The following is a 56,504-nucleotide window of genomic DNA, read 5'->3' on the forward strand; positions in this document are numbered from 1 at the left end:
CTACTGGGTTGATAGGCCGGACCTGGAAGCACAGTAATGTGTGGAGGCGACCGGTACTAATACACCAATAAACACACTTCGCCACACCAATCATGGGTGTGAACACCGCGAAATACGAACACAAAAGAAGAGCATTGTCATGCTTGCGTCCACTGTGCAGTCACTGACACAACACACCAACCCGAAGACGTGGTTGGCCGAGACTTAAATTGCATACGCACGCTGATCACAACAGCGCCGCACATGCCCCCTAGGTGTGTCGGTGGTTGATGGCGGCGGGGAAACGCCCGGTCCCATTCCGAACCCGGAAGCTAAGCCCGCCCGCGCCGATGGTACTGCTCCCGGGAGGGAGTGGGAGAGTAGGTTACCGCCGACCCAACAACTTCACACACAGGCACCCGCCACACAACACGATCGTTGTGCGACGGGTGCCCTTTTTTCATATCCGCAGCCCGAACCCACCTGGCTAGACTCCGCATTGCGGACAACCACAGCACCACCCATCATTGGTGCACACCCCACGAAACCGCGGGGCGAGACCACCCGGCGGGGCACGACCCGTCAACAGGGGCCACATAGAGGTCGCGCGGGCAGCACGCGTTGCCACGATGACGCCTCCTGCGGGGCGGAAGTCGAGTACCGGTGGTCGAGTACGCACGCGTATACCGTTGGACTCGACCTCCGTTACTCGACCAACAACCCACACACGAAAGCCCGGGGCCGGGCCTAGACTCCGCATTGCGGACAACCACGGTGGAACCCACCATTGGCGCACACCCACGAAACCGCGGGGCGAGACCACCCGGCGGGTCGTGACCTGTCAACAGGGGGCACATAGGCGTCAGCGTGGCAGCACGCGCCGCCACGCTGACCCCTCCTGCGGGGCGGAAGTCGAGTACCGGTGGTCGAGTACGCACGCGTATACCGTTGGACTCGACCTCCGTTACTCGACCAACAACCCACACACGAAAGCCCGGGGCCGGGCCTAGACTCCGCACTGCGGACAACCGGACCGACACCAACTATGGGTGTCTACCCACGAACTACAGATCGGGCCCGACTCCGCATTGCGGACAACCGGACCCCACCCACCATTGGTGCACCCCACGACAAGCCGGGGCGTTGCCACCCGGTGGGGCGGGACCTGTCACCTGGGGGCACATAGAGGTCGCGGGGCCAGCACACGCAGCCACGATGACGCCTACTGTGGGGCGAAAGTCGAGTACCGGTGGTCGAGTACACCCGCGCACACCGATGGACTCGACCTCCACCACTCGACCAACAACGCACCCACAAAACCCCCGGTGCCGGTCCAGACTCCGCATTGCGGACAACAAGAGCCGGCCCCATCATTGGTGCGCACCCACGAACTACAGATCGGGCCCGACTCCGCATTGTGGACAACACCACCCCCAACAATGGGTCCGCACCCACGAATTGCACGAATCGACGTCGTTGTCGCGTTTTACCCAGGTAAGTTCGCCGTCGGTAGGCGGGCCGTTTTTGTCGAATAGTGCACAAAAGCGGCAAAAAGCGGGTGGGTTGGTCTTGGTAGCTGGTGCAGTGAGTTCGGGCTGAGTGGCGGACCTGCAGGTGGCGGGAGCCGGATGTGCCCGAGTGCTTGGCTTTCCTATAATGGTCGAGATTAGAAACGGAGGTCCCCAATGGCAGATGTGGACGAGGGAAGAGGGCAAGAGCGCTCTTCCGGCGATAACGGTCGCAAGGACAGCCCACGCAGGGAGCGCGGTGGCCGTGATGCCCGCAACCGTGATGGTCAGGGCGGGTCTCGCAGAAATGGCGGCGGTCGTGGTGAAGGTCGCGGTCGGGACGGGGACCGTCGTCGAGGTGAAGGCCGCGGACGAGGCGAGGGCTGGGACGGCCGCCAAGGTGAGCGCCGAGGAGACGGCCGTCGGGGCGAGCGCCGTGGCGAGGGCCGCGGACGCGACGGGGACCGCCGCCGGGGCCGTGGTGGTGTGCGCCACGACCGTTCGAACCCGCGCCGCGAAGGCTTCCGTGAGGACCGCATGGCGCAGAAGGAGCTGGAGCCCGATCTGCCGCAGGGCCTCGAAATCTCCGACCTGGATCCTTCGGTTCTGCAGGATTTGAAGGTGCTGTCGAAGGATAATGCGGAGCGCGTCGCAAAGCATATGCTCATGGCGACCGACCTGCTGTACGACGACCCGCAACTGGCACTGCAGCACGCGCGTGCGGCCACGAACCGTGCGGGCCGTGTGGGGGTGGTGCGCGAAACCAACGGTGTGGTTGCGTACCACGCCGGCGAGTGGAAGGAGGCGCTGTCTGAGCTGCGCGCAGCACGGCGTATCTCCGGCGGGCCGGGCCTGCTGGCTGTGATGGCCGACGCTGAACGCGGCCTCGGTCGTCCGGAAAAGGCGCTGGAGCTTGGCCGCAGCCCGGAGGCGCGCGAGCTGGACGAGGACGGCCAGATTGAGCTGGCGATTGTCCTGGCTGGTGCTCGTCATGATCTTGGCCAGCATGAGTCGGCCGTTGCGCAGCTGCAGCGCTTGAACCCGTCGCTGGATTCCCAGGGTCTTGAACAGGCGCGCCTGAGTTACGCCTACGCGGACGCCCTTTTGGCTACCGGTAAGGAGGCTGAGGCGAAGCGGTGGTTTGAGCACGTGGCCAAGATTGACGTGGACGGCATGACCGACGCGTCCGAGCGCGTGGCGGAGCTGAGCTAGAGCAATGACGCTTGCGGCGAACCATGACGGCTTGCTGCTGGACCTCGACGGCACTGTCTGGTCCGGCGGCGTGGCGATTGAGCACGCTGTCGAGGCGATTAACGCCTCCGGGCTGCCAGCGATGTACGTGACCAACAACGCTTCGCGCAGTGCAAAAGATGTCGCAGAGATGCTCCGCGCCATTGACCTGAACGCGGGCGAGGAGGACGTGCTCACGTCCGCGATGGCGGCGGTGACTATGGCGGAGCGTTACCTGGAGAAGGGGGATGCGGTCTACGTCGTGGGTGCGCCGTCGCTTCGCCATCTCGTCCAGGAAGCCGGCTACCGGGTCGTGGATAGCGCCGACGATGCGCCAAAGGTAGTGCTGCACGGACACAACCCAGACACCGGGTGGCGCGAGTTGTCGGAGGCTGCGCTGAGCCTGCAACGCGGAGCGAAGTACCTAGCCACGAACCTGGACACGTCACTGCCGATGGAGCGCGGCTTCATGGTGGGCAACGGCTCCATGGTCGCGGCGGTGACGTCGGCGACTGGAGTTGAGCCGGAGGCGGCGGGCAAGCCGGAGCCGGCGATGTTCACCCAGGCAGCGAAGTCGCGCGGCATACAGAAACCGCTCGCTGTCGGCGACAGGCTCGACACGGACATCGCAGGAGGTGTCGCCGCTGGCATGCCCGCGCTGCATGTGCTCACTGGTGTTTCCGGTCCGCACGCGCTGCTGCAGGCGTCCAAGGAGCACCGCCCGACGTACATCGCCGCGGACATGCGCGGGCTCAGCGAGGCACCCGAGACACTGGCCCCGGGTGCACAGGAGGGCTTCGAGGCGCGTATCGACGGCTCCGCCATCGCCCTGACCGGCGGCAACCCCGGCGCATCGGGCTTGGCCGCGCTTCGCACCGCGCTCGACGTGGCGTGGCAGCAGCCGGAGCCGCCGGCTGAGGTGCGCGCGGAGTCCGACGCCGCTGAGGCGGCACTCGCCGAGTGGTGGTGACCAAGATGAGTCCCGCTCCGATTCCCCGCGACCCACGCGCACCGAAGGTCAGCGCCGATGAGGTTACCGAGCGCATCGAGTCGATTCTGGCGGAGCCGACGGACGGCCTCGCAGCCGAGGTGGACGCACTGACTCGGGCGCACGCGGTGCTGCACGAGGCGCTTTCCGACAATTAGTTAAGAAAGGGGGCCGCTACCGTGGCACCGAAACGCACCCGGCTCGACGCGGAGCTGGTCCGCCGCAAGATTGCGCGCTCGCGCGAACAGGCGCAGACGTGGATCAAGGAAGGCCGCGTCCAGGTGGGTGGCTTCACGGCGACGAAGCCGGCGACGGTGGTGGAGCCGGAAGCGTCCATCAAGGTCAACACCGATGACGTTGACGATTGGGCGTCGCGTGGTGCGCATAAGCTGCTTGGCGCGCTTGAGGTGTTCGGCGGGGGCGGGCTTGCCGTCGAGAAGCGAAAGGCGTTGGACGCTGGTGCCTCGACCGGCGGGTTTACCGATGTGCTGCTCTCGCGCGGCGCGAGCGAGGTCGTCGCGGTGGATGTGGGTTACGGCCAGCTGGTGTGGCGGCTGCAAAACGACGAGCGGGTGCGCGTGCTGGACCGCACCAACATCCGCAACCTCACCTCGGAGATGATGGGTGGGCCGGCGGACCTGATGGTGGGCGACCTGTCGTTCATCTCGCTGAAACTGGTGCTGCCAGCGCTGGTGGACTGCATGATAGACGGCGCGGACATGCTGCCCATGGTTAAGCCGCAGTTCGAGGTGGGCAAGGACCGCCTCGGCAGCGGTGGCGTGGTGCGCTCGCCGGAGCTGCGCGCGGAGGTCACGCTGGACGTCGCGCGTTTTGCGCAGACGCTGGGCTTGTCTGTGCGCGGGGCGACGGCGTCCCCGCTGCCGGGGCCGAGCGGCAACGTGGAATACTTCTTGTGGCTGGTCAAAGATGGGGGCAAGCAAATGCTTGACGACGACGCACTGGCCGCACTGGTGAACCGCGCGATCGAGGAAGGACCGAAGTAGATGGGTGATGCAACACGCCGCGAGATCCTGCTGGTGCCGCACCTGTTCAGGGCCTCCAACATTGATTCGGCGGCCCGGGCGGCGCAGCTTCTGCAGCAGGCAGGCATCGAGGTCCGGCTGCTTGAGCAGGAGCAGATGGACGTCATCGAGACCAACCCGGTGCTGTGCGGGCTGACCCGCGCCAAGGCGGAAGACACCGCCGCCGCGGGTTGCGAGCTGGTGCTGGTGTTGGGTGGCGACGGGACGTTTCTGCGGGCGGCGAGCTACGCGCGTGCGCAGGACATCCCGGTGCTTGGCATCAATTTGGGCCACGTGGGTTTTCTCGCGGAAGGGGAAGCTTCAAGCCTGGAAAAGGTCGTCGGCCAGGTGATCGACCGCTCCTACCGCGTGGTGGAGCGGATGACCTTGGACGTGTCCGTCATCGGCGAGGGCGGGGAGGTGCTCGGCCGCAGCTGGGCGCTCAACGAGTGCAGCATCGAAAACTCCGACCGCACCCGCGTGCTCGACGCGACGTTGGAGGTGGATTTCCGGCCGGTGTCCTCCTTCGGCTGCGACGGCGTGCTGATTTCCACGCCGACGGGCTCAACCGCGTACGCCTTTTCCGCCGGTGGGCCAGTGATGTGGCCGCAGCTGGAGGCGATTCTGGTGGTGCCGAACAACGCGCACGCGCTGTTTGCCAAGCCGCTGGTGGTGGCTCCGACGTCGACTGTGGCGGTGGAATCGGAGCGGCAGACTACGCAGGCCACCGCGGTGATGGACGGCCAGCGTCGCTTGACGGTGCCGGCTGGCTCGCGCGTGGAAGTGGCGCGGGGCGAGCGCGGGGTGCGGTGGGTACGCTTGGACGACAGACCGTTCACGGACAGGCTCGTGGATAAGTTCCAACTCCCGGTTTCCGGGTGGCGCGGCCCACGCGGGGCGTAAATCTGACAGGCCTTAAAGGCACCGACAGGGAGGCACGTTTTTGCTCGCTGAGATCGCTATCTCCAACCTTGGCGTGATTAGCCACGCCTCGTCTGAGCTGTCGCCGGGGTTGACCGTGCTCACGGGCGAGACGGGCGCGGGTAAGACGATGGTGGTCACAGGCCTGCGCCTGCTCACCGGCGGGCGTGCCGACGCCTCCCGCGTGCGCACCGGCGCCGACGGCGCGGTGGTGGAGGGTGCCTTTAGCACGCAAGGGTTGCCGGAGGAAGTGCGCGAGGCTGTCGACGCCATCGCGGCTGGCGCCGGAGCAGAGCCGGACGAAAATGGCGAGTACGTGGTGTCGCGCTCGGTGAAGGCGTCTGGCCGTTCCAGCGCCCACCTCGGCGGGCGAAAGGTGCCGGCGGCGACGTTGAGTGAGTTGGCGGGCCACCTGCTGACCATCCACGGTCAGAACGACCAGCTGCGGTTGATGGCGCCGGAACAACAGTTGGCCGCGCTCGACCGCTTCGACCCGGCTATCCAGGCCAAGCTGGAGGCGTACCGTGAGGCGTACGCCGCTTGGCGTAAGGCTGCGAAGGATTTGCAGGAGCGCACCGAAAAGCGCTTGGAGCTGGCACAGGAGGTGGATCGGCTCCAGTTCGCCATCGACGAGATCGACGCGGTAGCCCCGCAGGCCGGCGAGGATGAAGAGTTGGTGGCCACCATCAACCGTCTCCAGGATGTGGACGCGTTGCGGGAGGCCGCAGAGACCGCGCTTGTGGCTATCGACGGCGCGGACGCCGTCGGCGGCGTCGGTGGGGAAGAGGAGCCCGCCTCCGACCTGATCGGGCGTGCGCAGGCGGCGCTTGAAGGCGCCAGCGACCAGGAGCTGCGGGACCTGGGGGTCAGGCTGGGCGAGGTGGCCGGCGTGCTCTCGGACGTCTCCGCGGAGCTGGGCAGCTACACCGGCAGCCTCCCGTCCGACCCGGAGGAGCTGGAGCGGCTCCTGCAGCGCCAACAGGAGATCAAAGGCTTGACCCGCAAATACGCCCCGGACGCCGCCGGTGTGGTGGCGTGGCGGGACAAGGCTGGGGCACGGCTGGCACAGATCGATACGTCGGAGGGTGCCGTCGAAAAGCTGAAGGCGAAGGTGACCGAGCTCGAGCAGGCGATGACAAAGCGCGCCGCCGCGCTGACGAAGGCGCGCACCAAGGCCGCGGCGAAGCTGGGCGAGGCGGTGACCAAAGAGCTGCACGGGCTGGCGATGCCGAAGGCGCAGCTCACCGTCAACGTTGCACAGGCGCAGTACGGCCGCGACGGGGCCGACGCGGTGGAGATCCTGCTCGCGCCGAATAGCGCGCTTGAGCCGAAGCCGCTGGCCACGAGCGCGTCCGGCGGCGAGCTGTCGCGCGTGATGCTCGCGCTCGAGGTGATTTTGTCCGAATCCTCCAGCGGCGCGACGCTGGTGTTCGACGAGGTGGACGCGGGCGTGGGCGGGCGCGCGGCCGTGGAGATCGGCCGGCGCCTCGCGCGACTGGCGCGCGGCAACCAGGTCATTGTGGTCACGCACCTGCCGCAGGTGGCCGCCTATGCCGACACGCACCTGCACGTGTCCAAGGACATCGGTGACGTGGCCGTGACCTCCGGTGTTGCGGCGCTGCAGCCGGAGGAGCGCATCGAGGAGCTGGCCCGCATGATGGCGGGCATGGACGATTCTGACACCGGCCGCGCCCACGCCGCGGAGCTGTTCGAGCGTGCCCAAGGTGAGGTGGCGCAGTTGCGCGGTTAACGCCTCCGCGCGCCTCCCCGGTTCAGGCAGGTCACCGTTGCACAATGGTGCGCATGACTGTTGCACCCTCCGCCCAAGAACCCACCAAGGAACCGCCCGCGGCCGAGCTGCGCGGCACCTTGCGCGACTGCACCCCGCAGGGCAAGGGCCTGGGCAAGCTCGGCGAGGGCGACATCGTGTTCGTGGACGCGCCCGACTTGCAGCGCCGCCTGGCTGAGCAGATCATCGCTCGCCGCCCGGCGGCAGTGGTTAATCTCGCGCCGTACTCCACTGGCACGCTGCCCACGTTCGGCCCACATCTGCTTCTCGACGCAGGCGTACCCCTGTTCGAGGCAGCCGGCACGGAGTTGCGCGGCAAGATCCGCGACGGCAAGAAGACCGTGGTCTCGCCGGGCGGACAGATCACCGTGGGGCGCAAGGTTGCAGGTCAGGCGCAGCCGGTGACCCGCACAAAGGTGGACGCCACGTTCGCCCAGGCTCAGCGCGGCCTGGTGGAGAACATGGAGGCCTACTTCGGCAACACCATCGAGTTCATTCACTCGGAGGCGGCGCTGCTTATCGACGGCGTCGGCGCCCCGGAGCTCGGCGACATCATGGCCGAGCGCAAGGTGCTGGTGGTCTCGCCGGCGCCCGACACCCGCCAGCGCATGGAAGAGTTGAAGAACTTCATGCAGGAGTACACGCCGGTGGTCATCGGTGTCGGCTCCGCCGCAGACACACTGGCGTCCATGGGCTACGCCCCGGACATCATCGTGGGCGACCCGAAGGACGTGGCATCGGAGAACCTGCGCTCGGACGCGAAGGTGATTCTGCCTGCGGAGCCGGACGGCTACGCGCCCGGACTCGAGCGCATTCAGGACCTCGGCGTGGGCGCGATGACCTTCCCTGCCGCCACGGATTCACCGACTGACCTGGCCATTTTGCTGGCCACGTTCCACGACGCCGAGATGATTGTCACCGTGGGCCAGCCGGTGGAGCTGGACCGTATCTTCGCCGATTCCGCCACCACCGCGGGCACCCCGGCCACGGAACCGGCGGCACTGCTCGCCCGGCTCAAAGCGGGCCGCAAAATTGTGGATTCTTCCGTGATCACCAACCTGTACGCCGTCGAATCCGGCGCGGGGGTGGCCTGGGCGTGGGCGATCCTCGGCGTGCTCGTTGCCGCTGCGGCGGCGATCCTGATCGCCGGGCTGGGCGGTGACGGCAACTTCGCCGACAACCTCGTAGACACCTGGAACACCATCGCGCTGACGGTGCGCGGCTGGTTCGATGGCTGGACTAACTAGGAGGGCAGTGTCTGATGGCGAAGACTCAAGGCAGGGTGGGCCTGATTGCAGCTGGTCTGGGCTGGGGCGCAGCGCTCGGCATCGCGTTAGGTGCGCTTGTGCTGGCACCGGCGATGCCGGGCAAGGTGGACCTCGGTTTCTCCCAATACAAAGCTGATGCCCCCGCGAAGCCAGCCGTGGACGACACGGAGTTTGAGGCTGCGGAGGCGCGCGCGGAGGAGGCGAACGACTTGCTGGCGCAGGAGTCCGGCTCCATCGTCTCCGGCGCGTTGAAGGACGTTCCGGTGACCATCGTGCGCACGGCCGCGGCGGATTCGGAGGACGTGGAGTCCGTGCGCTGGCTGCTCAACGCCGCCGGAGCATCCGACTCTGGCGAGTTGACGTTGACGGAGCGTTTCACCGACCAGGCGGGCGCGGACGAGCTGTCCAGCATCGTCGCCAACACGCTGCCTTCGGGCGCGCAACTGTCCGTGGAGGAACGTTCCCCGGGCCTGCACGCGGGTCAATCGCTTGCGGCCGTGCTTTTCGACGACGGCGCGTCGGGCGAATCCAAGACTCTGCCGGACGACCGAACCCTGGTGTTGGAGACGCTGCAGCAGGCCGGGTTTATCGAGTTCAGCGGTTCCATCGTGCCGGCCGGCGCGGTGGTCATCGTGGACGGGCCGGCACGCGGAAGCGACTTCGGCGCCAAGGTCATCGGCGATTTCGCCAAGGCCCTCGGGGCGGAAGGCAAGACAGCGCTGGCGTCCCAGGACGGTGAGCCCGACCCCATCAGCGGGGTGAAGACTGTCGGCGGTGTGGATTACGAGGCCGGGCGCATCAAGTCGGTGCTCGCGGTATCCAGTGGTGGCGGCGAGGCCTAAGGCTCGTAGGCTTGGGCCCATGAGCCACGAATTCACTGTCACTGGATCTGAAGTCGTCCTTGACGCGCCGATCATCGCGGTGCGCCGCGACCAGGTGGTCATGCCGGGAGGCACCGAGGCCGCCCGCGAGATCGTCGAGCATTTCGGCGCCGTCGCCGTGGTCGCGCTGGACAGTCAGGGACGTGTGGCGCTGGTGGAGCAGTACCGCCACAGCGTGGGCGAGCGCCTGCTCGAGCTCCCCGCCGGGCTGTTAGACATGCATGCCGAAGACGAGCTGACCTGCGCGAAGCGCGAGCTGCAGGAGGAGGCGGGTCTGGCGGCAGACGAGTGGGGCGTGCTAGTGGATCTGGTCACCTCCCCGGGCTTCGCGGAGGAGACGGTGCGGGTGTTCATCGCCCGCGGCCTGCACGAGGTGGAACGTCCCGAGGCCGAAAACGAAGAGGCCGACATGGGCTTTGCATGGGTGGACCTGGAGGAGGCCGCGGATAAGGCGCTGCGCGGCGAGGTGGTCAACTCGATTGCGGTCTCCGGCATCCTCGCGGCCGCGCGCCTGGTGGCACGGGGTGAGGCACCCCGGCCTATCGACGAGCCGTTCCGCCTGCGCCCGACATCCTTGGCCAACCGCCGCGCAGAGCAGGGCGTCGTGCCGGACATGAAGCGGATCTAGCAGGTGGACGCGAAGGCACTGGCGCAGCGCTGGCTGACCCACCTTGCCGTTGAGAGGGGAGTCTCACCCCACACGCTGAGCAACTACACCCGCGACGTCAACCGCTACACTGCGTGGCTTGCGGCGGCGGGCAAAACCGATCTGAGCCAGGTCACCGCCACCGACATCGAGGCATACGTGGCGGACCTGCGCCGCGGCGTGGACGGGGCGAAGCCCCTGGCCGCGTCCTCGGCCGGCCGGGCGCTCACCGTCGCGCGCGGCCTGCACAAGTTCGGGGTGGAAGAGGGCGAACTGCCGGCGGATGCGGCCGCAGAGGTCTCGCCGCCGCAGACCGGAGAGCGCCTTCCGGACACCCTGAGCATCGAGGAGGTGGCCAAGCTTCTCGACGCCTGCCCGACCGAAACCCCCTCCGGCCTGCGCGACAAAGCGCTGCTGGAGACGCTCTACGCCACCGGCGCCCGCGTCTCCGAGGTGCTTGGCTTAAGCGTCGACGACGCAAACGCCGCCCTGGACGGCGAGTACGGCGGAGTGCTGGCGGTGACCGGCAAGGGCAACAAGCAGCGCCTGGTGCCGCTGGGGTCCAAGGCGCAGGAGGCGCTGGAGGCGTACTTGGTGCGCGGCCGCCCGGCGTTTGCCAACGGGACGTCGCACGCGCTGCTGCTGAACAAGCGCGGCGGGGCGTTGTCCCGCCAAAGCGCGTGGAACGCGATCAAGGCAGCGGCGGCCCGGGCGGGGATTGACAAGGACATCTCGCCGCACACACTGCGGCACTCGTTTGCCACGCACCTGCTGGAAGGCGGGGCGGACGTGCGAAGCGTCCAGGAACTCCTCGGTCATGCCTCAGTGACCACCACGCAGATTTACACCCACATCACAGCCGATAACCTGCGCGAAGTTTGGCGCAGTACGCACCCGCGTGCGTAAACTCGGCTGCTTGATTGACGTACGCAATTAACGGGAGAACTAACCATGCGACCCGCATCCTCTACACCGCACAGCACGCGCCGCGCTGCGCTGCTCGCCGTGCCCGCCGCGCTATTACTCGCGGCACCGATCGCTCCGGTGGCGAACGCGCAGCTTCCGGGCGGGATGAGCCCGGAGGAGGTGCAGTCCATGATCCCCGGCGAGATTTCCGTGCCGGCAGGCGAGAGCACGACTGTGGACGTGGGCGTTCCTGTGGACGTGAACTATTCCTCTGGCGGGTGGACGGTGACCTCGTCCGGCACGTCCGTGACCGTGAGCGCGCCGAACCAGCCGGGGGCTACGGCGGCGGTGCCGGCTAGCGCTGGCGGCTACTCGGCGACGGTGAACCTGGTTGCCGTCGGTGACGGATCCGCAGATGTCGGCGGGGATACTGGTGCTGGATCCGGAGAGTCCGGCGGGGGAGCAGGCGGCGCCGCTGCCGGGGGAGGAGCTTCCGATAACGACGCCGACGGCGGCGCCAATGACAGTCAAGGTGGTCAAGCCGGCGAGTCTGGCGGTGCGGGCAACGCTGGCAGTGCTGGTGGCGGAAGCGCCCCGGCAGTGTCGCACCCGTCGCGGTCCAAGGCGGAGCCCGCTGACGATGCTGCCGCGACCAAGCTGTACTTCGATGGCGAAATTCGAGACAACACGATCGTGGTGAAGGTACCGCTGAGCCGTGTCAAGGACCTGATGAAGTACGCCAGCTACGACACGGAGGGTGCCACGCTGCGCTACCTGGACGTCAATGGCCAGATCATTGAGGGCGTGGAGCGCGACATCGACAAGGCCGGCCGCACGATTACCCTCACGTACCCGGAAGGGCAAACGCCGGACAACCCGTTCATTATGGAAATGGTGCGCGACGGCAAGGCGGATTTCGTCGCGGTGATCACCTCCACCAACGTCCAGGTGGAGCGGGCCGGAGACAGCAATGCGGACAACCAGTACGGCGACTACGCGAACCAGGATGGTCAAGGTCGTGGGGTTGACGAGAGTTCGTCGATAAGCGATGTGCTTCCGCTTGCAATTGCAGGAGCTGCGTTGCTGGCAGCAATCGCGCTGCTGGTTGTGTTCCTGCGCCGGAGGCGCGGGCAGGCGTAATGACAACGTTGTAAGATGGCGGAAGTCAAGGGTTTGGACGTGATTGAGGGAAGGACCGGCCATGGCGGACGAGGCGCTGTTTGACGCTGCGGACCAGAAGACGTTTCTGACCGGGCGGCCGTGGCGCGAGTTCGCCCAGCCGAAGGAGCTGGACAAGCACGGGCCCGCCACGGTGATCTCCATGGTCAACCAGAAAGGCGGGGTGGGTAAGACCACCTCCACGATCAACCTCGGTGCGTGCCTGGCGGAGCAAGGCCGCAAGGTGCTGCTGGTGGACTTGGACCCGCAGGGTGCGCTTTCCGCAGGTCTGGGCGTGTCCTACGAGGAAGACCAGGTCACCGTCTACGACTTGCTGTTCGACAACACCGCAAGCATCCACGCCGCGATCAACACGACCAACGTCTCCGGGCTGGACGTGGTTCCCGCCAACATCGACCTGTCGGCGGCAGAAATCCAGCTTGTCAACGAGGTTGGTCGCGAGCACACCCTGGCCCGCGCGCTGCGCCCGGTGCGCAACGAATACGACTTCATCATCCTCGATTGTGGGCCTTCCCTCGGATTGCTCACTGTTAACGCGCTGGCCTGCTCGCACGGCGTGATCATCCCAATGGAGTGCGAGTACTTCTCTCTGCGCGGACTGGCGCTGCTCACGGACACGGTGGAGAAGGTGCGCGACCGCATCAACTTCGATCTGGACATCGTGGGCATCCTGGTGACCATGTTCGACCGCCGCACCACCCACGCCCGCGAGGTGATGGACCGGGTGGTAGAGGTCTTCGGAGAGCGCGTCTTCGACACCGTGATCACCCGCACCGTGCGCTTCCCCGAGACGTCTGTGGCCGGCGAGCCGATCATCACCTGGGCGCCGAACTCCCAGGGCGCGGATCAATACCGCAATTTGGCGCTCGAGGTGCTGGAGCGCACCAGCTAGTGGCGGCGGCAGCGCCCGAGCAGTACCCCCAGCCGGAGATCACAGGGTTCACCCTGGCTCTGCAGAACTTTGAGGGGCCGTTCGACCTGCTGCTCACGCTGATCCAGTCGAAGAAGCTGGACGTGACTGAGGTGGCGCTCGCAGAGGTGACCGACGAGTTCATCGCGTATACCCGTGCGCTCGGGGAGACAGAGGCGTTGGACGAGGTCACTGAGTTCCTCGTCGTCGCGGCCACCCTGCTCGACCTGAAGACCGCGCGGCTGCTGCCGGGCAATGACGGCGAGAACATCGAGGACCTGGAGCTGCTGGAAGCCCGCGATCTGCTGTTCGCCCGCCTGCTGCAGTACCGCGCCTACCAGCGCGTGGCCGACCAGTTCGCCGAGTGGCAAAAGCACGCGCTGCGGCGCTACCCGCGGGCGGTGTCCATGGAGCCGCGGTTTGTGGACCTGCTGCCCCCGGTGGATCTGGGGCACACCCCGGCCAGTTTCGCCGAACTGGCGGCTAGCGTTTTCCGCCCCCGCCCGCCGGAGGAGGTGCGCACCGACCACCTGCATGCGCAGGCGGTATCCGTGCCGGAGCAGGCAGGCAAGATTCTGAACACGCTGAAGCTCGCCGGCACCGGTTCGTGGCTGACGTTCGCTGCGCTCACTCGCGACTGCACCAGATCCATGGAGGTGGTGGGCCGCTTCCTGGCCCTGCTGGAGTTGTACAAGGCCAAGGCCGTGGAAACGGAGCAACCGGAGGCGCTCGGACGACTAGACGTGTCCTGGACAGGGCTCGAAGTGGACCCGGCGGTGGTCGCCGCCTCGAACTGGACGTAAGCGCCGGGCGGGCACACGGCACCCGATACACTGCCGAAGCATGGATAGCTTGCCCATGGTCTCCCAGCTGCGCTCGCGCATCGAGTCGGTGCTGCTGGTTATCGACGCGCCCGTCGCAGTCGAGGAGCTGGCAAGCGCGCTCGGTGCCACCAGCGAAGAAGTATCCGACCAGCTGCGCGAGTTTGCCCGTGAGCTGGACGAGCGCGGCTCCGGCATCGACCTGCGTGAAACGGCGGAGGGCTGGCGCTTCTACACGCGCACCGAAAACGCCGACGCGGTGGAGGCGTTCCTTCTGGACGGCACGCAGAAAAAGTTGTCGCGCGCGGCGATGGAAACTCTCGCGGTGGTGGCCTACCGCCAGCCGGTCACCCGTGCGCAGGTCGCCGGCGTGCGCGGTGTGAACGTGGACGGCGTGATGCGCACGCTCGCGCTGCGTGGTCTCATCGCGGAGGTGGATCCAGGCGAGGCCGGGGAGGACGTGCCGGATCACGGCGCGCACCGCTACGTCACCACCGAGCTGTTTTTGGAGCTGCTCGGCATCGATTCTCTCGAACGCCTGCCGGAGCTTGCGCCGCTGCTTCCGGACATCGATTCCATCGAGGATGCCTGGTAGAATCCCGGGGCATGACACCACCCGCTCGCCGAGATGGCACACCGGATAAGCGTGGGAAGGACGATACGTTCTACATCTCCTACGCCAAGCCGGCTAAGAAACAGAATGTCCGCCTGAACAAGAGGCGCCAAAACGCCGCGAAGAACCAACCGAACCCGCTGGACGATAACTGGTGGGACGACGACCCGGCCGCAGCGAAGGCGGCATCCGAAGGGGTTCGCCTGCAGAAGGTGCTCGCGCAAGCGGGCGTAGCTTCCCGTCGTCACGCAGAGGCGATGATCGAGCAAGGCCGAGTCGAGGTCAACGGCGAGATCGTGATGCGCCAGGGCATGCGTGTGAACCCGAACGTGGACATCATCCGCGTCGACGGCGCACGCATCAACGTCAACGAGGAGCACGAGTACTTCGTCTTCAACAAGCCGCGCGGCGTGCACTCGACCATGAAGGACGAGATGGACCGCATCTCCGTGGGCTCCTACCTCGCGGAGCGCACGGCGTCCGGCCAGCGCCTGTTCCACGTCGGCCGCCTAGATGCAGACACCGAGGGGCTGCTGTTGCTCACCAACGACGGCGAGATGGCCAACCGCCTGACGCACCCGAAGTACGAAGTGTCCAAGACCTACCTGGCCACGGTGCTCGGTGAGGCCAACAATGCTGTGGTCAAGCAGCTCAAAGAGGGCATCGAGCTTGACGACGGCCCGGCGACGGTCGATTACGCGCAGGTAGTGGACGTGCACAACGGCCAGTCCATCATCCGCGTGGAGCTGCACGAGGGCCGCAAGCACATCGTGCGCCGCATGCTAAAGCAGGCCGGGTACCCGGTGCAACGCCTGGTGCGCACGAAGTTCCACACGGTCCAGCTCGGCGACATGAAGCCGGGTTCCATGCGCGCGCTGAACTCCTCCGAGCTGGCATCGCTGTACAAGGCGGTGGGGATGTAAATGGCTGACACACTTTCCAACATGGAAAACGGCGGGCTCATTGTGGCTGTGGACGGGCCTTCGGGCACCGGGAAATCCACCATGTGCCGCGCGTTGGCGAAGCGTCTGGACGCGAAGTACGTGGACACTGGGGCGATGTACCGCGTTGCCACCTTGGCTGTGCTGCGCGCGGGAGTTGACCCGGTCGACACCGCGAAGGTGATCGAGGCGACTGCGGACCTGCCGCTGGAGGTCTCCGATGACCCGGATTCCACCGAGGTGCTCTTTGCCGGCGAGGACGTCAAGGCAGAGATCCGCGGCTCCGAGGTGACCAAGCACGTCTCGGCCGTCTCCGCCGTCCCCGAGGTGCGCGTGAACTTGGTGAAGCTGCAGCGCAAGCTCGCCCGCGAGGCCGGACGCGCGATCGTGGAAGGCCGCGACATCGGCACGGTCGTGCTTCCGGACGCGCCTGCGAAGGTGTTTATGACGGCAAGCGCCGAGGTGCGCGCGAAGCGCCGTTACGACCAGGACGTCGCGGCGGGGCGCGAGGCTGACTACGACGCAGTGCTTGCGGACGTGCAGCGCCGCGACGACGCAGATTCCTCCCGCGCGACCAGCCCGCTCAAGCCTGCGGATGACGCGGTGCTGGTGGACACCTCCGAGATGACGCCGGACGAGGTCCTAGCGGCACTGACTGAGGTCGTGGAAAGGAGCGCGCGATGAGCGAGCGCAACAACAACGGCGAGCGCCTCGAGCCGGAAACGCAGTTTATCCAGCCTGGCATCGACCGGTCCGGCTATACGGACATGGATGCGTACGTGGTCGGCGCCGATAGCGCTGAGTACTACGAGAACAAGGACTTCAACGCTGAAGCGGACCTGCAGGGCTTCGAGGAAGCTGGCATTGATGAGTCCGAGTTCGGCGAGGCCGACTTCGGCGAGGGCTACGATTCCGACGACGAGCTGACCGAGGAAGAGTGGGCCGAGCTCGAGGCCGAGTACGGCATCGCCCAGCCCGACGTGGTCACCGAGGCGCTGCCGACGGTTTCTATCGTTGGCCGCCCGAATGTGGGCAAGTCCTCGCTGGTGAACCGCTTCATCGGCCGCCGCGAGGCCGTGGTGGAGGACCACCCGGGTGTCACGCGCGACCGCGTCAGCTACATCACCGACTGGGGCGGGCGCCGCTTCTGGGTGCAAGACACCGGCGGCTGGGACCCGGACGCGAAGGGCATCCACGCCGCCATCGCACGCCAGGCGGAGGCCGCGATGGCCACCTCCGACGTGATCGTCATGGTGGTGGACGCCAAGACCGCCGTGACCGAGACGGACGCGGTGATGGCCCGCAACCTGCAGCGCTCCGAGGTTCCCGTGATCCTGGTGGCGAACAAGTTCGAGTCCGACAGCCAGTGGGGCGACGTGGCCGAGTTCTACGCGCTCGGCCTGGGCGACCCGTGGCCGGTGTCTGCGCTGCACGGCCGCGGCGGCGCGGATGTGCTCGACGAGATCATGCGCCTGTTCCCGGACGAGCCGCGTGTGAAGGAATCGATTACCGGCGGCCCGCGCCGCGTGGCGCTGGTGGGCCGGCCTAACGTGGGCAAGTCCAGCCTGCTGAACAAGCTGACCAAGTCCGACCGCTCGGTGGTGGATAACGTCGCCGGCACCACTGTGGACCCGGTGGATGAGCTCGTGCAGCTGGATGAGGACCTGTGGACCTTCATCGACACCGCCGGCCTGCGCAAGAAGGTGAAGAACGCCCAGGGCCACGAGTACTACGCGTCGCTTCGCACCCGCGGCACCATCGAAGCCGCTGAGGTGTGCGTCGTGCTCATCGACGCCTCGGAGGAAATCTCCGAGCAGGACCAGCGCGTGATCTCCATGGTGCTGGAAGCCGGTAAGGCGATGGTCATTTGCTTTAACAAGTGGGACCTGATGGACGAGGACCGACGCTTAGACTTCGACCGCGAATTCGACGAGACGATGGGGCAGCTCAAGTGGGTGACCAAGCTGAACATCTCCGCCGATACCGGCCGCGGCCTGCACCGCCTGGAGCCGGCGATGAAGGAGGCGCTGGAGAACTGGGATAAGCGCATCTCCACCGGCCAGCTGAACAACTGGCTGCGCGAGGCGATTGCGGCGAACCCGCCTCCGATGAAGAACAACCGCCTGCCGAAGCTGCTGTTCGCCACGATGGCCAGCACTCGTCCGCCGACAATCGTGCTGTTCACCACCGGGTTCCTCGACGGCGGGTACCGCCGTTACCTGGAGCGTAAATTCCGCGAGCAGTTCGGCTACCACGGCACACCGGTGCGCATTGCGGTGCGCGTGCGCGAGCGCCGCGGGAAGAAGGGCTAGGCCAATGCTGCAGCGCTCTGTGAATATCGGCGGCGTGGAGCGCACCTACCACGTTTCCGTTCCGGCAAACACAACTGGCGCGTTGCCGGTGATTGTCGCGCTGCACGGCAAGGGCGACAACGGCCGCGATTTCCTCGCCGGGACCGGCCTGCATAGGGCGCGCGCCATCGTTGCCGCGCCCACGGGTGCGGGCCTCGCGTGGTCGCCTGCGCCGTACGCGCGGACCACGTTCGACGAGGATGCGGCGTTTGTGCGCGCGCTTATCGACGACCTCCGGTCCACCCTCGCCACCACCAACACCTACCTGGCAGGCTTTTCCAACGGCGGGGGACTGGCAGTGCACCTGAGCCTGACCGACCTTGGGCTCGCAGGCGTGGCCACCGTCGCGGCAGCTGTGCGCGCCACCCCGGACGAACTCGCCGCAGCGCAGCCCCTAGATTACTTGAACATCCACGGCACTTTCGACGACGTGGTGCCGTTTGCCGGCGAACAGCGCTCCCCGTACAGCGGTGCAGAAGACGACACCACCTATGGCGCACCCGACGTGGTGGCGGCGTTTGAGCGACGCAACGGCGACCGCGCCCGTGCCGAGCTGATCGCTGTGGAGGGGATGGGCCACGAATGGCCCACCGGACCGTGGGCTGCCCGGCGCGGCGTGGACGCTACGGACGCGATCCTGGAGTTCTTCGGGGTCGAGCACAACCGCGCCGGCTAGGCGCGCTCGTAGACGAACGCGTCGGTGCGGTACGGCAGCGGGAGGGTGTCGCCGGGGTCGAAGCCGAGGCGCTCGTAGAGGTACCAGGTCAGGTTCGCCTCCATCCTGGCGTGGGTGCGCTCGTTCGCTTTCAGCCAGTAGGAGCGGGTGGCCATGAGTTCGAAGCAGTCCTCGACGGCGATGGGGTGGAGCCACTCCTGGCGCAATTCGTTCTTCAGTTGCCAGGGGGAGGCGACCTCCGGGTAGAAGCCCTCGCGCTGCACGTCTCCGGAGTGCATGATGCGGCTGAGCCTCAGCACCCAGGGGTGGCGCACGGCCAGCGTGTTCCAGCACAGCACGAGGCGGCCGCCGGGACGGATCACGCGGTCCGCTTCTCGGCTTGCGGCGGGCACATCCACCCAGTGCCAGGTCTGCGCGCACGTCAGCGCGTCGATGGAGTCGTCTGCGAGTCCGGTCGCTTCGGCGGTCGCGCGCCACACGGGCACCTGGGGAAGCACCGCGTGGAAGACCCGGGTCATGTCGCCGCTGGGGTCGCAGGCGAGCACGGAACGTGAATCGTCGCAAAGCATTTGTGTGAACTTGCCGGTGCCTGCACCGACGTCGCAGACGGTGCCGGGGCCGACCAGCTCGCCGAGCGCGGCGGGGTAGGTGGGGCGGGCGGCGTCGTAGCGGGTTGCGTCGCGGTCAAATGCCTCGGCTGCGCCGCTGCGGTGCGCGGAATCCCTGAACGTGGGGCCAGCTTTCTTGCTGGGTCCTGGCTGTGTTCCGCTCGCGTGCACGATGGTCTAATCTACCTTGCGTGTTTTACCGCCCAGTGATCCGCGCCGCGGCTTCAATCAGCTTGGCTGCAACCTGCTTGAGCGTCGCAGGGTGCGCGGATGACACGGCGCGGCTGCGCACCGCGATCACCACGCAGCCGGATGCGCCCGAGGACATCGTCCGGGAAGTGGAACCCTGGTCGGACCCGGCCGTTGAGCGCCGCCAGGTGACCTCGGCGGGGCTGAAACGCGACTACATCCTGTCGGTGCCGCGGGGCGCGAAGCAGCGCGACCGGCTGCCGCTGATCCTGGTGTTCCACGGCTACAAAGAAGACGCGGAGCGGCTTCGGCAGCACTCGCAGCTGGATAAAGCGGACGCGGTTGTGGCGTTCATGGACGGCGTCGGCGAAGCCTGGGCGCCTGCCCCGTACGCGGAGACAACCGGAGAGCAAGACCTCGCGTTCGTGGACGATGTGCTCGATCAGCTGGAGGGGGAATACGCCATCGACCGCACCCGGATCTTCGCCGCAGGGTTTTCCAACGGCGGCGGCTTCGCGGCGTTTGTGGGCTGCCAGCGCCCGCAGGAGTTCAGCGGCGTGGCCACCGTGGCCGGCGCGTTTTACCAGCGCGTCTCCTCTGGGTGCTCCAGTATCCCGATGAAGCATGTGGACATTCACGGCACCGCCGACCCGATCATCTCCTACGACGGCGGCGAGCGTCACGCGACGGTGTACAACTCCACACCCGAGATGCTCGAAGAAGCGGCGCTGCGCAACCACTGCGCGGGACGCAGCGAAGACGTCGAGTTGTCGCATACCGTGACGAAGCTGAGTTGGGACGACTGCGACGCCGCGCTGTCGCACTACCGCATCGAGGGCGGACCGCACGTGTGGCCCGGCGGCACCTCCGACAACACAGGGCTGGTGTCCAAGGGGTTTGCCACCCGCACGCTGCTGGAATTCTTCGGCGTCGGGTTGTCGTAACTGCGCGGTGCGGCGCAGATGGGCCAGGCACGGCTACCATGAGGCGCGTGAATGTCGCGTCTAGTCCCCGGGTGACGGTGGTGTACAACCCCGTGAAAGTCCACCTGGAACGCCTGCGCCGCGCCGTGGAGCGCTACGCCTGGGAGGGCGCGGAGATCGAGTGGGCGGCAACGAGCACCGAGGGGCCCGGGTTTTCCCAGGCTGTCGGCGCGCTCGAACAGGGCGCGGACTTGATCATTGCCGCTGGCGGCGACGGCACTGTGCGCATGGTCGCGCTTGCCGTGTCCGGTTCCAAGACTCCCATGGCGATTGTGCCGGCGGGCACCGGCAACATGCTCGCGCGCAACCTGGGCGTGCCGCTGTTACTGGAGGCGGCGGTGCACCGGGCGTTTTCCGGCACTGACCGGCTCATCGACCTCTGCCGAGTGGAGATGGTCTACCCCGACGGCCGCACCGAGCACTCCGGCTTCGCCGTCATGGCCGGTGTCGGCGCGGATGCCGGCATGATCCACCGCACCCGCGAAAGCCTCAAGGCCGCGGTCGGGCCGCTCGCGTACGTTCCGGCCGTGTTCCAATCGCTCGGCGGCGGCAATAGCGTAGACGTGGACATCACACTTGACGGCGATCCCACGGTCACCACCTCCGTGCACACCTGCATCGTCGGCAACTGCAGCGACCTTGTCGGCGGGATCCCGCTGTTGCCGGACGCACTGCCTGACGACGGGGTCCTCGACGCCGTGGTGCTGCGTGCCGAAGACGTCGCCGACTGGGCGGGCATCGGCGGCAAGCTCGCGCTGGACACCGTCCGCGGCGGCATCAACGCGCTTTTGCCCAGCGAAGCGCAGCTGCGGCCGCCAGCGTCGTTGCCGCCGACCATGGAGTACCTCGAGGGCCGCCGGATCACGCTCGAGTTTTCGGAGCCCGAGCAGCTCGAGCTAGACGGCGATGCCGCCGGTGCCGTCAGCGCTGTCACCTTCGACGTCATGCCGGGCACCCTGCGCGTGGTGTGCTGAGCGCCGCGTGCCGTCGAGTAGCCGCGCAGGCACAATGGTGCACATGATCTACAGCTTTGAAGGCAAAACACCGCAGATCCACCCCTCGGCGTATATCTCCGACGAGGCCACCATCATCGGCAACGTGACCATCGGTGAGGACGCGAACATCTGGCCCGGCGTGGTCATCCGCGGTGACGTGGGCGCGATCCGCATTGGCAACCGCGTCAACGTCCAAGACGGCTCCGTGCTGCACGTGGACACGGACGGTCAAACGGTGCTGGAAGACGACGTGACCATTGGACATCTGGCCATGGTGCACGGCTGCCACATCGAACCCGGTTGCCTGATCGGCATGAGCGCGACGGTGCTGTCGCGGTCGCACGTGGGCAAGGGCAGCATCGTCGGCGGCGGGGCAGTGGTGCTCGAAGGCCAGCAGTTGCCGGAGTTCTCTCTTGCCGCTGGTGTGCCGGCAAAGGTGAAGCGAACGCTCGAGCCGGACACCTTTGAGGCGCGGTTGAGGCACGCGGCGTACTACGTGGAGCTGGGCCGGCGGGCGGCGAACGGTTTGGTGCCGGTGGAGCGGGACTCGCTTGCGTAACAGTCCACAGTGAAATCGTCGCCGAAGTCACGCAATGTGCTTTCCGCCGTGAAGGGGAAGCGCAGGGCTGATCGCGTACGCGCCTGGAAGTTGTATCCACTCCTTTTCGTACTCGAGCGTCCCACCGTGCTGGTGCGGAAAATAGGTTGCGACAGAGAGCTTGCGGTCTTCGATCTCCGTCCAGATGTGGATTGACGTGGGTGCCATCGTTAGATCATCTGTTCAATCAAAGCCCGACCGCGATCGTGCTCCATCGGATCAACCGCGTCTCTCACCCGGTCAAGCAGTTGAAACGCACGGCATACCCGGAGGAAGTTTTCCAACGTCGCGCCGTGGCCTTGCTCCAAGCGCCGCAACGTGGACACGCTCACGTCGGCGCGGTACGCAGCCTGCTCGATGGTGAGACGGTTGAGGCGGCGCCAGCGCTGCAGATCTTTGCCGATCTCTATGAGCCCACCTTCGACCGCGCGGGGGGTTCGACGGCTACCCATTTGTGACGTACTCATGGCCATATTCTTTCATATTTGAGTAGTCTGTGGGATTACAGTTCATTCAGAAGGAGAAGGGTGCCCAAATGAACCGCGAAATCGTCTTCATCGTTTACGTGACCGACATTGATAGATCGGTCGAATTCTACTCAGACCTCCTGGAGCTGGAAACCGACTTTGTTTCACCCCGCTATGTGACGTTCGCTTTGGCGGACGGTGTGACTCTCGCACTGTGGACTGGGAACTCCGAAGTGCTTGCAGACGCTCCCGCACGCACCACCGAAGTGTGCCTCAACGTCAACGGGGAAGAAGTCATGGACGTGTTCCAGGCCTGGACTGGCAAGGGGGTCCACGTCATCAAAGAACCCCACCAGGACGTGTTCGGAACGACGTTCATGGTTGCCGATCCCGACGGGAACCAGATCCGAGTGGCACCTATCGATTAGGCAAAGAGAAACCCCGACCCCGAGCGTGGCTCAAAAATAACCAGACCTCAGCGCACAACCGGACCTCAAGCGCGGTCGCGACCTGGGGGTTTGCAGGCGGTCTCGGCTTGAGGTCTGGTTCGTTCCACTCCTGACAACGAAAAATCTCGAGGCACCGTAGGAACGATGTCTCGAGACATTGTCGGACTGACAGGATTTGAACCTGCGACCCCCACACCCCCAGTGTGGTGCGCTACCAAACTGCGCCACAGCCCGATCCGCTACCTAAACGGTAACTGCGCAAATATTACAGCAATGTCATACGGACCCAAAACCGGCAGGTCACCAGACAGCCACCGCTGACACCCAAGGGTTAGCGGACCACGCCGTCGACGTAGATCCACCGCCCGGCGCGGCGCTCGAAGCGGGAGCGCTCCCGCATCACGCCGCCGGGGTGGTGGGCGGCGAATTCGACGACGCCCTCGGCGTCGAAAGGCCCGCCACCAGCGGTGTCCAACACCTGCAACCGGGTAAACGGCTCGCCGGACGGGTCCACGGCCAGATCCGTCGGCCGCGTCTCATCGGCCCAAGTCTCCGCGATATAGGAGCCCGCGCCGCGCACGTAGGCGGTGTAGCGCGAGCGCATCAGCGCCTCAGCGGTGGGCGCCGCAGCGGCGCCGTCGACGTAGCGCCCGCAGCACGCCTCGTACGGCAGGCCCTGCCCGCAGGGGCACAAGCCCCGCACGTCCGCCCACAACCCGGATTCAGCCATTATTTGCCCAGGCGCTCCGCGCGGTGGAGCTTGTTCTGGCGGCGTCGGCGTTCAAGCGAGGCGGTCTCCGCAGTCGTTTCGATCTCGCCCTTTTCCACGTAACCGTCCACGGTGGAGGACGCGCCGGCGGCGCGCAGGGTTTCCACCTGCTCGTCGGTCAGATCGCCGTAGAGGGTGATCAGGCGGGTGAAGGTGCCGTCGCCGTTGTGGTTGACTTCCACGCGGACGTCGTCAAGCTGCATGCCCTTGGCCGCCTCACGCACCGCCTGCGAACAGCTGACGGCGAGCGCGGACATGTACAGGCCGGTGGAGGTGACACCCTGGCCCTTTCCGCCGGTGTTCTTGGAGCGGTCGGTGGTGATCGCGCGGTCGGAGGTGCGCACCACGTCGCCGTACTTCGTGCCGCGCGCGGAGTAGGACACAGCGTTGGTGTCCGTGGTCTTCGCGGGGACGAACAGCGGCTGGATGTACTGCTGCGCCCAGGAACCGATGATGTCCGCGGCGCGCTGCGCGGTGCCCTGGCGGGTGAGCAGGTGGTCCGCCTTGTCCAAGGCCATCAGGGACTTGGGGTAGCGAGCCAGGGAGAAAATGTTCTGGGCGTTGTCGATGCCGACGGTGACGTCGATAGGCGAGTGCACGACAAGCAAGGGCTTGCGCAGCTTGGGCAGGTACTCCTCCGGGTTGGTCTCAGCCAGATCCTCGAGGAACTCACGCGAGATGGTCAGCTCGCGGCCGCCGAGCACCACGCCGACCGAGCCGTTCGCGTCCGCCTCACCGATGGCGTGGGCGTAGTGCAGCACCGAGTGCGCCGGGTCGAACGGTGCGCCGACGGTGGCCACCGCCTTAATCATCTTCTTCAGCTCCGGGCGGGTGGCGGCCTTCAGCGTGGCGGCGCCGCCCAGGGAGTGGCCCATGAGCAGCTGCGGAGCCTTGTAGTTCTCCTCCAGCCACAGGGCGGCGGCGACGATGTCGTCCACATTCTCGGAAAACGAGGTGTCCCTGAAGTCGCCCTCGGACTGGCCCAGGCCGGGGAAGTCGAAGCGCAGGGTGGCAATGCCGTGCTCCGTCAGCCGCTTGGAGATGCGGGAGGCACCGGGCGTGTGGCGGGAGCCGGCGAAGCAGTGGGCGAAAATGGCGTAGGCCTGCGCGGGTCCGTCGGGGCGGTCGATGGTCGCAGCCATCATGTGGCCCTTGGACGACGGGACTTTCACGTTCATAGACAGCATGGGTAGCCGTTTCCTCCTGCGGCTCGGCGGTTCAACGCAACGGTTACTTTCGCTGCAAGACTAATCGTCGCACCAACTGTTTGGCACGTTGGCGTTATTCTTAGCCCTTATGGGCAAGTTTGACTGGTTCTGGAAGGCCATGGGCTCCACCACGGAGCGCAACAACAAGAAGTCGAAAGCCGTTGTCGCCAACGCGCACGGGTTAATCGAGGAGCTTTCGCTTCTCGACGATGCTTCGCTCGCCTCCGCAGTCGCCTCCACCGTGCGCGACGGTGCCATCGCCGACAAGCCGCGCTTTTTGGCCGGGTTGTCCGTCGCCTCCCAGCGCACCCTGGGCATGACGCCGTTTGAGGTGCAGAACCAGGCTGTGCTGCGCCTGCTGGAGGGCGACGTGATCCAGATGGCTACCGGCGAGGGCAAAACGCTCGTCGGCGCGATGGCTGCCACCGGGTTCGCGCTGCAAGGCAAGCGCGTCCATCTGATCACGGTGAACAACTACCTGGCCGCGCGCGACGCGGAGTGGATGCGCCCGCTCGTCGAGTTTTTCGGGTTGTCGGTGGCGGCGGTCACGGAGTCGTCGACACGCGAAGAGCGCGTCGCGGCGTACCGCAGCGACGTCATTTACGCCCCGGTGACCGAGATTGGCTTCGACCACCTGCGCGACAACCAGATCACCTCCCGTGAGCAGACGGTGCAGCTGCCTGCCGACGTCGCGCTGGTCGACGAGGCCGACAGCGTGCTTGTGGACGAAGCACTCGTGCCGCTTGTGCTCGCCGGTTCCGAGGGATCGAAGCAGGCCACCGGCCAGATCACCGAGGCCGTGTCGAAGCTGGACGAGGACACCGACTACACCATCGACGCGGACGGGCGAAACGCCTTCCTCACCGACGACGGCGCGGCGAAGATCGAGCGGCTCTTGGGCATCGACTCGCTGTACTCTGACGAGCACATCGGCACCACTCTCGTTCGTGTGAACCTGGCGCTGCACGCGAAGGCGCTGCTGATCCGGGACGTGCACTACATCGTCGACGACGGCAAGGTCGCGCTTGTGGACGCCTCCCGCGGGCGAGTGGCTGAGCTGCAGCGCTGGCCCGACGGACTGCAAGCTGCGGTGGAATCCAAGGAGGGGTTGGATGTCTCCGAGGGCGGACGCATCCTGGACTCCATCACCCTGCAGGCGCTCATGCGCCGCTACCCGCTGGTATGCGGCATGACCGGCACCGCCGTGGAGGCGACCGACCAGCTGCGCAGCTTCTACGGCCTGCATGTGTCCGTGATCGACCGCGCCAACGAGCTGCAGCGCTTCGACGAGGCCGACCGGATCTACGCCACGATGGAGGAGAAAAACTCGGCGATCGTCGACGAGATCGCGCACATCAACGCCACCGGCCAGCCGGTGCTCGTGGGCACCCACGACGTGGCAGAGTCCGAGGCGCTGGCGGAAGCGCTTCAGGCCCGCGGCATCGCGGTCAACGTGCTCAACGCGAAAAACGACGCGGAGGAAGCGCGCATCATCGCAGAGGCCGGTGACGTGGGGCGGGTGACCGTCTCCACGCAGATGGCGGGCCGCGGCACAGACATCCGCCTTGGCGGCGCGGACGAGAGCGACCACGACAAGGTCGCTTCACTCGGCGGCTTGGCGGTGATCGGCACGGCCCGGCACCGCACGGCGCGTCTGGACAACCAGCTGCGCGGACGCGCCGGCCGCCAGGGTGACCCGGGCTTGAGTGTGTTTTTCGTTTCCCTCGACGACGACATTGTCACCTCCGGCGGCGACGGCGAGCAGTTCTCCGCCCAGCCGGAGCCGGACGGACGTATCACCGGTAACCGCGCACAGAGCTTCATTGAGCACTGCCAGCGCGTCACCGAAGGCCAGTTGCTGGAGATCCACTCCCAGACCTGGAAGTACAACAAGCTGCTAGCGGACCACCGCGACATTCTGGACGAGCGCCGCGCGGCCCTGCTGGACACAGACATCGCGTGGCGCGAGCTATCCGAACGCTCCCCGCAGCGCGCCGGTGAACTTTCGCACCTGCCGCAGGACGTGCTCCAGCAAGCCGCCCGGGAGATCATGCTGTTCCACCTCGACGCAGAGTGGTCCGAGCACCTGGCGCTGATGGACGATGTCCGCGAATCCATCCACCTGCGCGCCATCGCCCGCGAAACGCCGATCGACGAATACCACCGCATCGCCGTGCGCGAATTCAAGGACCTGGCCAACCGGGCGGTCGCCGCGGCGGTAGAAACATTCAACTCTGTGGACATCGACACGAATGGCGCACACCTGGCAGACGCAGGGTGGAAGCGCCCGAGCGCGACGTGGACATACATGGTTTCCGACAACCCGCTGGCGGGCTCGGGCAACTCGGTGATTTCCGGAATCGGCAACATTTTCCGCTAGGCATTATCCGGTAGCCGCCCCTTCGGGCGAGCCGGACGCTATTATGGCGAGAGATCTCAACCACGACTCGAAAGTCAGGAGTTACCCATGAGCGACAACACGCCGCAGAACCAGGTCGAAACCACCTCGGTATTCCGCGCAGACCTGCTCAAGGAGATGGAGTCCGGAGCTGCGACGTCTGCGGACTCCGCCGCCGGTGCGGACCAGCTGTCGGATGGGGAGGCACTCCTCGTAGTCAAGCGCGGCCCGAACGCGGGTGCACGCTTCCTGCTGGACCAGGATTCCACCACCGCAGGCCGCCACCCGGAGGCGGACATCTTCCTCGACGACGTGACCGTGTCCCGTCGTCACGCAGAGTTCCGCCGCAACGACGGCGGCTACGAAGTCGTGGACGTGGGCTCGCTCAACGGCACCTACGTCAACCGCGAGCCGCGCAACTCCCAGGAGCTGACCAACGGCGACGAAATCCAGATTGGTAAATTCCGTCTGGTCTTCATCACCGCCGGCAACTAGTTAGAGAAGAGTTCGATCACGTGAGCGCAATCCGTCAGACGGCACCAGCCGCTACTTCCGCGAAGCCGGCGAAGGCCGCCAAGGCAACCAAGACCGCGAAAACGATGTCCATCGGCGTGGTGCTTGAGCGTCTGCGCACCGAGTTTCCGGACGTGACCGTCTCCAAGATCCGCTTCCTCGAGTCCGAGGGGCTGATCACGCCGCAGCGCACCGCCTCCGGCTACCGCCGCTTCACCGAGGAGGATGTGGAGCGTCTGCGCTACATCCTGGTCACCCAGCGCGACAACTACCTGCCGCTGAAGGTCATTCGCGAGCAGCTTGAGGCGATGGATTCAGGTCACGTCACCGCGATCCTTACCGCCGGCGAGTCCGAGCCGATGATCTCCCCGGAGAACTTCCGTGCGCCCGCGGCGACGCAGCTGACCGACACGGACGTGGCCGAGCAGGCTCAAGCGGATCCGTCCACGGTGGAGGAGTACATCAAGGTCGGCCTGATCACCCCGGATGCTGCTGGTCTGTTCACGGCTGACGACGTTCGAACCGTCACCACCGCACTGTCGCTGTCCGAGTTCGGCTTCGATGCCCGCCACCTGAAGACACTGCGTACCGCGGCTGCGCGTCAGGCGGACATGATCAACCAGGTTGCTGAGCCGGTGTCGAAGTCCGGCAAGGTCACCGCGAAGCAGAAGGCCGAGGAGATCGGCCAGCAGATGTCCGCGCTGGTCGTGTCCCTGCACGCGTCGCTGGTGAAAAACGAGCTGCGCAAGCAGCTGGGGAGCTAATGGAGGCCGTCAACCTCATCGGCGTGTTTCCGGTCGGCCCGGAAAACTTCCTGTGCGCGCTGCTGCAGCGCCCCACGAACGGGCGCTGCATTCCGGTGTGGCTGCCGCCGATGGAAGGCGCTGAGCTGGCCATGCGCCTGGACGGGTGGGCTCCGAACCGCCCGCGTCCCGTCGACGCAATCGCCGAGCTCATCCGTACCTCCACCAACAGCGCGGACAGCCTTGAGCTGTCCAGTTACGTAGACGGCACCTTTATGGCCACCCTGACCATCTACGGCGGCACCGAAATCGACCTGCGAGCGTCCGACGCGCTGCTTTTGGCCAGTGAGCTGGACATGGAGCTGACTGTCGATGACACGGTTGCAGCCCAAGCGTCGGTGTTTCTGTCCCAGGAGGACGCCGAGCGTTACCTGCAGGCCGAGATCGAAATCGAAAACTTCACGGATGAATCCGCCTCCGCCAGCGGCGACCCCCAGGCTGATGCAGACTTCGAGGCCTTGATGCGCAACCTCGGAGTGGAGGACTCCGACTTGGGGGAGGGTAACCCCAAGGAGGGGTAAAACCCTCAAGTATTCCTTGAGGGTTTCGGCGTGTTACGCATGTGACTATTGACCAGCTCCGTATGCTTACTCTTTAATAGTCATTAGGCTTCGAGCTAACTTTCATGGGAGTAATTACGTGAGCATCATCGAGGACAATCAGGACGGCCTGTTCGACGCTGTGCAGGAATCGCTTTTCGACGTCGGCCCGTCCGACGAAGTCGGCTACCGCGTACCAATCGCCTGCCAAGTCGCCGGCATCACCTACCGCCAGCTCGACTACTGGGCACGCACCGGCCTGGTGCGCCCGTCCATCCGCGGCGCCAAGGGCTCCGGCTCTCAGCGCCTGTACTCCTTCAAGGACATCCTGGTCCTGAAGATCGTCAAAGGCCTGCTCGACACCGGTATTTCGCTGCAGAACATTCGTCTCGCAGTGGATAAGCTGCGCGACCGCGGCGTCTCCGACATCGCCGAGATCACCCTCGTCTCCGACGGCGTGACCGTCTACGAGTGCCGCTCCAATGAGGAGATCATCGACCTCCTCGGCGGCGGCCAAGGCGTGTTCGGCATCGCCGTGCCGCAGATCATGAAGGAACTGACCGGCACCATCTCCGCGTTCCCGTCGGAACGCGTGATCGACGACGGCGCAGACAACGTCATCGGCTTCGACGAGCTGGCGGACCGCCGCCGTCGCAAGACCTCCTAGGCACCACAAGCGCCAAGGCCCGGGCTGGGATCACTCCCACCAGCCCGGGCCTTCTTCTGTGCTCCCGCCCCCACAGACCCTGGGAGGCAGAGCCTGGGTTCGCTCGATTTCCACACGCTCCCAGGGTGTGCCTCCCAGGGTCTGTGGCTGGAAGGGGAGCCGGCCGACGCTTACAGCCCGGAAGCCTGTTTTACGGCGCTCTCGATGGCGTCGGCCTGCTTCGCGTCCACGGTCTTCGCGGAAAGGGCCTCGACCGCCTGGTCCGCTTCGCCCTCGCCGACGCGCACGACGGTGATCTCGACCTTGTCGCCGGCGGCACCGCGAACTGCATCTTCGAAGGCCTGGTCGTCGCTGGCATCTGCCGTGCCAGTGGTGACCAGGACGACGCGGGTTTTTGCCTCGCCAGCGCCGTAGGCGCCCGCGGCTGCCTCGACGGCCTGGCGGGTCTGGGGCACACCGCCGGTGAGGAAGCGGCGCACGGCCACGGCAACGGAGTCGGCGTCGGGGGAGACCGTGATGTTCTGCCGGTAGCCAACCACCACACCCGGGTTCAGCGGGGATGAGTAGTTCCACAGGCCGACCTGCTTGCCCTGGCCCCCGAGCTCAAGGGCGGTGTTCGCGATCGCGTCCTTCGCGGGCTGGATGTACGGGGCCATCGCGTCCGAGGTGTCCAGGAGGAACAGGGTGTTCTCGGGCTGCAGGGCGGCGGCGTTGGAACCGGCTCCGTCCGCCGCCTTGTCCGCATCGGTGGCGTTTTGGGCGTCGCCGCCCTCTTTCGCGTCCGCGGTGATGGCTTCGCCGCCGGCAGGCAGGGCAGCGGCCCACACCAGATCGGAGACCGCCGGCTGGTCCTTTTCGGAGCCCTCGAAGTGCTCGGAGGCAAAACGGGCGAAGTCCTGGCCGGCGCGGGCTTGGTTCTCGTCAACCTTCTCGTTCTGGTTGAGCGGGAACGCGGTGTAGACGGCGTCGGCGCCGACCGGGGTGAACTGCAGACCCTCCGGAACCGCGTCCTCGGCGGTGGCGAGGTACTCGCCGGCATCCGCGTTGAGCTCGTCGGCGCTGCCGATGCGCTGGTCAGTCAGTGCCTGCACGGCGTCGTTGTCGTTGCCCGCCACCTGCGAAGCCACCAGGGCGGAGGCGGCCGATTCCTCGGAGACGGGGAAGCGGACCTTATCCACGGTCAGGTCTTCGAGCTTGACCTCGTCCTTGCCGGCCACGCCGACGGCCTCGCTGTAGGCGGGCTGCGCGTCGGACACGGCGGGCGTGCGGCCGGCGCTTTCTAGCGACTGGTGGGTCACCGCCGTGTTCGGCGCGACAAACACCGCGGCATCGGCGACAGAATCCACCAGCTGGGGCTTCACACAGTAGTCGCGGACGACGGGGGCGGATTCGCCGTAGGCGTCCACAAGCGCTTGGCCCGCGCCCTTGTCGGAGGCCGCGACAGGTAGCACGAGCTCACCTGCGACGCAGTCCTCAGCCTTTACCTGTGCGCCTTCCGCATCGTCGCCGCGGCTGGATAACCACCAGATCACGGCCGCCGCGATCAGCGCCAGCACCACCAGTAAAGCGATGAGCTCTCCGGACAGCCTGTAGTTGTTTTTGCCGCTTGCGTGCTTCGCCACCGGAATCGCCGCCTTTATCGATCGAACGAGTGAAAACCGTCTTCGAGTCTAGCCGTCATAGGCGGCGTCGATGACCGCGACAAGCCGCTGGCGCAGCGGTTGTGCGCGGCGGCTGAGCTCGCGCTGCCTGGCCACGTACTCCGCTTTGCCTTCGGGTGTTTCCACCGCCACCACACCGAAACCTAGGCTCCGGCAGTCGTACGGGGAGGCCTCCATGTCCAGCCGGCGGGCATCTGCGGCGAGCTCGAAGCAGTCCATGAGCAGCTCACCGGGCACGAGCGGGCCGAGCTTCATCGCCCATTTGTACAGGTCCATGCTCACGTGCACGCAACCCGCCTGGTCGTTGTCAGGCTGCCCCTCGCGCGTGAGCACCGTGAGGTTCAGCGGCCGCGCCGCCGGGGTAAAAAACCGGAAGGCGTCGAAATGCGTGCACTTGACGTTGTGCGCCTCCACCACTGCGTTCGTGCCCTCAGGCCCTAAACGCAGCGGCAGGCTGTGACGCGGGTTGTCGGTGCGGTACACCATCGCCCACTCGTGCATGCCGAAGCAGTCGAAGTGGGCTTCGCGCGTATCGACGGACCGAAGGATCGCCTCCGCCTCCTCCACGTCGCTTCTGCGGTGGGTGAGGAACCGGTGGACGTCGAGAAGCACCGTGCCCTCCTTACAGACATAGTCGCGCCAGCTGGCGTGGGGGAGTGAGTCAGCGTCTTCGAGTGCGACGCCGACACCCGGGTGCCACCGCTTCAGGTGGGCGGGGCGCTGCGGGTAGTAATCGAAGAGGAAGTCCCATACGGGGTGGTACTGGCCGCGCGCCCGGCGCGCCACCCTAGGTGCGGTCCACCGCTCGGCGCGAGCGGCGTGCGCCTCGATGCGCGGCAGGTACTCCTTGGGCGTGAGCACCTGCACTATTCGCCCTCGTGCGTCCAGTCGGAGACCGTGCCCACGTATTCCTCGATGAGGTCTTCCAGGGCCACCACGCCGACGAGCTTGCCGTTGTCGTGCACCTCCGCCATGTGGGCGGAGCGGCGGTGCAGCTGGGCGAGTGCGTCGTCCATGGACTGGGTGGCTTCGATGGTGGAAAGCGGGCGGATGCGCTTGAGCGAGACACGCGGGTCGCCCTGCGGGAATTCCATGAGGTCCAGAATGTCCTTGACGTGAACGTAGCCGGCGAGCGAGCTGGCGTCGATGCGCACGGGGAAGCGGGAGTACCCGGTGTCCTGCACAGCCTGTTCAATGACGGAAAGCCGGATGCCGCGCGGGTCGTACGGGATTGTGGTGACCTGCGCCGGCGGGATCATCGCTTCTTTGAGCTGGCGGGAATCCTGGCGCAGCGCCTTGGCCAGGCGCACCGTCTCTTCGGCGTCGAGCAGGCCTTCCTCGCGCGACTCCTGGATCATGCTGGCCAGCTGTTCCTGGTCCACGGTGGATTCCAGCTCGTCGCGCTGCTCGATGCCGAACAGCAGTAGCGTCTTGCGCGCGACCCAGTTGAGGAACTCCAGCAGAGGGCGCGTGAGCTTCATCCATAGCGTCATCGCCGGGGTCAGCCACATGGCCATACTCTCCGGTCCGGCGATGGCCAGGTTCTTCGGCACCATCTCGCCGAAGAGGATGTGCAGAAACGAGATGATGAGCAGGGCGATGATGAACGCGACCGGGTGCAGCAGGTCCGCGGGCATGCCCAGGGCCATAAACGGCGCCTCGATGTAGGAGGCGATGGCGGGCTCGGCCACCTTGCCCAGAATCAGCGACGCCACGGTGATGCCGAACTGCGCGCCGGCGAGGTAGATGGAGAGGTGCTCGGTGGCGTAAAGCACGCCCTCGGCCTTGGTCTTGCCCTGCGCGAGCAGCGATTCCAGGCGGTCCTTGCGCGAGGAGACGAGGGCGAACTCGACGGCCACGAAAAACGCGTTGGCGCCGAGCAGCGCGACGATGAGCAGTACTGCTAGCCAAATACTCACTTGGCCTCCACCGCCTCTCCGGTCTCGTGTTCAGGGGGAATCGGACGCAGCAGGGCGCGGTCGATGCGGCGGCCGTCCATCTCGGATACTTGGGCCAGCCAGTGACCGGCACCGCCGGACTGGAGTTCTTCCTGGAGGTTCGCTGCTGAGGCGGTGCGCAGCACAACTTCGTCGCCGAGCTCAGGAATGCGACCTAGCGTGGCCATGATCAGCCCGCCGAGGGTTTCGTAGGGGCCGTCCACCGCAGTGAACCCGGTGCGTTCCTCCAACTCGTCCAGGCGCACCAAGCCCGCAACCTCCCAGGAGGTACCGAACCGGGTGAAGTCCTTTTCGCTGTCCTGGTCGTCGTACTCGTCGTACACCTCGCCGAGAATTTCCTCCACGAGGTCTTCGATGGTGACCAGGCCCTGTGTGCCGCCGTACTCGTCGGCCACCAACACCACCTGAGATCCGGCCGAGCGCACGCGGTTGAGCACCGAATCGCCGTCGAGGGTGCCCGGCACGAACGGCACACGTCGCGCCAATGAGGCCAGCTTCGTCGTGGAACGGAACTCGTGCGGCACCGAAAAAGCGTCCTTGATGTGGACCACGCCCAGCGTGTCGTCCAAGTCGCCGCGGCGCACCGGGAAGCGGGAGTGGCCCGTTTGGCGCGCAAGGGTGATCAGGTCCGCGACAGTGTCGTCGGCATCCAAAGAATCGATGGTGGACCGCGGTGTCATCACCTCTTCAGCCGTGGTCTCGCCGAAGCGCAACGAGCGGTCGATCACCGCCGCAGTTGCAGCATCCAGACCGCCAGCCTCGGCGGAGTTTCGCACCATCGCGCCCAGCTCTTGGGAGGAACGGGCGGACGCGAGCTCGTCGGCAGGCTCGATGCCCATCTTTCGCACCACCCAGTTCGCGGCGGTGTTGAGAAACAGGATGAACGGCTTAGTCGCCGTGTTGAAGTAGTGCACGGGGGGCACTACTACGCGGGCTGTGTTTAACGGGTCCGTGATGGCGACGTTTTTCGGCACCAGCTCGCCAAACACCATGGACAGAAACGTCGCAACAATCAGGGCGAGGATGAGCGCGACGGTTGTGGACGCGTTCGCGGAAAGACCGACGAACTCGAGTGCCGGGGTGAAAAACCTGCCCAGCACCGGTTCCGCCAGGAAGCCGGCGGCCAGAGTAGTCACCGTGATGCCCAGCTGCGCGCCAGAGAGCACGAAGGAGAGGTTTGCGTGGTCGCGCGCAATCGCACGTGCCGTGCTGTCGCCGCGCTCTTTGACGTGGGCGTCAATGGTGGAGCGCTCCAAGCCTGTCATGGCGAATTCGATTGCGACGAAAAGCCCGGTTGATGCCGTGAGCACCACGAACGCCAGCAGGGCGAGAACGGAAAGCAGTAGGTCCATGGGTGGTGGTCTGTGCCTTAGCGGCCGTTACTCCTTCGACTTCGGTCCCCGCGGCTGGCGCGGTTGCGGTTGCCGCCACTGCCACGGCTGGCGTTGCGGTTTGCATTGCGGCTCCGGTTGCCGCCCGCCTTGCGGTTACCGGAGGCGGTGGGCTTCTTCGAGCGCTGGGGCTGGCCCGGCGGAGGAAGCGGCGCGCCTTCCGGATTACGTGCACCGGTGATTGTAACCAAGGATTCCGACAGGGGAGCCACCCTGACCTCGGGCGCGTCCACGCCCGCCTTGCGCAGAAGCTGCGCGACTTCCTTGGCTTGGTCGTCCATCACGAGCGTGACCACAGTGCCGGACGTGCCCGCACGCGCCGTGCGGCCGGCGCGGTGCAGGTACGCCTTGTGCTCCGCGGGCGGGTCCACGTGCACGACTAAAGAGACGTCGTCGACGTCAATGCCGCGGGCGGCGATGTCCGTGGCCACCAGCACCGGGGTGGAGCCGTCGGCGAATCCCTCCAGCGCGCGGGTGCGCGCGCCCTGGCCCTTGTCGCCGTGCAGGCCCTGGGCGTGGATGCCAGCGCGACGCAGCTTCTTCACCTGGCGGTCCACGCCGTGCTTGGTGCGCATAAACATGATGGTTTTGCCCTCGCGGGCGGCGATCTGCAGGGCGATCTCGTTGCGCTCCTCACGCCCGCCGACCATGAGGCGGTAGTGGTCCATCGTGTCAACTGCCGCTTGCACCGGGGCGGTGGAGTGGGTGACGGGATCATGCATGTAGCGGGCGATGAGCTTTTCCACGTCCCCGTCAAGAGTCGCGGAAAACAGCAGACGCTGGCCGTCCTTTGGTGTGCGGTCCAGCAGCTTGCGCACCTGCGGCAAAAAGCCCATGTCCGCCATCTGGTCGGCCTCGTCCAAGGCGGCGATCTCCACCGAGTCGAAGGACAGCTTCTTTTGGTTGATCAGGTCCTCGGCGCGGCCGGGGGTGGCCACCAGCAAGTCCACCGGTGAGGCGAGCGAGCGGATGTGGTGGTTGATGTTCACACCTCCCACGACATCGAGCACGCGCAGGCCGAGTGCGGCCGCGGGGTCCTCGAGGCGTTCACGGATCTGGGAGGCAAGCTCACGCGTCGGCGCCAGCACCAGCCCGCGTGGGTGCCCTGGGGTGCTCGGAGCGCCGGAAAGACGTGCCAGCATGGGCAGGCCGAACGTGAAGGTTTTGCCGGAGCCTGTCGGGCCGCGGCCCAGCACGTCCTTTCCAGCAAGCGCGTCCGGAATCGCCGCCTCCTGGATGGGGAAGGGCTCCGTTATGCCTTGCTTGCTCAGGACGTTAACAATGGCCCGGGGCAAACCGAGGTCGGCGAAAGTAGTCATTCGGGGCAGTCTACGCGGTGACAGGCGTGGGGGAGTAGCCGAGCTAGTAGCTCAGCTCCTCGCGCTCGCCGGACCAGGTGGTGTGGAACGTGCCTTCCATGTCCACGCGCTTGTAGGTGTGGGCGCCGAAGAAGTCGCGCTGGCCTTGGATCAGGGCAGCCGGCAGGCGCTTCGCGCGCAGCGAGTCGTAGTAGGACAGCGAGGATGCGAACACAGGCACCGGCAGGCCCAGCTGGGTCGCGGTGATGACTACGCGGCGCCAGGAATCCACCAGGCCCTTGTCCAGCTCGCCCTTGAAGTAGGGATCCAGCAGCAGTGACGGCAGTTCGGGGTCGTTCTCGTAAGCCTCGGTGATGCGGTCGAGGAACTTCGCGCGGATGATGCAGCCGCCGCGCCAAATGCGCGCCAAATCGCCCGGCTTGATGTCCCAGTTGTGCTCCTGGGAGCCGGCGTTGATCTCGTCGAAGCCCTGCGCGTACGCCACCAGCTTCGAGGCGTATAGAGCGCGGCGCACGTCTTCAATGAACGAGTGCTTATCGACGCCTACGGTGCCCAACGTTTCCGTCTCACCCGACGGCAAGCCGACCTCCTGGGCCGCTTCGCGCTGCGCCAGCGCAGAAGACAGGGCGCGGGCGAATACGGCTTCGCCGATGGCGGTGGTGGGCACGCCGAGATCCAGTGCTTCTTTAACTGTCCAGCGTCCGGTGCCCTTCTGGCCGGCGGCGTCCACGATGACGTCGATGAACGGCTTGCCGGTGCGAGCGTCGACCTGGCGCAGCACCTCGGCGGTGATTTCAATGAGGTAGGAATCCAGGTCACCCTTGTTCCACTCCGTGAAGATGTCGGCGATCTCGCCCGGCTCAAGGCCCGCGGCGTAGCGCAGCAGGTGGTACGCCTCGCCGATGACCTGCATGTCCGCGTATTCAATGCCGTTGTGCACCATCTTGACAAAGTGGCCGGCGCCGTCCGGACCGATGTGGGTCACGCACGGGGTGCCGTCCACCTTCGCAGAAATGTCCTCCAGCAGCGGTCCAAGTGTCTCCCAGGATTCCACCGGCCCGCCCGGCATGATGGACGGCCCGCGCAGCGCGCCTTCTTCGCCGCCGGAAATGCCGGCGCCGACGAAGTGGCGGCCAGCTGCGGCGACTTCGCGCTCGCGGCGGATGGTGTCCGTGAACAGGGCATTGCCGCCGTCGATAATGATGTCGCCCTCATCCATCGCCTCAACGAGCTGAGCGATTACTGCGTCCGTGGCGGCGCCGGCTTGAACCATGATCACGGCCTTGCGGGGTCGCTCCAGCGAAGCGACGAACTCCTCAATCGTCTCAGCGGGGATGAAGTTGCCCTCGTGGCCGAACTCCTGGACAACCGCGCGGGTTTTCTCCGGGGAGCGGTTAAAAATGGCCACCGTGTGGCCCTTGGAGGCGAAGTTCCGGGCGAGGTTGGAGCCCATCACCGCCATGCCGACAACACCGATTTGAGCAAGCTGGTCACCGTTGCGATTTGCAGTCATACGCCGGATTCTACGCGGGGTGCGACAGCTTTCGCCCGTATGATTGGCCAGCATGGAAATGGAGAAGAATCTGCGCCTGTACCAAGAGGTCATCGAGGTCCCGCTGAGCGGCGAGGAGCTCGAGTACATCAACTCCGTCGAGTTCGACTTCGCCCAAACTCTCGGGCTGAAACTGACTTACTGCTCCAAGGACCGCCTGGAAGGCGAACTTGAGGTTCAGCAACGCCACCTGCAGCCCACCGGCATCGTCAACGGCGGGCTTTACTGTGTGATCGGGGAGACGCTGGCCTCCATCGCCGCGGTCGCGGCGAGCGCGAAGCCAGCGGTGGGGATGAGCAACTACACAGACCTGCTCGGCAGCGTGCGGGAAGGCCAGACGATTCGTGCGGTGGCCGAGCCCGTGCACGTCGGTAAGCGAACGCACTTGTGGCGCGTCGAGATGACTGCCGGCGGAAAACTGGCCGCCGTAACAAACCTGAAGCTGATGGTGCTGGGCAGTTAGCTACAGCCAGTGGTTCTTGCGGAACCACCACCACATCGCGGAAATGGCTAGAAGCATGACCAAAAGCGCGGCCGGGTAGCCGTAGCGCCAGCCCAGCTCCGGCATCACCTCGAAGTTCATGCCGTAAATACCGGCAACCAGCGTCGGCACCGCGGCCATACCCACCACAGCGGAGATCGTGCGCATGTCCGAGTTCTGCTGCATGGTGATCTTGGCTACCGACGCATCGAGCAGCGACGTCAGACGCTCGTCGAAACCGGACAGGCGGTCGCTGACGATCGTCGAGTTGTCCTGGACGTCACGAAAGTACGTGCGCAGAACCTTACGCATGAAATCCTTATTGTTGGTCAACCCGTTGCGCAAGGCAGGGGCGAGCGGATCGATCGCATGGCGCATCTCCAAGATCTCACGCTTGTAGGTGTAGATCTTGTCAATGTTGATGGTGCGGCGGGGAGTGAACACCTCGTTCTCCAGCTCGTCCACATCGTTTTCCAACAGGTCGGTGACCTTGAGGTAGTTGTCCACCAAATAGTCCGACACTGCCCAAGCGACTGCGGTGGGACCGAGCACAGCCAGATCCTCTTCCTCCTCGATCTTGGGCGTGAGATCCGGCAGGTGCGCGCCGTGGCGAATAGTGATGGCGAATTTCTCGCTGACAATCATCTGCACCTCGCCGGTGGAAATAATCTCACGGGCATCCGCGACCTCTTCATCGTCACGGTAAGACACAGAACGCACGACCATGAACAACTGTTCGTCGTGGCGTTCAATCTTCGGGCGCTGGTGGGCGTCCACAACGTCATCGACCACGAGGTCCTCGATGTCAAAGATCTCCGCGATCTTTTCCATCTGTTCCGTGGACGGCTCTTTCAGGCTCAGCCACACAAACGCGTTCTCGTAGCGCTCCACGACCTCGAGCGCGTGCGCCATGCGCACGTTGCCCGGCTGCCGCTTCCCGTCCACGAACACGCGGCAGAAGTCGATCTGGCGCTCGAGGGGGACCGGAATGCCACGCGTTGGGGGTTGTACCTTCTTCGGACGTTGACCCGGCATTGGAATACGAGGCGGCATAGCTTCAAGCCCCCTTTCACTTGTGCGAGGGGCTCGAGGCTTGAAGCTAGTCGCCCCTATGCGGCGGGAGGGCGCGCCAGTGCGCGCCGTACAACTTAGGTGATATTACGCGCTAAAGGGCGGTTGTCTAACGGGGGTGCGCTACTGCGTAGCCCCGTCTGAGACAACCGCCCTCAAGGCGAGCTAAAACTCGGCTAGAACACGGTGAGGCCGCGCGAGCGAAAAACCTCGCGGACGTGTTCCACGGACTCCGGCGTTGGTGGGGAAACCCCCTTGAGCTCGTAGTCCATGCCAATGCGGTTCCACTTGTCCTCGCCCATGTTGTGGAAAGGCAGGACCTCGACGCGTTCCACAGTGCCTTTCCAGCGCGCGACAATGTCGGCCACGGCCTGCACATTGTCTTCGCTGTCCGTCAGGCCAGGCACGACAACGAAGCGGATCCACACCGGCTTGCCCTTTTCGTGCAGCCGGTCGCCGAAGTCAATCGTCGGCTGCAGCTGGCGCGCGGTGACGTTTTCGTACGTGTCCGGCAGGCCGGACTTCACGTCCAGCAGGAACAGGTCGATGTTGTCCAGGTCCTCGTCCGTCAAGCGGGAGCCGAGGAATCCGGAGGTGTCGATCGTGGTGTGCACGCCTGCATCGTGGACCGCCTTGAGTAGGCGACGGGTGAACGCGATCTGGAACAGCGGCTCACCCCCGGAGAGCGTCAGCCCGCCACCGGAGGCGTTGAACACCGGCTTGTAGCGAAGCACGCGGCGCACGACGTCGTCGATCTGCTCGAGCGTGCCATCCTTCATTTCCATCGTGTCCGGGTTGTGGCAGTACTTGCACCGCAGCGGGCAACCGGACAAGAAGATGGTCATCCGGGTGCCTGGGCCGTCGACAGCTGTGACCAGCTCCCACGAGTGGATGAGGCCAATTTCGCCTGTGCGGCGCGCCTCAAACAGTTCGGGGCGGGTGATCTCCAGGTCGTCGGTGGACAGTCCGCCTAAACCGGCAGCGACGCCGCGCACGCGCTCGCCCTGTTCGGGCGAAAGCGTGACGACGCCGCTAGTTCCGTCCTGCGCCATGTACTAAGCGCCCTTGTGGAAGGTACGGGAGATAACGTCGCGCTGCTGCTCCTTCGTCAGCTTGACAAAGTTCACGGCGTAGCCGGAGACGCGAACGGTCAGGTTCGGGTAGTTCTCCGGGTGCTCCATCGCGTCCTCCAGCGTGGACTCGTCCAGCACGTTGATGTTGGCGTGGTACAGGCCGGAGTCCATGTTGTTAGCGGAACGGGAAGCCTTCATGGAAGCGAGGCGTTCGTCGAAAGTAGGGGTGGTCATGATGTTGTCTCCTTCAAAGTGAATGGGTGGATGGGGAAGTCTGGGTTAGGCGGGGTTGATGACCGTGTCGGCGTTGTCCATGATGAAGCCAGCATCCAGGACACCGACCAGGTTGGTCACCTGCTCGTCCTTGTTGCGGCCCAAGCCCGACGGGGTGATCGTGTTGGTCAACGAGATGCCGTCCAGCGCGTCGTTGTAGTCGAGCTTGCCCACGGAGAGCATGGACGCGACCATGCCGTGGTTGTCCGCGCCGTTCTCCGGGTTAGCGCCCGGTGCGAACGGGGTGCCAGCCTTGTGGCCGGAGGGGAACGAACCGGTTGCCTTGCCGTAGACCACGTTGGAGGTGATGGTCAGCACCGACTGCGTCGGGATGGCGTCGCGGTACAGCGGGATCGCCTTGATCTTCTGCATCACCGTGTGCACCACCGTGGCGGCGATGTCGTCCGCGCGGTCGTCGTCGTTGCCGTAGAACGGGAACTCGCCCTCGGTGATGTAGTCGACGATCAGGCCGGTTTCGTCGCGGACCGGGGTGACCTTCGCGTACTTAATGGCCGACAGGGAGTCTGCCACGATGGACAGGCCCGCGATGCCGCAGCCCATGGTGCGGACAATGTCGGAGTCGTGCAGCGCCATCTCGATGGACTCGTAGGCGTACCGGTCGTGGCAGTAGTGGATGATGTTCAAAGCCTCGACGTAGGTGCCGACAACCCAGTCAAGCATCTCCTCGTACTTCTGCCAGACCTCATCGAAGTCCAGCGGCCCGTCGCCCTCAATCGGGGTGTGGTCGCCGTCGGTGACCTGCTTGCCGGTGACCTCGTCGCGGCCGCCGTTCATGGCGTAGAGCAGGGCCTTGGCGGCGTTGACGCGGGCGCCGAAGAACTGCATCTGCTTGCCCACCTGCATCGGGGACACGCAGCAAGCGATGGCGGCATCGTCGCCCCACTTGTCACGGATCTGCTTGTCGGACTCGTACTGCAGCGACGAGGTCTCGATCGAGATCGCGGCGCAGAATTCCTTGTAGCCCGCCGGAAGTGCCGGGTCCCAGAAGATGGTGATGTTCGGCTCCGGCGCCGGTCCCAGGTTGCGCAGTGTCTGCAGCAGACGGAACGCGGTCTTGGTCACCTGGTGGCGGCCGTCCTCGGAGAAGCCAGCGTCGGTCCAGGTTGCCCAGTACGGGTCGCCGGAGAAGATCTGGTCGTAGTCCTCGGTGCGCAGGAAGCGAACGATACGAAGCTTGATCACCAGTGCGTCGATGATCTCCTGGGCCTCGACCTCAGTCAGGGTGCCGTTGGCCAAGTCGCGCTCGAAGTACGCGTCCAGGAAGGGGGAGAGGCGGCCAATCGACATGGCGGCGCCGTCCTGGCTCTTCACGGAGGCGAGGTAGCCGAAGTAGGTCCACTGCACGGCTTCCTTTGCGTTGGTGGCCGGGCCGGAGATGTCGAAGCCGTAGTCCTCGGCCATCTTCTTCAGCTTCTTCAGCGCCTTGATCTGCTCGGCGTGCTCCTCACGGTAGCGGGCCCAGTGCTCCGAGAAGCCCTTCTCCAAGGAAGCGTCCTTCGCCTGCTGCTTCTCCTCAATGAGGAAATCCACACCGTAGAGGGCCACACGGCGGTAGTCGCCGATGATGCGGCCGCGGCCGTAGGCGTCCGGCAGGCCCGTCACGATGTGGGAGGAACGGGCCGCACGGATGCGCGGGGTGTAGATGTCGAAGACGGCGTCGTTGTGGGTCTTGCGGTACTGCGTGAAGATCTTCTTCACGTCCGGGTTGACCTCTTTGCCGGCCTCCTTGATGGCCTGCTCAACCATGCGCCAGCCACCGTTCGGCATCATTGCGCGCTTGGTTGGGGTGTCCGTCTGCAGACCGACAACGACGTCGTCGTCCTCCGAGATGTATCCCGGCTTGAACGCGTCGATGTCGGCGGGCGTTTCCGTGTCCACGTCGTAGACACGGCGCTCACGCTCGACGGCGAGGTAGTTCTTGTCAAGGTGATCCCAGAGGCGCAGCGTCTTTTCGGTGGCGCCTTCAAGGAACGATGCATCCCCGTCGTAGGGGGTGTAGTTGCGCTGGACGAAATCGCGTACGTCAATGCGTTCCATCCATGGGCCCGGCTTGAAGCCGTCCCATGCGCGGTTTTCAATTTGCGGCTCTGTCGAAACAGTCACAGTTGCACAGTCCTTCGTTGCAATACTTGAAAGATCTCTGGCGGCTGCGCTTGCCCTCTTATTTACCCATGTACTTTCAAAGCGCGGGCCGCTCACCAACGATTGTAGGGGACATGAACCAGATAAAGGTAATATGAATGCTGTGATTTTCCGCACTCGTGAAAGCGTGCTGTCAAAGAAACAAAAGAACCGGCCCCGTACCTAGTAAAAAGGTTCGGGGCCGGTGAGGCCTTCAAGGAAAGGCCAGGGGAGAGTGAGGGGCTACTTGCCGGTCTCCAGCTCAGGGCCCTCCAGCTGGCCCTCGGTTACCGCGAGGTTATGGCGAGTGCGGGAGAAAGCGTTAATGGTCCACTCGGTGGCGGCCACTAGACGGTTGCGGGTGCCGGTGAGGAAGGACAGGTGCACACCGAGCCACATCAGCCAGCCGATGAAGCCGGTGATCTCCACCTTGCCCATCTTCACCACGGCATTGAAGCGGTTGATGATGGCCATGGAGCCCTTGTCGAAGTACTCGAACGGGTCGCGGTTCTCCGGAGCGACGTCGTGCTCGACCTGCTCCTTGATGATCTTGCCTACGTATGCACCGGACTGGATGGCCACCTGGGCGACACCGGGCAGGCGGTCGCGGTTCATCATGTCGCCGATAATGAAAACGTTCGGATCCTCGCCCACGGACAGATCGGCGTTGACCTCGACCTTGCCAGCGCGGTCGGCCTCCACGCCGAGCTGGTCGGCGACCTGCTTGCCCAGCGGGGAAGCGGCCACACCGGCGGACCAGATCTTGGTCGGGGTGTCGATGGTGGTTTCCTGCTCGGACTTCATGTCCTTGTAGGTCACGCTGTCTGCGTCCACGTTGGTCACCATCGCGTTGAGAATGACGGTCACGCCGGCCTTTTCCAGCTCGCGCTGAGCCTTCTTGCCCAGGCGCTTGCCAAACGGCGGCAGCACCTGCGGAGCGCCGTCAAGAAGGTAAATCTTGGACTGCTCAGTGCTAAACGAGTAGCGGCCGGAGGTGAAAGCGCGGTGCGCCATCTCGGCGACCTGGCCTGCCAGCTCCACACCGGTCGGTCCGGCACCGACAATGACGAAGGTCAGCTCACGCTCGCGTTCTTCCGGGGTCTCCGCCAGCTCGGCGCGCTCGAAGGCGGCGATGAGGCGGGCGCGGATCTCAAACGCGTGGTCCAGCGTCTTCAGCCCCGGGGCGAACTCGGCGAAGTGGTCATTGCCGAAGTAGGACTGGCCGGCACCGGCAGCGACGATGAGGGAGTCATAGGAGAAGGTGGACTCCTTGCCGCCCTCAACGGAGGTGACGGTTTTCTCCTTCACATCGACGGTTTCCACGGTGCCACGCACGACTCGGACGTTCTGCTGGTTGCCAAACATCTGGCGCACGTCACCGGTGATTTCGCCGGAAGACATCAGGCCGGTTGCCACCTGGTACAGCAGTGGCGGGAAGAGGTGGTGGTTGGTGTTGTTGATCAGCGTGATGTCGACATCAGCGTCAGCGAGCTCCTTCGCCGCATTCACGCCGCCAAAACCTGCGCCCACGATGACAACGTGGTGGCGGCTACCTTCGGGGCGGTACACCTGAGAGGCCATGAGTGATATCTCCTCGGGTCAATGACGTTATTAATTGGAACGGAATACATAGTACGCGCCCGCCAATAGTCTGCGCGGCCAGGCTCCGCCGTGGCACTCCAAATCCGCGCGGTCGGAGCACTAGCATCCGAGGAATGGCCGAGAGCACTTCCGCGAACATTCCCGCGCACCTTCAACCAGTTGACGCAGACGCGTGGCCGGGAGTGGCCAGTGTTCCCAAGCCAGGCAGATTCCGTACGAGGCTCGCCGAAGCTGCCTTCGCTCGCGGGTGCGCAAAAGCGGGGCTCGCGCTTGAGGGCGAAGGTGCTGCCATCACGGTTGAACGTGCTGAGGTGTTCGAGCGTATCGCTGCCAGCGGGTGGGTTGGGCTCGCGGAAGGTTATATGGCGGGAGAGTGGTCGACTGGGGGTTCGCAGCAGCTTGTCGACGTCCTCACGGCCCTCCTGCGCACCGGTTACACCCCGCGAACCCGCCGTGTGGACGCGGTGCGCCCCGCAACGCCGGGGGAGCTGCCACCCGACCTGATCGCGCATTTCTCGGGCGACGGATTCAGCGCATTCCAGGGGCATTTCGCTACTGGCGTAGCCACCACGGAGCGGATCCGCATGAAATCGCACACGAAAGGCGCGGGCAAGGGGCGCGAGCCCCGCGGCCATTTCGTCGACGTGACGGAAATAGGGACACCCCTGGAGTCCGACCGGGAAGACCTCAAAGACGCGCAAACCCGCAGCGTGAATAAGCTTTTGGACAGCCTGGGTGTGGCTCACGGCACACACTTGTTGGAATATCCGTCCGGTGGCGGCGCATTGGCGTTCGGGGCCGCTGCGCACGGCGCAACGGTCGACGCAGTCACCCGCGACGCCCGCATGTATGCCGCAATGCGCGAACGGCTCATTCTTGCAGGCACGGACGGATCCGTCACTGTGGACCGCATTGCGGAGGGGCCGGCGGCTGTGGCCAAGCAGCGCCAAGGCGTCTACGACGCGGTTGCGAGTATGGAGGCGTTTGAAACGATGCCGCAGCGTCAACAGAGAAAGTACCTTCTCGCTGTGGACGCGGTCTTGGGCCAGGGCGGCAGGGCCGCGATGCAAACCGTGGTGCGCACACCGGCGTACAACCGCGCGGCGGACCTCGCCATGGAATCGCTGCGGGCGTACATCTGGCCGGGGCTGCATTTCGCAACAGTTGCGGAGATTAGAAAGACGGTCGACCGCGAGACTGATCTGCGCGTGGTCGCGCAGACATCTGCGCCGGAGCACCTCGTGGCGTCGCTGCGCCTGCAGCGCATCACATTCGACGGCAAGCTGCGCGACGCGGCCGCGGACGGCTACGACGCCGTGTTCCGTCGTATGTGGGTGTGGCAGTTCGCGTTGCGTGAAGCGATGGCGCAGCTGGGGATGATTGATCTGGCGCAGATCACGTTCGCGCGGAGAAACAGGAGAGGGCGCCGCTAGTCGGTGCCAGGGCCACCAGAACGTTACTTGACATAATGTACATTATCGGACAGTTATATACGGTGGAACTAAAAAAGGCGCCGAGCACTCCTCGCGTCCGGCGCCCTTCCGCATATCCCTTTTAACGTAACGTTACGTAAACCGGGCCATCTACTTGGTCATGTTGATGCGGACGTTAACTTCGCCCTCTTCGTTGATTTTCGCCGCGACGAGCTCCGGGGTCTCCACGCCGTAGTCCAAGCGGTTGATCGGAATGTCGCCGGCGACGATCAAACGGTCGCCCGAACGCGCAACGTCGAACTCGTGCGTGATCTCGTTGGTCTCGCCGTGGATTGTCAGCTCGCCGGTGAGGGTCACGGTGCCCACGGTGCCGTCATCCGGCAAGGCGGACACGTCCGCTGGCTGCGTCACCGTGAACGTGGCCTCCGGGTACTCGTCTGTGTGGAAGATGCGGCGGCGCACCGACGAGTCTCGCTTGTCGCTGTCGGACGACAGGTGCTGCATGTCGACGGTGATCTCGCCGGCGGTCAGCGTGCCTTCAGCAATCGTCGCAAAGCCTGTGACTGCACGCGTCGACGCCGAGGTGCTGCGGCGTTCGCCCGGCAGAACCTCTTCAAAGGTGAAGCCGGCGGATGTGACGTTGTCGCCCGGGCGGTTGGTGACCTTCCACTCGCCGTCAAGCTCTGTGGTGGCTGCGGACACCTTGTCAGCCTCAATCCCCTCGGTCTTCACGCCGCCGCCCTTGAACAGGGTCATAAACAGCGGAATCATGGCCACCAACACCGCCACGACAATGAAAATGGATACGACAACGATGAGAGTTGTGCGCGTCTTTGCGCTGGTTGCCGCGCGTTTCTCCACCTGGAAATCACCTCAGCCTTTCAAGTTGCTGGGCTAATTCTACTAATTCGTCACAAAGCGGGGCCAAATCGTCAGGCTTCGCGCCTTCGGCGGCTGCCGTGCGGATATCCTCCGCTGCGCACCGCAGCGCGTAGAGCCGGTCGCGGTACTCTGCTACCTTGTTGCGGTTGAGGATCACCGCGTCCTCGTCCACAGACGTTCCGGCCAGCATGGTGCGCTGTTCGTAAGCACGCTGCGTGCAGGATGGTCCGCAGTACTTGCGTTTCCGGCCGCGGCCGCGGTTCACGGGAATTTCCTTCCCGCACCAGGCGCAGGTGGCTGTCTTCTTGGTAAGGGCACGTAATTTATCCGTCACAGTTACCTATTCTATTACATGTGTAGATGAAACGAAAGTGCCCGGGAACAATTCGCAGAACTGCACCGTTATACTGGAGCGACTGAAAACAAACGGGTTGAAAAGGATGGTGAGTGCCATGGCCGATCGAGTTCTTCGCGGAAGCCGCATGGGCGCAGTCAGCTACGAAACGGACCGCGACCACGATCTCGCGCCACGCCAGATGGCAAAGTACCGCACCCCCAACGGTGAGGTGTTCGAGGTGCCGTTCGCTGACGACGCCGAAATCCCCGAGGAGTGGATGTGCAAGAACGGCCAGGTTGGCACCCTCATGGAGGGCGAAGGCGTGGAGTCCAAGCCCGCCAAGCCGCCGCGCACACACTGGGACATGCTGCGTGAGCGCCGCAGCATCGAGGAGCTCGACGTCCTGCTTGAGGAGCGTCTTGAGCAGCTGCGCAAGCGCCGCCGCACCGCCGCCCGCATTGCGAAGGAGCAGCAGCAGGCCAAAGAGAGCTAGCTTGCTTTACGACGGCTCACGCAAGTGCCCGCCTCCGCGAATCGAAATCGCGGGGGCGGGCACTTCCCTATTTTCGGCCGCTACTTCTTGCGCTTGCCGTCGAAGCCGAGCGCGTAGAGCGCCTGGCGGATGGTCTCTTCGCCCAGGTTGATGGCGTCGTTGACGCGGCGGGCGGCCTTGGACTGAACCTTTCCCAGGTTGGCGTTGTCGATTTCGTGCTTGGCCACCGCGCCGAACTCGCCGATGGCGTTAATGATCCGCTCGGGAGCGTCGGCGGCCGCGCGGCGGACGTCGGAAAGCTTCGAGTGCTCCACGGCGTAGACGAACTGGCGGACTGTCTCGGAGGTCAGATCCTTAACAAAGGTTGCCTTGTCTGCGGCGCCCCACTTGGTCACCTCGGCCAGCGAGGCGGTGGCGAAGCTGGCGTCCAGCTTGGACTCGCCGAGCTTGCGGTCCTCGAAGGTGATCGGCACCTCGCGGATGTCGAAGCCCAGCTTGTCCACCTTGTGCGCGATCTCCACCTGGAAGATGTATCCCTTGGTGGACAGGGAATCCAGGTCCAACTCCTCCAGCACTTCGCGCTTAAAGGCGCGGTAGCCTGCGGTCATATCCGCCACGTCGGTGCCGAGGGCGAGGGAGACGTACTGGTTGCCCAGCTTGGACAGCAGGAAGCGGTTCTTCGGCCAGTTGACCACTTCCCCGCCCTCGATGTATCGCGAACCAATGGCGAGATCCGCGCCGTTATCCAGCGCGTCAAGCAGCCGGTGCAGCTCTTCCGGCGCGTGGGAGCCGTCGGCGTCCATCTGCACCAGCACCTGGTAGTCACGCTCCAAACCCCAGTTGAAGCCGGCGCGGTAGGCGGCCAGGAGGCCTTCCTTGCCTGTGCGGTGCAGCACGTTGACCTCGTCGTGGGCGGCGGCGAGGTCGTCGGCCTTCGCGCCAGTGCCGTCCGGCGAGTTGTCGTCAACGACGAGGATGTCAGCGGCATCCTTCGTAGCCAGAACGCGCTCGACGATAAGCGGGAGGTTCTCTACCTCGTTGTAGGTCGGAATAATCACCAGAGTCTGGTTGGCCACGGCGCTAATTCTCCTCAGTTTTACGCTGTTGTTCTCCGGTAGGAGCATACCCGCGCCCACTTCGGCGCGCGGACACGGCTGCGGCAAGCATCAGCGCTGCACCGGCGGCGACGAGCAGCCACTCCAGAATCTGCCCGAACCGCACCGCGGGCGTGGTGCCGGTGCGCAGCGGAAGCGTCTCCATTAAGTGCGCAGGTTCGAAGATCTCCGTCTGCTGGGAGACGTGCCCGTCCGGGTGCACGATCGCGGAGACACCCGAGGTGGCAACGACAACCACTGCCCTGTCGTTTTCGATCGCGCGCATCCGGCTCATCGCCAGCTGCTGATACGTCATGTCCGTGAACCCGAAGGTGGCGTTGTTCGTCGGCGTGGACAGGATCTGGGCGCCGCCGCGCACCGCCATGCGGTACGCCTGGTCCTCCGCGACCTCGTAGCAGGTGGCCACGCCAACCGGGATGCCGCCCATGTGCACCACGCCGTTGTCGCTTCCGGGCTTGAAGTCGCCCGCCAAGTCCACCAGGTCGGAGAAGTTGCGGAAGAAATCGCGCATGGGCATGTACTCGCCGAACGGCTGCAGGAAGCGCTTGTCGTGGCGCTCCCCCGGCCCTGTTTCCGGATCGAAGACCACCATGGTGTTGCGCGCGCCGACCTCGTCGCGCGTGAGCGTGCCAACAAGCAAGGGCGTATCGACGCCGCGCACCGCCGCACCCACCAGCGCCTCGGCCTCCGCGTCGACGAACGGGTTGACGTCGGAGGCGTTTTCCGGCCAGAACACCATGTCCAGTTCCTCGCCGGATTCCGCGGCCGCTTCCGCGAGCCGGAGCGTCTCGTTGACGTGGTTGCTCAGCACCGCCCGCCGCTGCTCGTTGAAGTCCAGGCCCATGCGAGGCACGTTGCCCTGCACGGCCCCAACGCGGGCCTGATCGACGGTGGAGCTGTCCTTGCCGACGCCGAGGTTGGCGATCAGCCCGGCGGCCAGCGGCAAGATGATGGCGGCGACGGCGGGGCGGCGCGACGTGGCGTCGAGAAGCGAGATGCACCCGACTGCGAGAAACACGGTGGCGACGGTGACCAGCGCGGGTCCACCCCAGGCCGACAGCGCGGCGAGCGGGCCGTTGATCTGCCCCCACGCCAGGCGCACCCACGCGAAGCCGCCGAAGGGCCACGAGGAGCGCACGAACTCGACCGCCAGGTAGACCAGCGGGAACGCGAACGCGCCGTAGCGTAAGCGGGCCACCAGCACACCGAACGCGCCGGTGGCCAGCGCGTAGAGCGCCATGGTGATTGCCAGCGCGACATACGGCATGGCGCCGACGAACTCGCCCACCCACGGCAGCAGGAACAGGTAGCAAAACAGGCCGTGGGTGAACCCGATCAGAGCGCCGAAACGTACGGACGGGCGCTCCTGCGCCTCCCCCGCCATCCCCAGTGCCGCAGTGGCGCGCCTAGGCCACGGCATGAGCGTGAACCACAGCAGTGCAATGCCGAGGACTGCGGCCCACCAGTGGCCGATCGGCTCGTACGAGAGGTAGACCAGCCAGCCGGAGAAGGCGGCGAGTCCGAAACGGAGAAACGCCGGCATTTAGCGCGCCCCGCCGGTGCTGTCGCCTGGGTCTTGTGGGCGCTCGTGGCTGTCCATGCGGTACCACTGCTCCAGCTCGTCGGCGTCGATGACCGGCTCCTGCGGCTTTTCGCCGCCCGGCTGGTTGAAAGAGCCGTAGCTGGTTTGGAACTGCCCCATCGGTGTGGCGTCGTAGACACGCACGCCGAGGTTCTCCACCGCGGCGCGCGCCCGCTTGGTCATGGTCTTGCGGATCAACGCGCGCGTCGGCCCGAACACCAGCGGCAGGCCGATCAGGGAGGTGACAAAGCCGGGGATGACGGAAAGCGTCCAGCCGCCGATGAGCAGCGCGGAATCGCCCGCGAGCTTGCCCACGCTGGAGCGGCCGTGCGCGGCCTGCAGCAGCGAGTTGCGCAGCGCCATGCTGGCTGCGGCGCCGCCGGCGATCATGAGCACGAAAATCGCCAGAAGCGCCCAGCCCACACCGATGGCCTTCGCCACCAGGAAAAACGCGAGCGCTTCGACGAGGAAGTATGCGAGAAGAGGAATCGGCATGGCCACGAGGGTACCTGGGCTCGGCCGCTACCTCGGCATGTGCCTCCACACCGGCCGCGGCACGACGCGCATGATGGCTGCGAGGACGGCCAGGCGCCGCGGAATCCACACCGTGGCGCTCTTGCCCCGCGCCGCGGCGTCCACCACCGCGTCGGCGACAACGTCCGGGGTCACCGACATCACCGCCGGTTTCATCCCTTCCGTCATGGACCCGATGACGAAGCCCGGACGCGCAAGGATGAGGTTGAGGCCTGTGCCGTGCAGCCGGTCCATCAGGCCCTGGCAGAACGCGTCCAGGCCCGCCTTGGTGGAGCCGTAGACGTAGTTGGCGCGGCGCGCCCGCCACCCCGCTATGGACGAAAAGGCATAGATCTCGCCGCGCGTCATTTCGTCGGCGAGCACCGTGAGCATGCTCACCTGCGCGAGGTAGTCCACTGTGGCGATGCGGGCGGCCTCGAGCTCGTCGCGCTCTGCGAGCTCCTGGTCACCGAGGATGCCAAAGGCCACGATTGCGGTGGTCACCTCGCCCGCCTCGCGCACGATGCGCCGGTGCGACTCCACGTCGGTGGCGTCGAAGTCGAGCGCGTGCACTGCGGCGGCACCCGCGGCGAGCAAACGCTTCTCGACGTCCTCCAGTCCCCTGCTCCCCCTGGCCGCCAACACGACCTCGCGGCCCTGACAGACGCGTTCGGCGATCTCGCCGCCGATGTCGCTGCGCGCCCCGAGCAGGAGCACAGTCCCCTGCCCTGTGGTGCTGTGTCTGGTGCTAGGCATCGTTAACACCTAGCGTGCGGCGGGAGCGGTTGAGCGGTTCTATACCGTCAGCAGTCATGCGCACGATGTCCTCGATGCGCATGCCCCACTTGCCCGGCACGTAGATGCCGGGCTCGATGGAAAACGCCATGCCCTCGCGCAGCACCACGTCGGAGCCGGCGATGATGAACGGCTGCTCGTGGCCGGAAAGGCCGATGCCGTGGCCGAGGCGGTGGGTGAAGTACTCGCCGAAGCCGGCGTCTGCGATGACCTCGCGCGCAGCGGCGTCGAGCTCGCCGGCAGTGATGCCGGGTTTGGCGACAGCGCACGCGGCGTCGAACGCACGCTCAAGCACCGCGTAAGCCTCCAGGAAGTCCTCCGGTGCCTTGGCAGGCTCGCCCACCACGTGGGTGCGGGTGCAGTCGGACTGGTAGCCGGACGGCAGCGCGCCACCCAGGTCTACCACCACAGGATCTCCCTCCTCGAGGACACGGTCGGAGAAGTCGTGGTGCGGGTTGGAACCATTGGGCCCGGAGCCGACGATGACGAACTGCACGTTCGCGTGCTCCTCCAGGATCAGCGCGTGCAGCTCGTCCGCGATCTCGCGTTCGGTACGGCCAGGTTGCAGCAGCTCAGCGGCGCGCTCGTGCACGCGGTCGATGGCGGCGCCGGCCTTCTCCAGCTCGGCGACCTCCTCGGCGTCTTTGACCATGAAAAGTTCCGCCACCGCGTCGGATGCGAGCTCGGTCTCCGGCAGCAGCGCCTGCAGCGCAAAGACGTGGTCCGCGGTCAGCGACGACCCCAGTCCCACGGTGCCTTCGCCGAGTTTATCTGCGACTAGCTGGTACGGGTTTTCCCCGTCGCGCCAGCCGACCACCTCGACGTCTGCTACGCCGTCCAGTCCCAGCGACTGGATGTCCGTCACCGGTGCCACCACGGTGGTGCCGCCAGGCGCGATCACCAGCGCGGTGAGCCGCTCGTGCGAGGAAGTCCAGGAACCGGTGAGGTAGGCGAACTCGGCGCCAGTGCCGATCACCAAACCACCCAGACCGCGCTGTTTAACCAACTCGACAGCTTCCTGGCGGCGTGCGGTGTACGTATCAGAGTCGAATGCAGTCATGTGCGCCATGGTAGATCGCTAGCATCGTGGGAGTGTTGCCTGCCCTGAACCGCTCCGTCGCCCGCCTTAGCGCTCCGGGCGGCGGCTACTGCTCGGGCGCGCTCATCGCCGCCGACATCGTGCTCACCTGCGCGCACTTCTTCCGTGAGCGCCCGTCTACGGGTGTGCGGGTGCGTATCGACGGCTCCGTGTTCCCCGTCGACAGCCTCCACATCGTGCCCGGCACAGATGTCGCGCTGGTTCGTCTGCCCGAGAGGATCGATGCCACTCCCCTCGTGCTCGGGCCGTCGCCGCGCCTGTTCGCCCGTACGCTCACCCTCGGGTTCGGCGGGCAAGCCCGCAGTCTCCAGGCACGGCCGGGTGTGTACCTGGGTACGCTTCCGGTGTCCTGGTCCAGAAAGCGCGTGACCCAGGTGAGGCCCGCTGGCTTGGTGTACGCCAACCCGCCTGCGGTGAAGGGCGATTCCGGCGGCCCTGTGCTGGTCGGCGGCAAGGTTATCGGGGTCCAATCGCTCATCCTGGATCCGAAAGGCACGAACCTGCGCATCGCCACCGTCTCGCTGTGGCCGCGGGGCCTGGCGCAGCCTCTGCGGGTGCTTTAGTTGCCGATGGCCACCACGCCGCGGCGGATCGCGTCCACGGCTCGGTTGGCGTTGTCCCGGATCTGGTCTGAGTAGCCGGTCTTCTTGATCTGCTCCAACAGGTCTATCACCTGGCGGCACCAGCGCACGAAGTCGCCGGGGGTGAGCTCCGCGCCCGACTCCGCAGCGGCGGCCAGCGCGTATCCCAGCGGTGCTCCGGCGGTCCACTGGTGGATGGACAGGCAGAACCCGGGATCCGGCAGGCGGGTTGCGGGCAGGTTGTGACGCTGCTCGTCGGCAACCAGCTCGCCGTAGATGCGCATCGTCTCGTTCATCGCGTCGGCCATGGCGTCGGTGGCGGCTTCGGGGCTGCCGCCTGTGGCGCGGCGGTTCTCAAACACCACCATGGAGGCCACACCGGCCAGCTCGGCCGGATCCAGCTCGTCCCAGATCCCGCGCTTGAGGCACTGCGCCACCAACAGGTCGGAGACGTTGTGGATACGCGACAGACGCTCGCCTTCGTCGGTGACCTGCGGTTCGCCGTCGATAAGCTCAACGTAATCCATCTCCGTGAGCAACCCGATGATGCGCTCGAACGTGCGGCCCAGCGAATCGGTGGAGGTATCCACGCGGCGCTCCAGCTTGGCAAGCGTGCGCTCCTCGCGCACGATTTCCTCGGCGGTGCGCGCCAGAATCTCCCTATCCGCCGCGGGCCAGTCGTGCACCGGATGGTTACGAATGGCCTCACGCAGCGCGGTGACCTTCTTGTTCGGCCGCACCCGGGACTGCTCGCGCAGGCGTTTCGGTGCGTTGAAGTGGCCCCGGTGCAGAAGTGACGCAACTTTGCGGGCGTGGCGGCGCGGCTGGTCCTGCATGTGGCGCGGCACCTTGATGCGCCCCACTACCAACGGCGGGTTCTTAAACGCGGCGGCGTCGATGCGCCCCGACCAGCCGCGCTCCGTGGTCACCCAGGGGCGCGGGTCGTGCGGCTTGCCCGCGGGCTGCACCACGGCGGCAAGCTCCGGCTTGCGCTTGCTGGGCAGTGCGATGACCTGCCCCACCTGCAGCGCGCCGAGGATCTTGATGGTCTCTGCGTGGCGGCTGTCCAGGTGGTCGCGCCGTGCCTGTTTTTCCTCCTCAGACAGGTCCCGGCGCAGCTGCGAGTACTCGACCAGCTCGGCGGCTGCGTCGTCGCTAGGCGGAGCGAACGCGGAGATGTCGCGCTCGAGCTTGGTGCGCAGCGAGCGCACTTTCTGCTGGAGGCGCTCAATGTCGCGCACCTCGCCAACAACGGAGCGGTCCGTTTGGAACTGGGCGAAGGACTGCTCGATCAGACGGATGGAGTCGTCGAAGCCGTTCATGGCCAGCATGTTGATGGCCATGTTGTAGCCGGGCTGGAACTGGGAGATCAGCGGGTACGTGCGCGTCGACGCTAACCCCGCCACCTGGTGCGGATCCATCGCAGGAGCCCATTGCACAACGGCGTTGCCAATGTGGTCAATCCCGCGGCGGCCGGCGCGCCCGGTGAGCTGGGTGTACTGGCCCGGGGTGAGGTCCACATGGGCCTCACCGTTGAACTTGACCATCTTCTCCAGCACCACGGTGCGAGCCGGCATGTTAATGCCGAGCGCCAGCGTCTCGGTGGCGAAGACGACCTTGACCAAGCCGCGGACGAACAACTGCTCCACGATGTGCTTGAACGCGGGCAGAAGGCCTGCGTGGTGGGCGGCGAACCCGCGCATCCAGGCGGTGCGCACCTGGCGGAAGTTCAGCACCTCCAGGTCCTCCTCGGGGATGCCGTCCACACCTTCGTCGATGATCTGCTCGATCTCGGCGCGCTCCTCGGCCGTGGTCAGTTCCTTGCGGGAGCGCAGGCACTGGAACAGCGCGCCGTCGCAGCCCGCGCGGGAGAAGATGAACACGATCGCAGGCAGCATGTCCTGGCCCTGGAGTGCGGAGACAACCTCGGGTCGGCCGACGGGGCGCACCTTGTCCTGGCCGCGCGAGCGTCCGCTACGCGAGCGGGAACGAAACCCCCTCCCCTCCTCGAAGTCGCGTCGGCCCTCGTCGGAGGAGCCCGCCTCGATGCGTTCGATGGCGTGCTCGAGGCTGCGGTTGACCCGCCCGCCGGTGCCCGGTTCGAACAGCGGGAACATCTTGCGGCCGACCATCATGTACTGGCTCAGCGGCACCGGGCGGTGTTCCGAGACGATGACCTCGGTGTCACCGCGCACCGCGTCGAGCCACTCGCCGAACTCCTCGGAGTTGGACACGGTGGCGGACAGGCCGATCAGGCTCACGGAATCGTCGAGGTTGAGGATGATCTCCTCCCACACCGCACCGCGGTCGCGGTCCGCCAGGTAGTGGATCTCGTCCATTACCACGTGCGTGAGCCGGTCCAGCTGGGGCGACTCCGCGTACAGCATGTTGCGTAAGACCTCGGTGGTCATTACCACGATCTCGGCGGAGCCGTTGATGCTGGTGTCGCCGGTAAGCAGACCTACCGCATCTTCGCCGTGCTCGGCGACTAAGTCGTGGTACTTCTGGTTGCTCAGCGCCTTAATCGGCGTGGTGTAGAAGCACTTCGTGCCGCGGTGCAGGGCGAGCGCGACAGCGAACTCGCCGACGATAGTTTTGCCCGAACCGGTGGGCGCGCACACCAGCACGCCGCGGTCCTGCTCCACCGCCTGGCAGGCCTGGAGCTGGAAGTCGTCGAGGGCAAACGGCTTCGCCTCGGCGAACTCCCGCAGAAACGAAGTACCAGGATCGGGGGAAAGCATGCCCCCTACAGTACGTCCCGGAAATCTGCTCCGCCCGCGTAGCCCCGCGGCGGGATGTTCTGCTGGCGCTCGGGCGCGCGTTTGATCGGTGCCGGACGCTCGATCGGTTCTGCACCGATGCTGCTGGCGGGACCGATGGACGTCGGCGCTTCAATCGGGCCGGAGGCTTCCTCATCGTCCAGATCCATCCAGTCGGGGCGTTCGCGCTTTTTCTTGCGGTCGTTCCAACGACAGAACTGAAAGGCCATCTCCACCAGCAGGCAGATGGAGATCGCCAGCGCCACCATGGAAAACGGGTCCTGTCCCGGCGTCATCACCGCAGCAAAAATGAAAATGCCCACGATGATCACGCGCCGTTTGCCTTTGACATGCTCGTAACGCAGCACGCCCAACAGGTTGAGCATGATGATGATCAGCGGTACTTCGAAGCTGACGCCGAAGATGACGACGAGCGCGAGGAGGAAGTTGTAGTACTCCCCGCCTGTCAGCGCGGCGACCTGGAACTCGCTGCCGATGGTCATCAGCACGTACAAACCCTGATCCAGCACAAAGTACGCCAGCAGCGCGCCGGAGACGAACAGCACTACCGCGATGG

54 protein-coding genes, 1 tRNA gene, 1 rRNA gene and 2 pseudogenes (1 of these 58 running past the window's edge) are annotated in these 56,504 nt (G+C 65.6%); 33 read left to right on the forward strand and 25 right to left on the reverse strand.

What is annotated here, in order from left to right:
• The first annotated feature begins 258 nt into the window (after positions 1-258).
• The 20 genes from rrf to QP996_RS09930 all read left to right on the forward strand — a co-directional run bounded on the left by rrf (position 259) and on the right by QP996_RS09930 (position 18,629).
• Positions 259-376, forward strand: a 5S ribosomal RNA gene (gene rrf, locus QP996_RS09840).
• A gap of 1,259 nt (positions 377-1,635) precedes the next feature.
• Positions 1,636-2,106 carry a hypothetical protein gene (locus tag QP996_RS11895; RefSeq protein ID WP_502870222.1) on the forward strand — a complete coding sequence of 157 codons (471 nt, stop codon included), beginning with the start codon at positions 1,636-1,638 and terminating at the stop codon, positions 2,104-2,106.
• Positions 2,025-2,699 (forward strand): hypothetical protein, encoded by a 675-nt coding sequence (locus tag QP996_RS09845; protein ID WP_502870223.1) that lies wholly within the window; start codon positions 2,025-2,027, stop codon positions 2,697-2,699. The genes QP996_RS11895 and QP996_RS09845 overlap by 82 nt, the downstream gene beginning before the upstream one ends.
• Before the next feature lie 4 nt (positions 2,700-2,703).
• A complete protein-coding gene (locus QP996_RS09850; protein ID WP_284872457.1) occupies positions 2,704-3,687 on the forward strand; it encodes an HAD-IIA family hydrolase in 984 nt (327 codons plus the stop codon).
• Between the two features lie 5 nt (positions 3,688-3,692).
• Positions 3,693-3,863, forward strand: coding sequence for a hypothetical protein (locus QP996_RS09855; protein ID WP_284872458.1), 171 nt, complete (start codon positions 3,693-3,695; stop codon positions 3,861-3,863).
• A gap of 21 nt (positions 3,864-3,884) precedes the next feature.
• The gene (locus QP996_RS09860) at positions 3,885-4,709 is read left to right on the forward strand and encodes a TlyA family RNA methyltransferase (protein ID WP_284872459.1); all 825 of its coding nucleotides are present in this window, start codon (positions 3,885-3,887) and stop codon (positions 4,707-4,709) included.
• Positions 4,710-5,630 (forward strand): NAD kinase, encoded by a 921-nt coding sequence (locus tag QP996_RS09865; protein ID WP_284872460.1) that lies wholly within the window; start codon positions 4,710-4,712, stop codon positions 5,628-5,630.
• Between the two features lie 40 nt (positions 5,631-5,670).
• Positions 5,671-7,398 (forward strand): DNA repair protein RecN, encoded by a 1,728-nt coding sequence (gene recN, locus QP996_RS09870; RefSeq protein WP_284872461.1) that lies wholly within the window; start codon positions 5,671-5,673, stop codon positions 7,396-7,398.
• Positions 7,399-7,451: 53 nt separating this feature from the next.
• On the forward strand, positions 7,452-8,684 hold the full coding sequence (gene steA, locus QP996_RS09875; protein WP_284872462.1) for a putative cytokinetic ring protein SteA: 1,233 nt from the start codon (positions 7,452-7,454) through the stop codon (positions 8,682-8,684).
• Positions 8,685-8,698: 14 nt separating this feature from the next.
• Positions 8,699-9,547, forward strand: coding sequence for a copper transporter (locus QP996_RS09880; RefSeq protein WP_284872463.1), 849 nt, complete (start codon positions 8,699-8,701; stop codon positions 9,545-9,547).
• A gap of 19 nt (positions 9,548-9,566) precedes the next feature.
• Positions 9,567-10,214: an NUDIX domain-containing protein gene (locus tag QP996_RS09885; RefSeq protein WP_284872464.1), complete on the forward strand. Its 648-nt coding sequence runs from the start codon at positions 9,567-9,569 to the stop codon at positions 10,212-10,214.
• A 3-nt stretch (positions 10,215-10,217) separates the two neighbouring features.
• On the forward strand, positions 10,218-11,138 hold the full coding sequence (gene xerD, locus QP996_RS09890; RefSeq protein ID WP_284872465.1) for a site-specific tyrosine recombinase XerD: 921 nt from the start codon (positions 10,218-10,220) through the stop codon (positions 11,136-11,138).
• 45 nt (positions 11,139-11,183) lie between these two features.
• Positions 11,184-12,278, forward strand: a complete 1,095-nt coding sequence (locus QP996_RS09895; RefSeq protein ID WP_284872466.1) for a hypothetical protein — start codon at positions 11,184-11,186, stop codon at positions 12,276-12,278.
• Positions 12,279-12,339: 61 nt separating this feature from the next.
• Positions 12,340-13,209: a ParA family protein gene (locus QP996_RS09900; protein ID WP_070473791.1), complete on the forward strand. Its 870-nt coding sequence runs from the start codon at positions 12,340-12,342 to the stop codon at positions 13,207-13,209.
• A complete protein-coding gene (locus QP996_RS09905) occupies positions 13,209-14,030 on the forward strand; it encodes a segregation and condensation protein A (RefSeq protein WP_284872467.1) in 822 nt (273 codons plus the stop codon). The genes QP996_RS09900 and QP996_RS09905 overlap by 1 nt, the downstream gene beginning before the upstream one ends.
• Positions 14,031-14,070: 40 nt before the next feature.
• Entirely contained in the window at positions 14,071-14,643 is a 573-nt protein-coding gene (gene scpB / locus QP996_RS09910) for an SMC-Scp complex subunit ScpB (protein ID WP_284872468.1), read from the forward strand.
• 11 nt (positions 14,644-14,654) lie between these two features.
• Positions 14,655-15,584, forward strand: coding sequence for a pseudouridine synthase (locus tag QP996_RS09915; protein WP_284872469.1), 930 nt, complete (start codon positions 14,655-14,657; stop codon positions 15,582-15,584).
• Positions 15,585-16,286, forward strand: coding sequence for a (d)CMP kinase (cmk, locus tag QP996_RS09920; protein WP_284872470.1), 702 nt, complete (start codon positions 15,585-15,587; stop codon positions 16,284-16,286).
• Complete coding sequence (der, locus tag QP996_RS09925; protein WP_502870224.1) at positions 16,283-17,914, forward strand: ribosome biogenesis GTPase Der; 1,632 nt, start codon at positions 16,283-16,285, stop codon at positions 17,912-17,914. Before cmk ends, der begins: the two co-directional genes overlap by 4 nt.
• Before the next feature lie 4 nt (positions 17,915-17,918).
• Entirely contained in the window at positions 17,919-18,629 is a 711-nt protein-coding gene (locus QP996_RS09930; protein WP_284872471.1) for a CE1 family esterase, read from the forward strand.
• Here the strand turns inward: QP996_RS09930 and QP996_RS09935 are convergent.
• The gene (locus QP996_RS09935; protein ID WP_284872472.1) at positions 18,626-19,408 is read right to left on the reverse strand and encodes a class I SAM-dependent methyltransferase; all 783 of its coding nucleotides are present in this window, start codon (positions 19,406-19,408) and stop codon (positions 18,626-18,628) included. The genes QP996_RS09930 and QP996_RS09935 overlap by 4 nt on opposite strands.
• Before the next feature lie 20 nt (positions 19,409-19,428).
• Here QP996_RS09935 and QP996_RS09940 point away from each other — a divergent pair, with 20 nt between their 5' ends.
• Genes QP996_RS09940 through QP996_RS09950 form a run of 3 tightly spaced genes read left to right on the forward strand, consistent with a single transcriptional unit; the run spans position 19,429 to position 21,963 of the window.
• Positions 19,429-20,370: a CE1 family esterase gene (locus QP996_RS09940; protein WP_284872473.1), complete on the forward strand. Its 942-nt coding sequence runs from the start codon at positions 19,429-19,431 to the stop codon at positions 20,368-20,370.
• A gap of 47 nt (positions 20,371-20,417) precedes the next feature.
• Positions 20,418-21,383 carry a diacylglycerol/lipid kinase family protein gene (locus QP996_RS09945; RefSeq protein WP_284872474.1) on the forward strand — a complete coding sequence of 322 codons (966 nt, stop codon included), beginning with the start codon at positions 20,418-20,420 and terminating at the stop codon, positions 21,381-21,383.
• 43 nt (positions 21,384-21,426) lie between these two features.
• Positions 21,427-21,963, forward strand: coding sequence for a gamma carbonic anhydrase family protein (locus QP996_RS09950; protein WP_284872475.1), 537 nt, complete (start codon positions 21,427-21,429; stop codon positions 21,961-21,963).
• A 209-nt stretch (positions 21,964-22,172) separates the two neighbouring features.
• Here the strand turns inward: QP996_RS09950 and QP996_RS09955 are convergent, their stop codons facing one another.
• Positions 22,173-22,469, reverse strand: a complete 297-nt coding sequence (locus QP996_RS09955; protein WP_284872476.1) for a helix-turn-helix domain-containing protein — start codon at positions 22,467-22,469, stop codon at positions 22,173-22,175.
• A 68-nt stretch (positions 22,470-22,537) separates the two neighbouring features.
• On the opposite strand from QP996_RS09955, the gene QP996_RS09960 reads away from it, so the two are divergent.
• Positions 22,538-22,897 (forward strand): VOC family protein, encoded by a 360-nt coding sequence (locus tag QP996_RS09960; RefSeq protein ID WP_284872477.1) that lies wholly within the window; start codon positions 22,538-22,540, stop codon positions 22,895-22,897.
• A gap of 181 nt (positions 22,898-23,078) precedes the next feature.
• On the opposite strand, the gene QP996_RS09965 is transcribed toward QP996_RS09960, so the two are convergent.
• The 3 genes from QP996_RS09965 to QP996_RS09975 form a co-directional block, all read right to left on the reverse strand.
• Positions 23,079-23,152 (reverse strand) — tRNA-Pro (locus tag QP996_RS09965).
• Between the two features lie 97 nt (positions 23,153-23,249).
• Entirely contained in the window at positions 23,250-23,648 is a 399-nt protein-coding gene (locus QP996_RS09970) for a YchJ family protein (RefSeq protein ID WP_284872478.1), read from the reverse strand.
• Complete coding sequence (locus tag QP996_RS09975; RefSeq protein WP_284872479.1) at positions 23,648-24,874, reverse strand: bifunctional alpha/beta hydrolase/OsmC family protein; 1,227 nt, start codon at positions 24,872-24,874, stop codon at positions 23,648-23,650. The genes QP996_RS09970 and QP996_RS09975 overlap by 1 nt, the downstream gene beginning before the upstream one ends.
• 109 nt (positions 24,875-24,983) lie before the next feature.
• Here QP996_RS09975 and secA2 point away from each other — a divergent pair, with 109 nt between their 5' ends.
• The 5 genes from secA2 to QP996_RS10000 all read left to right on the forward strand — a co-directional run bounded on the left by secA2 (position 24,984) and on the right by QP996_RS10000 (position 29,815).
• The gene (gene secA2, locus QP996_RS09980; protein WP_284872480.1) at positions 24,984-27,275 is read left to right on the forward strand and encodes an accessory Sec system translocase SecA2; all 2,292 of its coding nucleotides are present in this window, start codon (positions 24,984-24,986) and stop codon (positions 27,273-27,275) included.
• Positions 27,276-27,362: 87 nt separating this feature from the next.
• Positions 27,363-27,788, forward strand: coding sequence for an oxoglutarate dehydrogenase inhibitor Odhl (gene odhI / locus QP996_RS09985; protein WP_070473817.1), 426 nt, complete (start codon positions 27,363-27,365; stop codon positions 27,786-27,788).
• 20 nt (positions 27,789-27,808) lie between these two features.
• Positions 27,809-28,570 carry a transcriptional regulator FtsR gene (gene ftsR, locus QP996_RS09990; protein WP_284872481.1) on the forward strand — a complete coding sequence of 254 codons (762 nt, stop codon included), beginning with the start codon at positions 27,809-27,811 and terminating at the stop codon, positions 28,568-28,570.
• The gene (locus QP996_RS09995) at positions 28,570-29,130 is read left to right on the forward strand and encodes a bifunctional nuclease domain-containing protein (RefSeq protein WP_284872482.1); all 561 of its coding nucleotides are present in this window, start codon (positions 28,570-28,572) and stop codon (positions 29,128-29,130) included. Before ftsR ends, QP996_RS09995 begins: the two co-directional genes overlap by 1 nt.
• A gap of 127 nt (positions 29,131-29,257) precedes the next feature.
• Positions 29,258-29,815, forward strand: coding sequence for a MerR family transcriptional regulator (locus QP996_RS10000; protein ID WP_284872531.1), 558 nt, complete (start codon positions 29,258-29,260; stop codon positions 29,813-29,815).
• A 170-nt stretch (positions 29,816-29,985) separates the two neighbouring features.
• Here the strand turns inward: QP996_RS10000 and QP996_RS10005 are convergent, their stop codons facing one another.
• From QP996_RS10005 to gnd, 6 genes are read right to left on the reverse strand one after another with little or no spacing between them, the layout of a single operon-like run.
• Positions 29,986-31,437 carry a vWA domain-containing protein gene (locus tag QP996_RS10005; RefSeq protein WP_284872483.1) on the reverse strand — a complete coding sequence of 484 codons (1,452 nt, stop codon included), beginning with the start codon at positions 31,435-31,437 and terminating at the stop codon, positions 29,986-29,988.
• 48 nt (positions 31,438-31,485) lie between these two features.
• A complete protein-coding gene (locus tag QP996_RS10010) occupies positions 31,486-32,343 on the reverse strand; it encodes a 3-methyladenine DNA glycosylase (protein WP_284872484.1) in 858 nt (285 codons plus the stop codon).
• Positions 32,343-33,395: a hemolysin family protein gene (locus tag QP996_RS10015; protein ID WP_284872485.1), complete on the reverse strand. Its 1,053-nt coding sequence runs from the start codon at positions 33,393-33,395 to the stop codon at positions 32,343-32,345. The genes QP996_RS10010 and QP996_RS10015 overlap by 1 nt, the downstream gene beginning before the upstream one ends.
• Positions 33,392-34,786, reverse strand: a complete 1,395-nt coding sequence (locus tag QP996_RS10020; RefSeq protein WP_284872486.1) for a hemolysin family protein — start codon at positions 34,784-34,786, stop codon at positions 33,392-33,394. Before QP996_RS10020 ends, QP996_RS10015 begins: the two co-directional genes overlap by 4 nt.
• A 17-nt stretch (positions 34,787-34,803) precedes the next feature.
• Positions 34,804-36,144, reverse strand: a complete 1,341-nt coding sequence (locus tag QP996_RS10025; RefSeq protein WP_284872487.1) for a DEAD/DEAH box helicase — start codon at positions 36,142-36,144, stop codon at positions 34,804-34,806.
• A 43-nt stretch (positions 36,145-36,187) separates the two neighbouring features.
• The gene (gene gnd, locus QP996_RS10030; protein ID WP_284872488.1) at positions 36,188-37,657 is read right to left on the reverse strand and encodes an NADP-dependent phosphogluconate dehydrogenase; all 1,470 of its coding nucleotides are present in this window, start codon (positions 37,655-37,657) and stop codon (positions 36,188-36,190) included.
• A gap of 52 nt (positions 37,658-37,709) precedes the next feature.
• On the opposite strand from gnd, the gene QP996_RS10035 reads away from it, so the two are divergent.
• Positions 37,710-38,159, forward strand: a complete 450-nt coding sequence (locus tag QP996_RS10035; protein WP_284872489.1) for a PaaI family thioesterase — start codon at positions 37,710-37,712, stop codon at positions 38,157-38,159.
• Here QP996_RS10035 and QP996_RS10040 read toward each other — a convergent pair whose 3' ends face one another.
• The 5 genes and pseudogenes from QP996_RS10040 to QP996_RS10060 form a co-directional block, all read right to left on the reverse strand.
• Positions 38,160-39,230 (reverse strand): magnesium and cobalt transport protein CorA, encoded by a 1,071-nt coding sequence (locus tag QP996_RS10040; protein WP_284872490.1) that lies wholly within the window; start codon positions 39,228-39,230, stop codon positions 38,160-38,162.
• Positions 39,231-39,424: 194 nt separating this feature from the next.
• The gene (gene pflA / locus QP996_RS10045; protein ID WP_284872491.1) at positions 39,425-40,300 is read right to left on the reverse strand and encodes a pyruvate formate-lyase-activating protein; all 876 of its coding nucleotides are present in this window, start codon (positions 40,298-40,300) and stop codon (positions 39,425-39,427) included.
• Positions 40,301-40,303: 3 nt separating this feature from the next.
• A pseudogene (gene grcA2 / locus QP996_RS10050) lies at positions 40,304-40,912 on the reverse strand (autonomous glycyl radical cofactor GrcA2).
• A pseudogene (locus QP996_RS10055) lies at positions 40,892-42,652 on the reverse strand (pyruvate formate lyase family protein); the annotation flags it as partial. The pseudogenes grcA2 and QP996_RS10055, both read right to left, overlap by 21 nt.
• A 327-nt stretch (positions 42,653-42,979) precedes the next feature.
• Positions 42,980-44,317: an NAD(P)/FAD-dependent oxidoreductase gene (locus tag QP996_RS10060; protein WP_284872492.1), complete on the reverse strand. Its 1,338-nt coding sequence runs from the start codon at positions 44,315-44,317 to the stop codon at positions 42,980-42,982.
• A 332-nt stretch (positions 44,318-44,649) separates the two neighbouring features.
• Between QP996_RS10060 and QP996_RS10065 the strand changes: the two genes are divergently transcribed.
• The gene (locus tag QP996_RS10065; protein ID WP_284872493.1) at positions 44,650-45,771 is read left to right on the forward strand and encodes an SAM-dependent methyltransferase; all 1,122 of its coding nucleotides are present in this window, start codon (positions 44,650-44,652) and stop codon (positions 45,769-45,771) included.
• 150 nt (positions 45,772-45,921) lie between these two features.
• Here QP996_RS10065 and QP996_RS10070 read toward each other — a convergent pair whose 3' ends face one another.
• The gene (locus QP996_RS10070; RefSeq protein WP_284872494.1) at positions 45,922-46,632 is read right to left on the reverse strand and encodes a YceI family protein; all 711 of its coding nucleotides are present in this window, start codon (positions 46,630-46,632) and stop codon (positions 45,922-45,924) included.
• 7 nt (positions 46,633-46,639) lie between these two features.
• On the reverse strand, positions 46,640-46,987 hold the full coding sequence (locus QP996_RS10075; RefSeq protein WP_284872495.1) for a hypothetical protein: 348 nt from the start codon (positions 46,985-46,987) through the stop codon (positions 46,640-46,642).
• A 118-nt stretch (positions 46,988-47,105) separates the two neighbouring features.
• Between QP996_RS10075 and QP996_RS10080 the strand changes: the two genes are divergently transcribed.
• Positions 47,106-47,483, forward strand: coding sequence for an RNA polymerase-binding protein RbpA (locus QP996_RS10080; RefSeq protein ID WP_239306593.1), 378 nt, complete (start codon positions 47,106-47,108; stop codon positions 47,481-47,483).
• Between the two features lie 80 nt (positions 47,484-47,563).
• Here the strand turns inward: QP996_RS10080 and QP996_RS10085 are convergent, their stop codons facing one another.
• The 5 genes from QP996_RS10085 to QP996_RS10105 are packed head-to-tail and all read right to left on the reverse strand — an operon-like array spanning position 47,564 to position 52,557.
• Complete coding sequence (locus QP996_RS10085; protein WP_502870225.1) at positions 47,564-48,559, reverse strand: polyprenol monophosphomannose synthase; 996 nt, start codon at positions 48,557-48,559, stop codon at positions 47,564-47,566.
• Positions 48,560-48,563: 4 nt separating this feature from the next.
• Positions 48,564-50,141 carry an apolipoprotein N-acyltransferase gene (lnt, locus tag QP996_RS10090; protein WP_284872497.1) on the reverse strand — a complete coding sequence of 526 codons (1,578 nt, stop codon included), beginning with the start codon at positions 50,139-50,141 and terminating at the stop codon, positions 48,564-48,566.
• Complete coding sequence (locus QP996_RS10095; protein ID WP_284872498.1) at positions 50,142-50,675, reverse strand: FxsA family protein; 534 nt, start codon at positions 50,673-50,675, stop codon at positions 50,142-50,144.
• A 27-nt stretch (positions 50,676-50,702) separates the two neighbouring features.
• Positions 50,703-51,449 carry an SDR family oxidoreductase gene (locus QP996_RS10100; protein WP_284872499.1) on the reverse strand — a complete coding sequence of 249 codons (747 nt, stop codon included), beginning with the start codon at positions 51,447-51,449 and terminating at the stop codon, positions 50,703-50,705.
• Positions 51,442-52,557, reverse strand: a complete 1,116-nt coding sequence (locus tag QP996_RS10105) for a M24 family metallopeptidase (RefSeq protein ID WP_502870226.1) — start codon at positions 52,555-52,557, stop codon at positions 51,442-51,444. Before QP996_RS10105 ends, QP996_RS10100 begins: the two co-directional genes overlap by 8 nt.
• 23 nt (positions 52,558-52,580) lie before the next feature.
• Between QP996_RS10105 and QP996_RS10110 the strand changes: the two genes are divergently transcribed.
• Positions 52,581-53,150 carry a S1 family peptidase gene (locus QP996_RS10110; RefSeq protein WP_284872501.1) on the forward strand — a complete coding sequence of 190 codons (570 nt, stop codon included), beginning with the start codon at positions 52,581-52,583 and terminating at the stop codon, positions 53,148-53,150.
• Here QP996_RS10110 and QP996_RS10115 read toward each other — a convergent pair.
• Together QP996_RS10115 and tatC are read right to left on the reverse strand one after the other, a co-directional pair.
• Entirely contained in the window at positions 53,147-55,909 is a 2,763-nt protein-coding gene (locus QP996_RS10115) for a DEAD/DEAH box helicase (protein WP_284872502.1), read from the reverse strand. The genes QP996_RS10110 and QP996_RS10115 overlap by 4 nt on opposite strands.
• A 5-nt stretch (positions 55,910-55,914) precedes the next feature.
• Positions 55,915-56,504, reverse strand: the 3' portion of a protein-coding gene (tatC, locus tag QP996_RS10120; RefSeq protein WP_284872503.1) for a twin-arginine translocase subunit TatC. The gene runs 421 nt beyond the window's last position; 590 of the gene's 1,011 nt are visible here — the last part of the coding sequence; the start codon falls outside the window, past its right edge; the stop codon is at positions 55,915-55,917.

This window comes from Corynebacterium sp. MSK008, assembly GCF_030232585.1.
In the GTDB taxonomy this organism is placed as follows: Bacteria; Actinomycetota; Actinomycetes; order Mycobacteriales; family Mycobacteriaceae; genus Corynebacterium.

Excerpts from the sequence above, each read along its gene's own strand:
- QP996_RS10025 (WP_284872487.1), bottom strand. The coding sequence starts at position 36,144 with ATGACTACTTTCGCCGACCTCGGTTTGCCCCGGGCCATTGTTAACGTC.
- QP996_RS09915 (WP_284872469.1), top strand. The coding sequence starts at position 14,655 with ATGACACCACCCGCTCGCCGAGATGGCACACCGGATAAGCGTGGGAAG.
- lnt (WP_284872497.1), bottom strand. The coding sequence starts at position 50,141 with ATGCCGGCGTTTCTCCGTTTCGGACTCGCCGCCTTCTCCGGCTGGCTG.
- QP996_RS09930 (WP_284872471.1), top strand. The coding sequence starts at position 17,919 with ATGCTGCAGCGCTCTGTGAATATCGGCGGCGTGGAGCGCACCTACCAC.
- QP996_RS09960 (WP_284872477.1), top strand. The coding sequence starts at position 22,538 with ATGAACCGCGAAATCGTCTTCATCGTTTACGTGACCGACATTGATAGA.
- QP996_RS10040 (WP_284872490.1), bottom strand. The coding sequence starts at position 39,230 with ATGCCGCCTCGTATTCCAATGCCGGGTCAACGTCCGAAGAAGGTACAA.
- QP996_RS09885 (WP_284872464.1), top strand. The coding sequence starts at position 9,567 with ATGAGCCACGAATTCACTGTCACTGGATCTGAAGTCGTCCTTGACGCG.
- QP996_RS10035 (WP_284872489.1), top strand. The coding sequence starts at position 37,710 with ATGGAAATGGAGAAGAATCTGCGCCTGTACCAAGAGGTCATCGAGGTC.
- gnd (WP_284872488.1), bottom strand. The coding sequence starts at position 37,657 with ATGACTGCAAATCGCAACGGTGACCAGCTTGCTCAAATCGGTGTTGTC.
- QP996_RS09850 (WP_284872457.1), top strand. The coding sequence starts at position 2,704 with ATGACGCTTGCGGCGAACCATGACGGCTTGCTGCTGGACCTCGACGGC.
- cmk (WP_284872470.1), top strand. The coding sequence starts at position 15,585 with ATGGCTGACACACTTTCCAACATGGAAAACGGCGGGCTCATTGTGGCT.
- QP996_RS10115 (WP_284872502.1), bottom strand. The coding sequence starts at position 55,909 with ATGCTTTCCCCCGATCCTGGTACTTCGTTTCTGCGGGAGTTCGCCGAG.
- QP996_RS09970 (WP_284872478.1), bottom strand. The coding sequence starts at position 23,648 with ATGGCTGAATCCGGGTTGTGGGCGGACGTGCGGGGCTTGTGCCCCTGC.
- QP996_RS09975 (WP_284872479.1), bottom strand. The coding sequence starts at position 24,874 with ATGCTGTCTATGAACGTGAAAGTCCCGTCGTCCAAGGGCCACATGATG.
- QP996_RS09900 (WP_070473791.1), top strand. The coding sequence starts at position 12,340 with ATGGCGGACGAGGCGCTGTTTGACGCTGCGGACCAGAAGACGTTTCTG.
- QP996_RS11895 (WP_502870222.1), top strand. The coding sequence starts at position 1,636 with ATGGTCGAGATTAGAAACGGAGGTCCCCAATGGCAGATGTGGACGAGG.
- QP996_RS09865 (WP_284872460.1), top strand. The coding sequence starts at position 4,710 with ATGGGTGATGCAACACGCCGCGAGATCCTGCTGGTGCCGCACCTGTTC.
- odhI (WP_070473817.1), top strand. The coding sequence starts at position 27,363 with ATGAGCGACAACACGCCGCAGAACCAGGTCGAAACCACCTCGGTATTC.
- QP996_RS10080 (WP_239306593.1), top strand. The coding sequence starts at position 47,106 with ATGGCCGATCGAGTTCTTCGCGGAAGCCGCATGGGCGCAGTCAGCTAC.
- QP996_RS09845 (WP_502870223.1), top strand. The coding sequence starts at position 2,025 with ATGGCGCAGAAGGAGCTGGAGCCCGATCTGCCGCAGGGCCTCGAAATC.
- QP996_RS09895 (WP_284872466.1), top strand. The coding sequence starts at position 11,184 with ATGCGACCCGCATCCTCTACACCGCACAGCACGCGCCGCGCTGCGCTG.
- pflA (WP_284872491.1), bottom strand. The coding sequence starts at position 40,300 with ATGGCGCAGGACGGAACTAGCGGCGTCGTCACGCTTTCGCCCGAACAG.
- QP996_RS09955 (WP_284872476.1), bottom strand. The coding sequence starts at position 22,469 with ATGAGTACGTCACAAATGGGTAGCCGTCGAACCCCCCGCGCGGTCGAA.
- QP996_RS10105 (WP_502870226.1), bottom strand. The coding sequence starts at position 52,557 with ATGGCGCACATGACTGCATTCGACTCTGATACGTACACCGCACGCCGC.
- secA2 (WP_284872480.1), top strand. The coding sequence starts at position 24,984 with ATGGGCAAGTTTGACTGGTTCTGGAAGGCCATGGGCTCCACCACGGAG.
- QP996_RS09855 (WP_284872458.1), top strand. The coding sequence starts at position 3,693 with ATGAGTCCCGCTCCGATTCCCCGCGACCCACGCGCACCGAAGGTCAGC.
- steA (WP_284872462.1), top strand. The coding sequence starts at position 7,452 with ATGACTGTTGCACCCTCCGCCCAAGAACCCACCAAGGAACCGCCCGCG.
- QP996_RS09950 (WP_284872475.1), top strand. The coding sequence starts at position 21,427 with ATGATCTACAGCTTTGAAGGCAAAACACCGCAGATCCACCCCTCGGCG.
- scpB (WP_284872468.1), top strand. The coding sequence starts at position 14,071 with ATGGATAGCTTGCCCATGGTCTCCCAGCTGCGCTCGCGCATCGAGTCG.
- QP996_RS10095 (WP_284872498.1), bottom strand. The coding sequence starts at position 50,675 with ATGCCGATTCCTCTTCTCGCATACTTCCTCGTCGAAGCGCTCGCGTTT.
- QP996_RS10100 (WP_284872499.1), bottom strand. The coding sequence starts at position 51,449 with ATGCCTAGCACCAGACACAGCACCACAGGGCAGGGGACTGTGCTCCTG.
- der (WP_502870224.1), top strand. The coding sequence starts at position 16,283 with ATGAGCGAGCGCAACAACAACGGCGAGCGCCTCGAGCCGGAAACGCAG.
- QP996_RS10020 (WP_284872486.1), bottom strand. The coding sequence starts at position 34,786 with ATGGACCTACTGCTTTCCGTTCTCGCCCTGCTGGCGTTCGTGGTGCTC.
- QP996_RS09995 (WP_284872482.1), top strand. The coding sequence starts at position 28,570 with ATGGAGGCCGTCAACCTCATCGGCGTGTTTCCGGTCGGCCCGGAAAAC.
- QP996_RS10060 (WP_284872492.1), bottom strand. The coding sequence starts at position 44,317 with ATGGCCTCTCAGGTGTACCGCCCCGAAGGTAGCCGCCACCACGTTGTC.
- QP996_RS09880 (WP_284872463.1), top strand. The coding sequence starts at position 8,699 with ATGGCGAAGACTCAAGGCAGGGTGGGCCTGATTGCAGCTGGTCTGGGC.